Source organism: uncultured Moraxella sp. (genome assembly GCF_945873075.1).
Taxonomy (GTDB): domain Bacteria; phylum Pseudomonadota; class Gammaproteobacteria; order Pseudomonadales; family Moraxellaceae; genus Moraxella.
This window is the reverse complement of record NZ_CAMCBS010000014.1, coordinates 1-57671: the sequence shown is the minus strand read 5'-3', so window position 1 is coordinate 57671 and position 57671 is coordinate 1. Positions and strand designations below refer to the sequence as shown.

The 57671-nt window shown below is 45.5% G+C and carries 58 protein-coding genes and 4 tRNA genes (1 of these 62 running past the window's edge); 28 read left to right on the top strand and 34 right to left on the bottom strand.

The window, feature by feature from the left end; translation table 11 throughout:
- Positions 1 to 4239, bottom strand: part of the annotated coding region (locus Q0N89_RS06310; RefSeq protein ID WP_294034524.1) for a filamentous hemagglutinin N-terminal domain-containing protein (this coding region is incomplete at its 3' end). The annotated region extends 1892 nt beyond the left edge of the window; 4239 of its 6131 annotated nt are in view.
- A gap of 143 nt (positions 4240 to 4382) precedes the next feature.
- On the opposite strand from Q0N89_RS06310, the gene Q0N89_RS06305 reads away from it, so the two are divergent.
- From Q0N89_RS06305 to Q0N89_RS06295, 3 genes are all read left to right on the top strand, one after another.
- On the top strand, positions 4383 to 6374 hold the full coding sequence (locus tag Q0N89_RS06305) for a ShlB/FhaC/HecB family hemolysin secretion/activation protein (RefSeq protein ID WP_294034523.1): 1992 nt from the start codon (positions 4383 to 4385) through the stop codon (positions 6372 to 6374).
- Between the two features lie 236 nt (positions 6375 to 6610).
- Positions 6611 to 7315 carry a DUF3800 domain-containing protein gene (locus Q0N89_RS06300; RefSeq protein WP_294034521.1) on the top strand — a complete coding sequence of 235 codons (705 nt, stop codon included), beginning with the start codon at positions 6611 to 6613 and terminating at the stop codon, positions 7313 to 7315.
- The gene (locus Q0N89_RS06295; RefSeq protein ID WP_294034519.1) at positions 7305 to 7805 is read left to right on the top strand and encodes a hypothetical protein; all 501 of its coding nucleotides are present in this window, start codon (positions 7305 to 7307) and stop codon (positions 7803 to 7805) included. The genes Q0N89_RS06300 and Q0N89_RS06295 overlap by 11 nt, the downstream gene beginning before the upstream one ends.
- A gap of 193 nt (positions 7806 to 7998) precedes the next feature.
- Here Q0N89_RS06295 and Q0N89_RS06290 read toward each other — a convergent pair whose 3' ends face one another.
- On the bottom strand, positions 7999 to 8607 hold the full coding sequence (locus Q0N89_RS06290) for an IS30 family transposase (protein ID WP_294034517.1): 609 nt from the start codon (positions 8605 to 8607) through the stop codon (positions 7999 to 8001).
- Between the two features lie 145 nt (positions 8608 to 8752).
- Here Q0N89_RS06290 and Q0N89_RS06285 point away from each other — a divergent pair, with 145 nt between their 5' ends.
- On the top strand, positions 8753 to 9616 hold the full coding sequence (locus Q0N89_RS06285) for a DMT family transporter (RefSeq protein ID WP_294034515.1): 864 nt from the start codon (positions 8753 to 8755) through the stop codon (positions 9614 to 9616).
- 222 nt (positions 9617 to 9838) lie between these two features.
- Here Q0N89_RS06285 and Q0N89_RS06280 read toward each other — a convergent pair.
- From Q0N89_RS06280 to Q0N89_RS06265, 4 genes are all read right to left on the bottom strand, one after another.
- A tRNA-Leu gene (locus Q0N89_RS06280) sits at positions 9839 to 9923 on the bottom strand.
- A gap of 174 nt (positions 9924 to 10097) precedes the next feature.
- Positions 10098 to 11216: a DUF4105 domain-containing protein gene (locus Q0N89_RS06275; protein WP_294034512.1), complete on the bottom strand. Its 1119-nt coding sequence runs from the start codon at positions 11214 to 11216 to the stop codon at positions 10098 to 10100.
- Between the two features lie 64 nt (positions 11217 to 11280).
- Positions 11281 to 12786: a zinc ribbon domain-containing protein gene (locus Q0N89_RS06270; protein ID WP_294034510.1), complete on the bottom strand. Its 1506-nt coding sequence runs from the start codon at positions 12784 to 12786 to the stop codon at positions 11281 to 11283.
- On the bottom strand, positions 12779 to 13384 hold the full coding sequence (locus Q0N89_RS06265) for an IS607 family transposase (RefSeq protein WP_294034508.1): 606 nt from the start codon (positions 13382 to 13384) through the stop codon (positions 12779 to 12781). Before Q0N89_RS06265 ends, Q0N89_RS06270 begins: the two co-directional genes overlap by 8 nt.
- Before the next feature lie 119 nt (positions 13385 to 13503).
- On the opposite strand from Q0N89_RS06265, the gene Q0N89_RS06260 reads away from it, so the two are divergent.
- The 6 genes from Q0N89_RS06260 to Q0N89_RS06235 all read left to right on the top strand — a co-directional run bounded on the left by Q0N89_RS06260 (position 13504) and on the right by Q0N89_RS06235 (position 16835).
- Positions 13504 to 13818 (top strand): rhodanese-like domain-containing protein, encoded by a 315-nt coding sequence (locus Q0N89_RS06260; RefSeq protein ID WP_294034506.1) that lies wholly within the window; start codon positions 13504 to 13506, stop codon positions 13816 to 13818.
- A gap of 280 nt (positions 13819 to 14098) precedes the next feature.
- Positions 14099 to 14175, top strand: a tRNA-Pro gene (locus tag Q0N89_RS06255).
- A 60-nt stretch (positions 14176 to 14235) separates the two neighbouring features.
- A tRNA-Arg gene (locus Q0N89_RS06250) sits at positions 14236 to 14312 on the top strand.
- A gap of 23 nt (positions 14313 to 14335) precedes the next feature.
- Positions 14336 to 14411: transfer RNA gene (locus tag Q0N89_RS06245), tRNA-His, on the top strand.
- Between the two features lie 183 nt (positions 14412 to 14594).
- Entirely contained in the window at positions 14595 to 15383 is a 789-nt protein-coding gene (locus Q0N89_RS06240) for a thiazole synthase (RefSeq protein WP_294034504.1), read from the top strand.
- Positions 15384 to 15464: 81 nt separating this feature from the next.
- Positions 15465 to 16835, top strand: coding sequence for a wax ester/triacylglycerol synthase family O-acyltransferase (locus tag Q0N89_RS06235; RefSeq protein WP_294034502.1), 1371 nt, complete (start codon positions 15465 to 15467; stop codon positions 16833 to 16835).
- Between the two features lie 173 nt (positions 16836 to 17008).
- On the opposite strand, the gene Q0N89_RS06230 is transcribed toward Q0N89_RS06235, so the two are convergent.
- The 3 genes from Q0N89_RS06230 to dxs all read right to left on the bottom strand — a co-directional run bounded on the left by Q0N89_RS06230 (position 17009) and on the right by dxs (position 20462).
- Positions 17009 to 17146: a hypothetical protein gene (locus Q0N89_RS06230; protein ID WP_169835324.1), complete on the bottom strand. Its 138-nt coding sequence runs from the start codon at positions 17144 to 17146 to the stop codon at positions 17009 to 17011.
- Between the two features lie 294 nt (positions 17147 to 17440).
- A complete protein-coding gene (locus Q0N89_RS06225) occupies positions 17441 to 18274 on the bottom strand; it encodes an inositol monophosphatase family protein (protein WP_078253331.1) in 834 nt (277 codons plus the stop codon).
- A 97-nt stretch (positions 18275 to 18371) separates the two neighbouring features.
- Positions 18372 to 20462 carry a 1-deoxy-D-xylulose-5-phosphate synthase gene (dxs, locus tag Q0N89_RS06220; RefSeq protein WP_294034497.1) on the bottom strand — a complete coding sequence of 697 codons (2091 nt, stop codon included), beginning with the start codon at positions 20460 to 20462 and terminating at the stop codon, positions 18372 to 18374.
- A 292-nt stretch (positions 20463 to 20754) separates the two neighbouring features.
- Between dxs and ribA the strand changes: the two genes are divergently transcribed.
- The 3 genes from ribA to Q0N89_RS06205 all read left to right on the top strand — a co-directional run bounded on the left by ribA (position 20755) and on the right by Q0N89_RS06205 (position 23059).
- The gene (gene ribA / locus Q0N89_RS06215; protein ID WP_294034495.1) at positions 20755 to 21363 is read left to right on the top strand and encodes a GTP cyclohydrolase II; all 609 of its coding nucleotides are present in this window, start codon (positions 20755 to 20757) and stop codon (positions 21361 to 21363) included.
- A gap of 66 nt (positions 21364 to 21429) precedes the next feature.
- Positions 21430 to 22380 carry an oxygen-dependent coproporphyrinogen oxidase gene (hemF, locus tag Q0N89_RS06210; protein ID WP_294034492.1) on the top strand — a complete coding sequence of 317 codons (951 nt, stop codon included), beginning with the start codon at positions 21430 to 21432 and terminating at the stop codon, positions 22378 to 22380.
- A gap of 193 nt (positions 22381 to 22573) precedes the next feature.
- Positions 22574 to 23059: a cytochrome c gene (locus tag Q0N89_RS06205; protein WP_294034490.1), complete on the top strand. Its 486-nt coding sequence runs from the start codon at positions 22574 to 22576 to the stop codon at positions 23057 to 23059.
- Positions 23060 to 23205: 146 nt separating this feature from the next.
- Here Q0N89_RS06205 and rplS read toward each other — a convergent pair whose 3' ends face one another.
- The 4 genes from rplS to rpsP form a co-directional block, all read right to left on the bottom strand.
- Positions 23206 to 23577: a 50S ribosomal protein L19 gene (gene rplS, locus Q0N89_RS06200; protein WP_294034487.1), complete on the bottom strand. Its 372-nt coding sequence runs from the start codon at positions 23575 to 23577 to the stop codon at positions 23206 to 23208.
- A 135-nt stretch (positions 23578 to 23712) separates the two neighbouring features.
- Entirely contained in the window at positions 23713 to 24465 is a 753-nt protein-coding gene (gene trmD / locus Q0N89_RS06195; RefSeq protein WP_294034485.1) for a tRNA (guanosine(37)-N1)-methyltransferase TrmD, read from the bottom strand.
- Positions 24466 to 24541: 76 nt separating this feature from the next.
- Positions 24542 to 25105 (bottom strand): ribosome maturation factor RimM, encoded by a 564-nt coding sequence (rimM, locus tag Q0N89_RS06190; protein ID WP_294034482.1) that lies wholly within the window; start codon positions 25103 to 25105, stop codon positions 24542 to 24544.
- A gap of 109 nt (positions 25106 to 25214) precedes the next feature.
- On the bottom strand, positions 25215 to 25463 hold the full coding sequence (gene rpsP / locus Q0N89_RS06185; RefSeq protein WP_078253324.1) for a 30S ribosomal protein S16: 249 nt from the start codon (positions 25461 to 25463) through the stop codon (positions 25215 to 25217).
- Positions 25464 to 25703: 240 nt separating this feature from the next.
- Here rpsP and Q0N89_RS06180 point away from each other — a divergent pair, with 240 nt between their 5' ends.
- On the top strand, positions 25704 to 27089 hold the full coding sequence (locus Q0N89_RS06180; RefSeq protein ID WP_294034479.1) for an ATP-binding protein: 1386 nt from the start codon (positions 25704 to 25706) through the stop codon (positions 27087 to 27089).
- Between the two features lie 21 nt (positions 27090 to 27110).
- On the opposite strand, the gene Q0N89_RS06175 is transcribed toward Q0N89_RS06180, so the two are convergent.
- From Q0N89_RS06175 to Q0N89_RS06120, 12 genes are all read right to left on the bottom strand, one after another.
- Positions 27111 to 28793 (bottom strand): ATP-binding protein, encoded by a 1683-nt coding sequence (locus tag Q0N89_RS06175; protein WP_294034477.1) that lies wholly within the window; start codon positions 28791 to 28793, stop codon positions 27111 to 27113.
- 68 nt (positions 28794 to 28861) lie between these two features.
- Positions 28862 to 29581, bottom strand: a complete 720-nt coding sequence (locus Q0N89_RS06170) for a response regulator (RefSeq protein ID WP_294034475.1) — start codon at positions 29579 to 29581, stop codon at positions 28862 to 28864.
- Between the two features lie 39 nt (positions 29582 to 29620).
- Positions 29621 to 30040 (bottom strand): F0F1 ATP synthase subunit epsilon, encoded by a 420-nt coding sequence (locus Q0N89_RS06165; RefSeq protein WP_294034473.1) that lies wholly within the window; start codon positions 30038 to 30040, stop codon positions 29621 to 29623.
- A gap of 80 nt (positions 30041 to 30120) precedes the next feature.
- Entirely contained in the window at positions 30121 to 31545 is a 1425-nt protein-coding gene (gene atpD / locus Q0N89_RS06160; protein WP_078253319.1) for a F0F1 ATP synthase subunit beta, read from the bottom strand.
- 32 nt (positions 31546 to 31577) lie between these two features.
- On the bottom strand, positions 31578 to 32450 hold the full coding sequence (gene atpG / locus Q0N89_RS06155; protein WP_294034470.1) for a F0F1 ATP synthase subunit gamma: 873 nt from the start codon (positions 32448 to 32450) through the stop codon (positions 31578 to 31580).
- Between the two features lie 85 nt (positions 32451 to 32535).
- Positions 32536 to 34080, bottom strand: coding sequence for a F0F1 ATP synthase subunit alpha (atpA, locus tag Q0N89_RS06150; protein ID WP_294034467.1), 1545 nt, complete (start codon positions 34078 to 34080; stop codon positions 32536 to 32538).
- Between the two features lie 34 nt (positions 34081 to 34114).
- Entirely contained in the window at positions 34115 to 34663 is a 549-nt protein-coding gene (locus tag Q0N89_RS06145) for a F0F1 ATP synthase subunit delta (protein WP_294034465.1), read from the bottom strand.
- A 12-nt stretch (positions 34664 to 34675) separates the two neighbouring features.
- Positions 34676 to 35143 (bottom strand): F0F1 ATP synthase subunit B, encoded by a 468-nt coding sequence (locus Q0N89_RS06140; protein ID WP_078253315.1) that lies wholly within the window; start codon positions 35141 to 35143, stop codon positions 34676 to 34678.
- Between the two features lie 91 nt (positions 35144 to 35234).
- Positions 35235 to 35480, bottom strand: coding sequence for a F0F1 ATP synthase subunit C (gene atpE / locus Q0N89_RS06135; RefSeq protein ID WP_078253314.1), 246 nt, complete (start codon positions 35478 to 35480; stop codon positions 35235 to 35237).
- A gap of 51 nt (positions 35481 to 35531) precedes the next feature.
- Positions 35532 to 36401 carry a F0F1 ATP synthase subunit A gene (gene atpB, locus Q0N89_RS06130; RefSeq protein ID WP_078253313.1) on the bottom strand — a complete coding sequence of 290 codons (870 nt, stop codon included), beginning with the start codon at positions 36399 to 36401 and terminating at the stop codon, positions 35532 to 35534.
- Positions 36402 to 36806: 405 nt separating this feature from the next.
- Positions 36807 to 37208: an ATP synthase subunit I gene (locus tag Q0N89_RS06125; protein ID WP_294034460.1), complete on the bottom strand. Its 402-nt coding sequence runs from the start codon at positions 37206 to 37208 to the stop codon at positions 36807 to 36809.
- Positions 37209 to 37307: 99 nt separating this feature from the next.
- Positions 37308 to 38186 (bottom strand): metal ABC transporter substrate-binding protein, encoded by an 879-nt coding sequence (locus Q0N89_RS06120; RefSeq protein WP_294034458.1) that lies wholly within the window; start codon positions 38184 to 38186, stop codon positions 37308 to 37310.
- Positions 38187 to 38520: 334 nt separating this feature from the next.
- Here Q0N89_RS06120 and Q0N89_RS06115 point away from each other — a divergent pair, with 334 nt between their 5' ends.
- The 8 genes from Q0N89_RS06115 (at position 38521) to xerA (ending at position 45192) form a co-directional block, all read left to right on the top strand.
- Complete coding sequence (locus Q0N89_RS06115; RefSeq protein WP_294034456.1) at positions 38521 to 39060, top strand: Fur family transcriptional regulator; 540 nt, start codon at positions 38521 to 38523, stop codon at positions 39058 to 39060.
- On the top strand, positions 39038 to 39799 hold the full coding sequence (locus Q0N89_RS06110) for a metal ABC transporter ATP-binding protein (protein ID WP_294034454.1): 762 nt from the start codon (positions 39038 to 39040) through the stop codon (positions 39797 to 39799). The genes Q0N89_RS06115 and Q0N89_RS06110 overlap by 23 nt, the downstream gene beginning before the upstream one ends.
- Before the next feature lie 6 nt (positions 39800 to 39805).
- Positions 39806 to 40618 carry a metal ABC transporter permease gene (locus Q0N89_RS06105; RefSeq protein WP_294034452.1) on the top strand — a complete coding sequence of 271 codons (813 nt, stop codon included), beginning with the start codon at positions 39806 to 39808 and terminating at the stop codon, positions 40616 to 40618.
- Between the two features lie 86 nt (positions 40619 to 40704).
- The gene (locus tag Q0N89_RS06100) at positions 40705 to 41580 is read left to right on the top strand and encodes a metallophosphoesterase (RefSeq protein WP_294034450.1); all 876 of its coding nucleotides are present in this window, start codon (positions 40705 to 40707) and stop codon (positions 41578 to 41580) included.
- 149 nt (positions 41581 to 41729) lie between these two features.
- Positions 41730 to 42149, top strand: coding sequence for an RNA polymerase-binding protein DksA (gene dksA / locus Q0N89_RS06095; protein ID WP_294034448.1), 420 nt, complete (start codon positions 41730 to 41732; stop codon positions 42147 to 42149).
- A gap of 27 nt (positions 42150 to 42176) precedes the next feature.
- Positions 42177 to 43094: a tRNA glutamyl-Q(34) synthetase GluQRS gene (gene gluQRS / locus Q0N89_RS06090; RefSeq protein ID WP_294034530.1), complete on the top strand. Its 918-nt coding sequence runs from the start codon at positions 42177 to 42179 to the stop codon at positions 43092 to 43094.
- Between the two features lie 179 nt (positions 43095 to 43273).
- Positions 43274 to 44173, top strand: coding sequence for a diaminopimelate epimerase (dapF, locus tag Q0N89_RS06085; protein ID WP_078253306.1), 900 nt, complete (start codon positions 43274 to 43276; stop codon positions 44171 to 44173).
- Complete coding sequence (gene xerA / locus Q0N89_RS06080; protein ID WP_294034446.1) at positions 44173 to 45192, top strand: site-specific tyrosine recombinase/integron integrase; 1020 nt, start codon at positions 44173 to 44175, stop codon at positions 45190 to 45192. The genes dapF and xerA overlap by 1 nt, the downstream gene beginning before the upstream one ends.
- Positions 45193 to 45262: 70 nt before the next feature.
- Here xerA and Q0N89_RS06075 read toward each other — a convergent pair whose 3' ends face one another.
- The 3 genes from Q0N89_RS06075 to Q0N89_RS06065 form a co-directional block, all read right to left on the bottom strand.
- Positions 45263 to 45703: a hypothetical protein gene (locus Q0N89_RS06075; RefSeq protein WP_294034444.1), complete on the bottom strand. Its 441-nt coding sequence runs from the start codon at positions 45701 to 45703 to the stop codon at positions 45263 to 45265.
- 385 nt (positions 45704 to 46088) lie between these two features.
- A complete protein-coding gene (gene groL, locus Q0N89_RS06070) occupies positions 46089 to 47729 on the bottom strand; it encodes a chaperonin GroEL (protein ID WP_294034442.1) in 1641 nt (546 codons plus the stop codon).
- A gap of 59 nt (positions 47730 to 47788) precedes the next feature.
- Positions 47789 to 48076 carry a co-chaperone GroES gene (locus tag Q0N89_RS06065; protein WP_078253299.1) on the bottom strand — a complete coding sequence of 96 codons (288 nt, stop codon included), beginning with the start codon at positions 48074 to 48076 and terminating at the stop codon, positions 47789 to 47791.
- 329 nt (positions 48077 to 48405) lie between these two features.
- On the opposite strand from Q0N89_RS06065, the gene Q0N89_RS06060 reads away from it, so the two are divergent.
- Positions 48406 to 49098: a DUF3108 domain-containing protein gene (locus Q0N89_RS06060; protein WP_294034439.1), complete on the top strand. Its 693-nt coding sequence runs from the start codon at positions 48406 to 48408 to the stop codon at positions 49096 to 49098.
- Between the two features lie 72 nt (positions 49099 to 49170).
- Here Q0N89_RS06060 and Q0N89_RS06055 read toward each other — a convergent pair whose 3' ends face one another.
- Both Q0N89_RS06055 and wrbA read right to left on the bottom strand, forming a co-directional pair.
- A complete protein-coding gene (locus Q0N89_RS06055; protein WP_294034437.1) occupies positions 49171 to 49599 on the bottom strand; it encodes a hypothetical protein in 429 nt (142 codons plus the stop codon).
- Entirely contained in the window at positions 49596 to 50207 is a 612-nt protein-coding gene (gene wrbA, locus Q0N89_RS06050) for an NAD(P)H:quinone oxidoreductase (protein WP_294034435.1), read from the bottom strand. The genes Q0N89_RS06055 and wrbA overlap by 4 nt, the downstream gene beginning before the upstream one ends.
- A 177-nt stretch (positions 50208 to 50384) precedes the next feature.
- Between wrbA and Q0N89_RS06045 the strand changes: the two genes are divergently transcribed.
- Positions 50385 to 51908 carry a YihY family inner membrane protein gene (locus tag Q0N89_RS06045; RefSeq protein ID WP_294034433.1) on the top strand — a complete coding sequence of 508 codons (1524 nt, stop codon included), beginning with the start codon at positions 50385 to 50387 and terminating at the stop codon, positions 51906 to 51908.
- A 130-nt stretch (positions 51909 to 52038) separates the two neighbouring features.
- Here Q0N89_RS06045 and Q0N89_RS06040 read toward each other — a convergent pair whose 3' ends face one another.
- Entirely contained in the window at positions 52039 to 52518 is a 480-nt protein-coding gene (locus Q0N89_RS06040; RefSeq protein ID WP_078253294.1) for an RNA pyrophosphohydrolase, read from the bottom strand.
- Between the two features lie 286 nt (positions 52519 to 52804).
- On the opposite strand from Q0N89_RS06040, the gene Q0N89_RS06035 reads away from it, so the two are divergent.
- The 3 genes from Q0N89_RS06035 (at position 52805) to Q0N89_RS06025 (ending at position 54322) form a co-directional block, all read left to right on the top strand.
- Positions 52805 to 53218, top strand: a complete 414-nt coding sequence (locus Q0N89_RS06035; protein ID WP_294034429.1) for an OsmC family protein — start codon at positions 52805 to 52807, stop codon at positions 53216 to 53218.
- Between the two features lie 17 nt (positions 53219 to 53235).
- Positions 53236 to 53661, top strand: coding sequence for an MAPEG family protein (locus Q0N89_RS06030; protein WP_294034427.1), 426 nt, complete (start codon positions 53236 to 53238; stop codon positions 53659 to 53661).
- A gap of 109 nt (positions 53662 to 53770) precedes the next feature.
- Positions 53771 to 54322 (top strand): opioid growth factor receptor-related protein, encoded by a 552-nt coding sequence (locus tag Q0N89_RS06025; RefSeq protein ID WP_294034424.1) that lies wholly within the window; start codon positions 53771 to 53773, stop codon positions 54320 to 54322.
- Positions 54323 to 54335: 13 nt separating this feature from the next.
- On the opposite strand, the gene Q0N89_RS06020 is transcribed toward Q0N89_RS06025, so the two are convergent.
- Together Q0N89_RS06020 and Q0N89_RS06015 are read right to left on the bottom strand one after the other, a co-directional pair.
- Positions 54336 to 55067 (bottom strand): pantothenate kinase, encoded by a 732-nt coding sequence (locus tag Q0N89_RS06020; protein ID WP_294034528.1) that lies wholly within the window; start codon positions 55065 to 55067, stop codon positions 54336 to 54338.
- Positions 55068 to 55101: 34 nt separating this feature from the next.
- Positions 55102 to 56001, bottom strand: a complete 900-nt coding sequence (locus tag Q0N89_RS06015) for a ligase (protein WP_294034422.1) — start codon at positions 55999 to 56001, stop codon at positions 55102 to 55104.
- Positions 56002 to 56075: 74 nt separating this feature from the next.
- On the opposite strand from Q0N89_RS06015, the gene Q0N89_RS06010 reads away from it, so the two are divergent.
- The gene (locus Q0N89_RS06010) at positions 56076 to 56879 is read left to right on the top strand and encodes a sulfite exporter TauE/SafE family protein (RefSeq protein ID WP_294034526.1); all 804 of its coding nucleotides are present in this window, start codon (positions 56076 to 56078) and stop codon (positions 56877 to 56879) included.
- A gap of 223 nt (positions 56880 to 57102) precedes the next feature.
- Here the strand turns inward: Q0N89_RS06010 and Q0N89_RS06005 are convergent.
- The coding region (locus Q0N89_RS06005; protein ID WP_294034420.1) for an OmpA family protein at positions 57103 to 57671 on the bottom strand (569 nt) is incomplete at its 5' end.

Here is a 57671-nt window from a genome sequence, read left to right as displayed (position 1 = left end):
CACCGTCTGTGCTTTGCCTGTGGCATGATGATTGTCGTCTAGACTGCCGCCAATGTGCAGACTGCCAAGACTTGTGATTAACGCTTGATTGTCGAAATCTTCGTTGAATTTGCCCGCTCTGTCAGGGTTGGGGTTGTTGTTTAGGGTGTTAACACCAATGTCCAGACGCTCTCTTGCAGCAATCACAGGGGCGGTGTGATGGTCGTTTTCTTGATTGGTTTGCTGGTTGGCAGCTTTTGCTGGCGCATTATTCAGCGTATCAGCCTGTATCGCAAGTTGTGTGCCATAGATACGACCACCAGCCAAGTTGTTGATGGTGTTTGCGGCTTTAACGATAGTCGTATCACCATTAATTAAGCCTTGGTTGGTGATGTTTGTTTGGCTATGTAGCGTGGTATTGCTACTTGTAATGGTGGCATCTTGGTGGTTGTGGATACTGGCTGCTGTAAGCGTTAGGCTATCTGTTGCCCCAAAGCTGTGCTGATTGCTAAAGTTGCCTTGAGTGGTGAATGTCAGCGTATCCGCAGTTAAGGTATCATTACTGGTGTGTGTATAATCCTTAGTTTGGCTAATCGTCATTTCTTTAGCGGTGATCACCCCACCATTTTGTAAAGATTCAGTATGGATATCTACGGTTTTAGCCGTCAGATTGCCCGCTTGATTGCTCAAAACGCCTTGGGTATTGTCGATGCGGATGTTTTGTGCAGCCAAACTTGTGGCATTATGATGGATGATATCGCCTTGAGAGTCATAGCTGATGCTGTCTGCTTCATTGTGTGAGTCGGTCAAATCAAGCGTGGCAGCGGTGGCACTAAAACGATTGCCCACCAAGGCTTTACCATGATGGCTGAGGTGTCCTTGGCTGTTTAGTGTCAAATCTGTACCTGCATACAGACTGCCTGTCGCACGGTTGTTAAGCGCATCCTTAGCTTGAATGCTGGTTGCTTCTTGACTGCTGATGCTACCGCTATTGTTGATGGTATTGGCATCTACAGTTAAGGCTTTGGTGCTGATTTGTCCTGTATTATCCAACGTGTTGGCACTGATGGCCAAAGCGCCTAGTGTGGCAATGGTGGCGGTTTGTGTATCGGCATTGGCATCAACATTGCTATTGCCATTGCTATTACTTAAATTGCCAGTTAATGTAATACGGCTTTGTGCTGTTTCATCAGTGGCAAATACGCTGCCTTGATGGTTGTTAAACGCTTTGGCATCAATAGTAAAGCCACTTGCTTGAATGATGCCTTGGTGGTTATTGATATCCTCTTGGGTGCTTAAAGACTGATTGGCGGTGCTAAGTAGCTTGCCTTGATGGTTATTGATACTTTGAGCACTGATTGCTAAAGCATCTGCTTGAATGACACCTTCAGAGTTATTGATATCTGTAGCCACCGTAAGACTTTGATTGCCAGTGCTAAGTAGTTTACCTTGATGGTTGCCTAGATGCTGCGTACTCACAGTCAGCGTACTGCCTGTATGAGTAATACTGCCTTGCTGGTTGTTTAAAGCGGCGGCACCTGTATTAATGCTCAGTACTTGGCTGTTACTGCTGATATTGCCTTGGCGGTTGTCCAGACCTTGATTGAAGTTTAATGTCAGTGCCTGCGTACCGCTATGGCTGATATTGCCTTGATGGTTGATGAGTTTGCTGCCATCAATCATCAGGTGTTTGGCGGACAATTGCCCTTGGGTGTTATTAAGCTGACCAGGTGTGCTGATGTGTAGTGTATCAGCAGCAATGGCGGTAGCATTGGTGGTGTTGACATCAGTTTGGCTATTTAGATTGATATTAACCGCTTCACTATGACTATCGCTTAAGTCAAGCATGTTGCCTGTCATCACCATCGCTTGGGTGGCAATGTGTGTGCCTGTGCTGACCAGATTGCCCGTACTTTGGATGCTAAGATTGGCAGGCTGCCCTAATTTGCCTTCACGGTCCATGCCAGCAATGATGCTGCCGGCATGAGTGATGGTATGAGTGCTGATGGTGGTATCACCACCGCTGGCAATCAGTCCTGTTTGACTGTTGCTTAGGGTCTGTGAAGTAGTCAGGGTAGTGCTTTTACCCCCATAAACCTGACCGCTGTTTGTCAAATCTTGGCTATAGATGGTTAGGTGTTGATTGCCAAAGATATTGCCATCATGATTGCTCAATGCTGTCCCAACGCTCAATGTGGTATTAGCTTGTGCAGAGATGACGCCTTTATCATTCGTTAACTTATCTTTGCTGGCAATAGATACATTGCCAGTACTCATGATCGTACCAGCCTGATTATTCACACCATCAGTGCTGATAGCAGTATCACCACCACTTACAATCACCCCTTGGGTATTATCAAGCGCGCCAACAGCAGATAACGCCACAGTACCAGTGGCAGATAATTGACCGCCTGTATTAATCATATCAGAACCACTGTCAATCACCATGCCATTTCTAGCAGTGATACTACCTTTGCTGTTGTCAAAGCGGCTTAATTGCCAATTGATATCATCTAAGGCGATTTTACTGTCAGTATTGACAAGAGTGTTGGTATTTAGGCTTTGTACATCAATCGATGCTTGCTTGGTATTACTGGTTTGATTGGCACTGATACCAATATCACCTGTGGCGGTGATGAGTGCTTGACTACCTGTGTTGTGAATACTGCTCGTGGCAGTGATATGACCACGAGCAGTTGGGACGGGTTTGGTTTGAGTGTTTGCACCAGAGTCACTTAAAGCAGGCGGCTGTGGGTCCGTCCCCAAATGACCCGTACTGCCTGCTGTATTATCTGCCAGCTCATTGCTGATACTACCAGCACTTTGATCACTACTTGGGGTAGAAGGTGCGGGGATACTGGTTTGTCCATACAGACTTTGACCGATAACCGCTTTATCAGTGTTGATGAATGTATCGGTGGTGATATCAAGCTTACCTGTGCCAGTTTGGATAAGCTGACCGGTGTTATTAAGCTTATCCGTATGAACTTGTAAAACACCGCCATAGACACTGCCCCGGTTTTCAATCGCTTGTTTGGCTGCAATCTTGGCGGTTTGGGTGCTGTGAATGATGCCTGTGTTATTAAGACTTGCGGTATTAATGGCAATATCAGCTTGTTCGCTTAACAAGGTGCCGTCGTTTTGAGCAGTGTTATCATGGGTGTTGATGGTGACAGCATCTTTGGCTAGGATTTTACCGGTATTAACAAGATTGCCTTGGCTGTCCAAGGTGAGTGTACCTGTGCCAAGCGGTTGTCCCTTGCCAGTTGCTGTGATAACCCCTTGGTTATTCACCCCAAAGCCTTTATCTGTACCAATCAGATGGATTTTACCTGCGTACATTCCGCCAAGATTTGAGATGTCTAATGCCAGTGTTGGGGCGGTGCCTTGTTGCTCTTTATTGGTGGTTTGATTGGCAGATGGCGTGCTTGTTTGCTTATTGATGGCGGTTAGTTGTGTTAAATCGCCATCTTGTAGGCTAACACTGTTTTCACCTAGAATAACATCAAGTTGTTTGCCTGCATAAATCTCATCATTGATTTGGGCGGTCTTGGCAATGAGCGCAGCATAATCGGTGCCTTGTAGGTTTAATTTACCATGAGCAGCAATATGACCTGTGCCAACTTCATAACCTGTTACTTGCCCTTGATTAACTTGGCTATTTGCTGCCGCCAGATGGACATTGCCAGCATTAATAAACCCAGCACCATTGACAACCAAGCCTGATGGGTTTGCGATAATCACATCCGCCTTTTTACCTGCCACTTCAATAAAGCCATTCAAATGACTTGGGTTGTTGGAATTGACTTGATTTAAGATGGTAGAAGCTTCCCCACGAGCCATATAGGGGTTAGCTGCCACAAAGCCTGCGATTTGGGTATCAACAGCTTTACGGTTGTTATTTAATACAGCGCCTGTACTACCCACATCAAACTGGCTGTAATGGTTATTGGATAAGCCACGAGCATTGGGGGTTGCGATATTAACAGACACAACACCACTTGCGGTATTTAATACAATCGGCTGTAAGGCTTTATCGGCGGATTTATCTGCAATGATGGTGGTGGGGGTGTTGGCATGGGCTGACTGCAAAGCCATAAGTACTGCAAAGGATAAAAAAGTAATAGAACCAACTACGCCTCGTGTCACAGATTTGCTGCCACCACTTGCACTGCCACAACCAACACTACGAGCATATTCACAAACCGCCATCCAAGTCTGTGTGGATTTGTTAAAGACGGTTTTGTATACATGGTTCATAAAAATTTCCTTTTAAAATAAATAGCAATAATATTGTAACAAATATGTATAAATGTAGCAATGGTAATTTAGATGAGCTTGCAAGATTGTATTTATATAGTTACAATATGTAATATTCTTGAATACGATGCTGGAATGCACCTATGATTAGACCAACAATCCTTGCCACCACAATTACTGCAATTTTGGTTCATAACACCGTCTCTGCCAACACCACCAACCAAACCCTAATCCAAGCTCAAGATTCTCGCAATCAGGCACTGCTAGAGCAATTGGTGCCAAATCCAAGTGTGGTGGTGGATGGCATTGATACTAGTGTTGGTATTGCTGATACCGCCACCCAAATCCAAGAACAACCAACAGCAGATAACGCCATTTGCTTTGATATTCATAAGATTGGTTATTCAGTGTTATCCCAAGATGATATTGTCTTTGCAGACAAGCTTGGCTTTGCACTCATGCCTGAAATCATGGGCAACAGCAGTGTATTAGGCAAGTGCATGACAGTTGCTGACATCAATGCTATTGCCACTCGTGTGCAAAACCGCTTGATTGAACAAGGCTATGTCACCAGTCGTATTATGGTAGGTAATCAGAATTTGGCGGATGGGGAGCTAAGATTAACTCTAATCCCAGGTAAAATCGCTCAGGTGGTGGTGAATACAGCGGATAGTAAAGTGCCTGTCTATGTTAAAAACACAGTCAAAGACACAGCCAATCAGTCTTATCCTGCCATCACTCAGCCTGCTATCTTGGACACAGCACTCACCACACAACCAGGCAAGCTATTAAACATCCGTGATTTAGAAACCACGCTTGAGAATTTTAAACGTGTGCCAAGTGCTGATGCTACTTTTAAGATTGCACCGTCTGATGAGTTACAAGCAATTGGCAACAATAAAAACAATAAACCTACTGGTAACGGCATTGGCATTAGCGATATTTTAATTGATTATACCCAACACCGCCGTATTCGTGGCAGTCTAAGCATTGATGATTCAGGCTCTAAATCCACAGGGAAATATCAAGGCGTGGCGACACTTAGTGTGGATAATTTGGCAAATTTAAACGATTTATTCTATCTTAGCTTTGGGCGAGATTTGGGTAATCAAATCAATGATGACAAAGATTACCCCTCTGATAAGAGCAAAGGCTCTAAGAATTATGGGGCGGGCTTCATACTGCCGATTAAAAACAGCGTGCTGCAATTAGGTGCTAATCGCTACACCTATCATCAAACCGTAGCAGGTAGTACCCAAGATTATATCTATGGCGGTAAATCCAGTGGATACAACGCTAAGCTGTCTCATCTGGTACACAGAGATGCTCATAGCAAAAGCTATGTGTATGCTGGTGGTTATGTCAAATCCCAAGAAAGTGATATTGATGGTACAATCATTGATGTACAAACCCGTAAAACCGCAGGGTATTTATTTGGCATTAGCCATGAGACCACTTTTGGTAAACAAGCTAATCATAGCCTAAGCACCGATATTTCTTATAAGCGTGGTACCGCCGCTTTTAATGCCTTACCCTCACCAGAAGAGCTGTTTGATGAAGGCTCAGCTCGTGTTGGCATTTATCAATTAAACGCCAATCTAACAAGTAAATACAACCCAAGCATTAACAACAAACCACTGCCCATCATCCACAGCACCACACTCAAAGCCCAATACGCTACAGACAGTCTAACACCAGATTTAAAAATGGCTATTGGTGGCAGATACACCGTCAGAGGCTTTGATGGGGAGCGTTCATTATCTGCGGATAATGGTATCCTAATCAGACAAGATATCAGCTTTTATCCAAACTGGCTTAATCAACAACAAGCAAATAATCAGAGCACTACAAATAATACGCAGGCAAACAAAACAAACAGCCAATCAAACCATGCCATCTATCTAGGACTGGACGCAGGCTATATCACTAACCACGACAAAAGCCAAAATGAGCTATTGCTTGGACAACATCTAGCAGGTGCTGCCATAGGCATTAAAGGACAATACACACCAAATACAAATAACCCCTACCTAAGTTTTAACTATGACATCTTTACTTCAAAAGCAATCAGCGAGCCCACGGGTTTTTCCAACAAAGATTGGGTCAGTGGTGTGAGCTTGGGGATGAGTTTTTAAAAGCAAGTTGACATCAAAACCATCAGTTGAGCAAATTGGCTTGGCTGGTGGTTTTTTATGGGTGGTTAAATAAGAGTGGAATAAGTGGTCACGTGAAGAGTGGAATGTGCATATCTGATGTGGCATACTATTCGCACTAATCTGCTTTCTGATAGAAAATCATATATCTAGCGATTTTCTAGTAGATTTTTTTGTAAGAATACTATATATTGTAAAAAAAACAATAGGAAATCCAAATGATAAGTTTTAATATTTATTGTGATGAATCGTGCCATCTACCTAATGATGGTATGAGTGTAATGGTTTTAGGAGCAACAAGCTGCCCTGTTGATAAAACCAAAGAGATCGCCAAAAGATTGCGAGAGATAAAAATCAAACATGGGCTGCATCCAAATTTTGAAATAAAATGGGGCAAGGTATCCAATTCCAAAGCTCAGTTTTATTTGGATATTGTTGATTATTTCTTTGATGATGACGACTTTGCTTTCCGTTGTGTAATTATTGATAAAAAATCTATAAATCACGATAAATATCGTCAGATTCACGATGACTGGTATTATAAAATGATGTTTTTATTGTTAAAAAATATCATTAAGCCAAACGCAACATCTTTTATTTATTTAGACAAAAAAGACACTCAGAGCGGAGAAAAGGTTAGAAAATTGCATGATGTTCTTTGTAATAGTCAGTATGATTTTAAACAAGAAAAAATCAAGCGTGTTCAGATTGTTGAATCACATCATGTAGAGCAAATGCAAGTTGCTGATTTATTGCTTGGTTCGTTGTGTTATCTTAATCGAAAATTGCAAGGCAATAAGGCTAAACAAGCTATCATTAATAGAGTAAAAGAACGTTCAGGTTATCAACTGCATGCTAGCACCCTGCCAAGTGAACAAAAATTCAATATTTTTTATTGGCAAGGAGGTTATTATGGTGGATAACCCAGGTTGGTTGCCTCCCTTAATATTGTTACAAGACTATTCCGCTAATGAATATCTGGAAGTGGTGTATAAAGTTTTTGAAAAGGATTTTGAGTATTCGAAGCCTAAGTTTGGCAATTATGTTGTTAAATTAAAAAGACATCCTTTGTGCGACAACAAAAGCGCTACTTTTTGGCATATGATATCAGAAGGTGAAGTTGAATCCGAAAGAATACCTGACATAAGACGCTGTGAAAGAATTGGCTGGATAAAGCCAATCATGGAAAAGTTCGACCCTGCTCAATCGAGCAATGACATCGCTTGGTGGATAGAAAAGAAAAAAGGTGAAGAAAGATTCCATCTTGCCTTAATGGATTTTAGCTACCTTGTGGTGGTTGCTATTCGTAAGGATTTTGTGTTGCCATGGACGGCCTTCTTGGTAGAATATGAACACCAAAGACGGAAACTTAAAAAGAGATATGAGAATTACTGGCGCGTCAAAAAAAGCTGAAACCGTCTTAAAAAGACGGTTTCGTAACTCCTTCAGCCATAGGTTGATGAGCTAATTATTATATTACTATACAAAATTTAATTGTCAAGGAAAAAGTGTAACTCTTTTATAAAACATGCCATTCGGGGTTTTGGTTTCGCATACGTTTATGCGTAAAAACTGTCAGATTGGGTCTGTACCGGTCAATCATTTTTCAAACAACCTCAAGAGGTGTTTTAAATCCTAGCACTTTTCTTGGTCTGTTGTTCAAATTAGACTCAATTTGCTTAATTTGTTCCTCATCAAGATTGTCCAATCTAATCGACTTGGGTAAAAACTGACGAATTAGTCTATTGGTGTTTTCATTGGTTCCTCTCTCCCATGAGTGGTACGGTCTGGCAAAGTAAACTTGGGTGTTTAGTGCTTGCTCTATATGTTCATGCAATGCAAACTCTTTACCATTATCAAAGGTGATGCTTTGCACTTGTTCATCTTTGAGTAAATCAATACAAGTGTGTGCCACCAGTATTGCTTTGCGGTTTGGCAGTGCTTTTATTTTGACTTCTCGTGTGGTTCTATCCACCAAAGTCACTAATACCCCTTGATGTCTTTTGCCAACCACGGTATCTCCTTCATAATCACCCAATCGTTGTCGTTGTTCAATGATGTGCGGTCTATCACCAATGTCTTTACGATTGGTAATTTGCCCACGTCTGTCATGGGCTTTGTAGCCGCGTTTACGATAGGTTTTTTGACAGCGTAGATGGGTATGCAGGTCACCGCTTTTGGCTGTATCACCATAGATTGCACTGATACAAACCATCAGTTGAGCAAATTGACTTGGCTGGTGGTTTTTTATGGGGCGGTCAAATAAGAGTGGAATAAGTGGTCACGTGAAGAGTGGAATGGATGATCATTTGGAGTGGAATATGCAACTGACCAACTGACCACACTATCAGCCATTTATCATGATTTATCTGCTACTTTGTATCATCATCTGGGCAAGCTCATTCATTGTTGGCAAAAGTGCCACCAGTGAACTTGACCCTGTGCTACTGGTGCAGATTCGGCTTATGATTGGTGCGCTGATTGTCCTGCCTATATTTTTGCCTGCATATCGCCGTATCCCAACGGGCAAACAGCCGATGGTATGGCTATTGTCATTTTTGACATTGCCTGTTTGCTTTGTGTTGCAGTTTATGGGTCTATCGATGACTTCGGCATCGAGTGCGATTGCTATTTTGGGGCTCAATCCTTTGCTATCCGTGCTTGTGGGACATTTTTGTTTTGGACTGCGGGCACGCATGATGGATTTTGTGCTGAGCATTGTGGCATTTGTGGGGATTTTTATGATGATTTTTGCCGCCAAAGGCAGTGGACAAATCAGTCTATTGGGATGTCTGCTGGTGATGCTTGGTTGTCTTAGCTTTATCCTTTGTATGTTTGTCAGCAAATCCATCATCGCACAGATGCCATCACAAGCTTATACGACGGTCAGCATTGTGTTTGGGGCGATTAGCTGTCTGCCTTTGACCGTGATTTTTGCCAAACAATGGCAACTACCCACCACCACAACAGCACTCTCATCGGTGCTCTATCTGGGCGTGGTGTGTAGCTATTTGGCAATGGTGTTTTGGAATAAAGGATTGGCAAAATCCAATGCCGTCATCGCAGGATTTTTGTTAGCATTAGAGCCTGTGATTGGACTTGTGATGGCGATGATTGCATTTGGCGATAGCCTGCCTTGGCTGTCGTGGCTTGGTATTGCATTGGTGATTGGTTCGGCGCTGTGTTCGGTGGGCATACCAGCGTCAAATTCCGCCAAGCCCTAAATCCAAAATCAACGCCATTCAAGCACAAGTGCACCATGATACATCACCCATCATTAGCACTCAATGCTTAAATTGCCCAAAGCCTTGTAATTTAACGCTTTTTTGCCCATATCAAGTGATCAATCAAATCGCTTATCTTATCAGTCTTATCGGTATAATTGGCTATATGGGCAAAATTTTGGCAATAAAAAAGACCAGCTTTCGCCAGTCTCTTTTGGAATTTGGTGGGGTCGGAGAGACTCGAACTCTCACACCTCGCGGCGCTGGAACCTAAATCCAGTGCGTCTACCAATTCCGCCACGACCCCAAGTTTTGATTATCAAGTTATTCGCATCACTGCGTCGTCTTGATGGTGCGTATTATATAGAGTTTTGAAATTTTGGCAAGCATTTTTTTTGACAAATTTGTCATAAATCAAAAAATAGTTTATAACTTATTGATTTTACACGGTTTAATATTGATGATTTTTAAGCATTTTATATCACTTATCCGCCTTGTCCGCTTTTTGTTTTGTCAATGCTTGACGGCTCAATGTCTGACGATTTGGCAAATCCGCTCGAATCAGTCGTGAAAATTCAGCCGATGACAAAGTTGCCGTTGTCGCCAGCTGCTCAGGCGTACTTGATACTTTGGTATTAATCAAGGCAAGCTGCCGCCACTCATCAAAAGGCAAGCGATTATCAATCGCACCAAGCTCGTACAGATATTCAGGCAGTCGCCCCGACAATAGCACTCGATAATCCATCGGCACAGGGTCAATCTGGCGAACGAGCTCAAATAACGCTGTGGTGCAGTTGGCAGTCAGCGTATTGTACCATTCGGGCTCAAGTCTAAGCGCATCTGCTTGTTCAAGCAGTGCCACAAACAGCTGACGGATTTTTTGCTTGGGATAGCGAAGCGGATACAGATATACTCGCTCATCACGGGCATTACTGCGGGTATAGATGATGTCTTTTTCGTCAGCGGCGATGACAGTCATCTCGTACTGCCGCACAAAGCCACCCACTGATGAGAAAGATTCGCCGATTTCTTTGCGAATTTCCACCGAAAAAGTCAGATACTGCCCATCATCAAAGCCAAACGACAATAGCGTATGGGCAATATTATCATTATCCCAAATCGAGATAATCAAATCGAGTGTCGCAAGCTTAGATAAATCATACTGACGAGTCTCCCAGCGTGGCTGATAATTAAATTCGCTCACCCACTCAAAATTACGCACATTATGAATGGTAATCATATCACCTGCTTTGTCATAGCTTAGCTGGCGTGCGACATCATCTTGCCACGCTCTATCATTGCTCGGTGTCGATAATAATAGCCACACACTAATTGCACCAAGCCCCACCGCCAATGCCACTCTCGCATGACGATATCTAGGGTGCAGACTTAGCCCATATGCAGATGCCATCAGCGCTATCGTAGGATAGGTCGCCATGCCAAAGGGCTTATGCACCCACAATACAAGACCGCCCCATGCCGTCCACAGCCCAAATGCACAATGCGTCGCCACACTTGTCAGTCGATGGCGAGTCGATTTTGGCTTGGTGTCAGCTGTCTGATGATAGGATTTTTGTAGGAATTTTGGTAAGCTTGGCATCGCAATCACGCAGTGTTATAAAATCCATTTTTACCATCATATCATATATGCTACAGTCCCAAACTCAATAACCATCGATTACCCTAAGCCAACCTAGGTCATTGGTTACTGGTTTGGTTTGCCTAATTCTATTGGCAGGGGGCACTGCAAAGACCCCCGACTCATTCCAGATGAAGCCATCTGGAAATTGTCTCGACACACCGTTGACAATCGGCTTTAAGTTAGCCAAATGGTTCAAGGACGCATTAACATCAGCATCATTGCGATAACCGCAACTTTGACAATGAAATGATTTGCCTAAACGATTCTTGGTGTGGACAAATCCGCATTGTGAGCACCGCTGTGAGCGATAGGCTGACGATTGTAAGACTAGACGGACACCGTGCATCTCACAATGACTACGCAGACTTGTAGTGATGGCCTTTGAAGCAAAGAACATCACTTTTCTAAAAGGATTGTTATGACGAAACACGCCACGCTTATTTCGCTTAATATCAAATAAATGTTCTAGACGCACTTCCTGTATATCAGTTAAATCTAGGTGTTTTAAAACGCTGTTGACATAATTATCTCGCTGTTTGATTAAGCGGCGATATTTAGGCGTTCCTTGTGGCGTTGTTGCCAGTTGCTGTAATAGCTTATTGTAATAATATTCACCTGTAATATCTTGCTCATCAAAGCTTGTGACCTTGTCATCAATTCTCTGCGAGGCGGTCAACAGACTTCTAACCCCTTGGTCAATCGCCAAAATGCCTTTGCCAGTCACCTCTGCTTTAGGTAGTACAAAACGGCAATCTAGCCCTTGTACACCAAGCAGATAGGAATTTAATTTTTCGCCGTCGGAGGCTAGTTTGTTATATTGACGGTGTAGCTTAAACGGTAGGTGAAATTTGGTTTTATCCAAGCCGTTTTCTTTGATATAACTGCGTTTGAACAAGGATTTTAGCGTCATCAGCACATCAAACTGCGTGTTGTTCTCTGATGCTTGCTCAATCACCAAGCTATTTATCTCAATTTTGATATTGGTTGGTACAGATGGTTGCGTATGTAGCTTAGCAAAGCGTCTTTGCATGGTTTTAATGGCTTTGCACAGGTTATTTAAGTGTTTTACTTCTTGTTCTGTGCGTACCGTAACCACATCTGATCTTAGTATCTCTTGAAGTTCGGCTTGCTTTTCACCCAATGCAAATAATCTTTTTTTATTCTTAGCGGTTGCAGCATTAATCATGCCCTGTGCTTGAGTGCATAAGCATTTGATAAAGCGTGCTGACAGGCAAGTCTCAATGTCGCTGGTGTCAAATTCATAGAATTTAGGGGTATTGTGATTGGCTTTGGTATTACATTTATCTAAGCCATAGCCAATCCAAGCTTGTTCAATAAGGATACTTAGTATCCTTTTACTTTCTTTTAAAAGTAGTTGAATCAACTGCTTTTTACCGGTATTAAGATGGTCAAAGCTTAGGCGAGCGGTTCTAACAATATCGCCTTTTTGACGCTTTTTAGCGACCTTTTTGGACAAGCCTTTGCGCACGCCTTTAGGTCTTTTGGCAATTACTGGATTGTCACTCATAGATAATCGACATGACCTGTTTAACTTTGTTGGCGGCTTTGCGTTTGGTATACAGCTTGGCGCAGAATGAGTAGATAACAGATGATAGGTCAGCAACCAAATCTTGCTCATCGGTTTGGGTGGCATTTACCACAATGATTTGACAGTTAAGCTCAGTAAATAGGCGTTCTAGGTAGTTGTAACCAAAGCGGGTGAGTCTGTCTTTATGCTCAATAACCAAGATAGAATTAGGTTGCTTTTTTACCTTATCTATCAAACGAAACAACTCACGGCGATTATCGTTTAAACCTGATGCGACTTCACTGTAGCTATGAGATACAGATAGACCTTTGTTAAAACAAAACTCGTTTAATCGTTGTTTTTGTCGGTCTAAATCTGCTTTTTGTTTTGCGGAGGATACACGGCTGTAAATGAATACTGTTGGTGAGGCATTGCCACTATCACGAATTTCAGTATTATCCGCAACTGGGACAAGCACAGCACCCCGCTCGCCCTGTTGAAAAGCACCTGCAATACGACCAGCACGGTATGCTTTATAAGCACCCATGTAGCTGTATCCATGTTGGATAGCCCAGTCTTTTAGCTTGATGTATTGCATGGCTTGTGGTAATATATGGTTATTTAGTTATATTTATAATAACATTATTGGCGTTGGTTTGCAATACTAAAGCCTTGATTTTTTTGATGCTAACCAATTTGACAAGCAAGGAGTTTTTTATGATTCAGACATTAGAAATTAGCCAATTCACCCCAACTGCTGATAAGGTCATTTGGGATGTGCGTGATGCGGACAAATACCGTGAAGGTCATATCGAACACGCCAAGTCGCAGCCGCTTGATACACTCAATCAAGCCCTGCTTGACGCTACCGAAGGCGACATCTATGTGCTGTGCGGCGGCGGCACTAAGGCGGTCAAAGCGGTGGAGCTATTGAACGAGCTTGACCCGACACGCACCATCATCCATCTGACAGGCGGTACTCGTGGTGCAGCAGCGTGTGGCATGACCATTGTCGCAGAACCACAAGGCTAAATTGGTAATAAAAACCAAAAATCTCGCAATCTTTATAAAGAGTGAAATATGAGCCATGTTGCCATCATGCGCGCCATGACACATCCATATATGCATGACAAACATGATGGCAATATCTCAAGCATTGAGTAATTATCAAATTAAATATATAAAAATCAACAAGTTATAAACTTTATGCAAAATTTTAGAAATTTGTTGTTGACACCATAGGCACTTCACTGTATCATACGCACCACAACGACGAGCTACTGAACAAAATGCTCGAAGTTAAAGAAAAATTCGGAGTGTAGCGCAGCTTGGTAGCGCATCTGGTTTGGGACCAGAGGGTCGGGGGTTCGAATCCCTCCACTCCGACCAGTTTTAAAGCCGAACAGGCTTTTTTTGTTGGTAAAGACACCAACATCCTAAGCCACTAGAGCGCCTGTAGCTCAGTTGGATAGAGCATCTGCCTTCTAAGCAGGTGGTCGCAGGTTCGAATCCTGCCAGGCGCGCCATTTGCCTGCTACATAAAATTATGGCGGCTGTAGCTCAGTTGGTAGAGCCCCGGGTTGTGATCTCGGTTGTCGTGGGTTCGAGTCCCATCAGTCGCCCCATTTATCAAAGCTCATCGATATTCGGTGGGCTTTTTGCTTATCTGTTTACCCATTCCCACCCCTTTATTCCCATACCCATCATTTTGCCAAAAATCCTTTACCATCGCATCGAGAGCCGTTATACTGTACAATATTTGAGCATAATTTGAGCATATCAGCTGATTCATACAATAAGGATTATCCATGAGCGCAGACTTACTCACCATCGGCTCTCGCACCCTTGGCTCTCGCCTGCTGGTCGGCACAGGCAAATATAAAGACTTAAACGAAACCGCTGCCGCCATCGATGCCAGCGGTGCTGAGATCGTCACCGTCGCCATTCGTCGCACCAATATCGGTCAAAACAAAGATGAGCCAAATCTACTTGATGTCATCTCGCCTGAGCGTTATACCATTTTGCCAAATACCGCAGGCTGTTTTGATGCTGATAGTGCGGTGCGTACCTGTATGCTGGCTCGTGAACTGCTTGATGGGCACAATCTAGTCAAGCTAGAAGTGCTTGGCGATGACAAAAATCTCTATCCCAATGTCATCGAAACTGTCAAGGCCGCCCAAGTGCTGATTGACGATGGCTTTGAAGTGATGGTCTATACCTCAGATGACCCCATCGTCGCCAAAGAGCTTGAGAGCATGGGCTGTGTCGCCATCATGCCATTGGGCAGTCTGATTGGCTCAGGACTTGGACTACTCAACCACCACACACTGAGCCTTATCATCGAACAAACCCAAGTGCCTGTACTGGTCGATGCTGGCGTCGGCACGGCATCAGATGCTACCATTGCGATGGAGCTTGGCTGTGATGGTGTACTGATGAACACCGCCATCGCCCATGCCAAAAATCCTGTACTGATGGCATCTGCCATGAAACACGCCGTCATCGCAGGTCGTGAAGCTTATCTGGCAGGTCGTATGCCTGCTCGCTATATGGCACAGGCAAGCAGTCCGCAGACGGGGTATTTTTTCACCAAATAACAAAAACTTGCGCCAATACGCTTATCAAAGTGGTGAAATTTTGTTATCATGGCTCAATTTAGCCACAGGTGAGACAAGATTGTGCGTGCCTTAAGCATCGTTGATTTGCTTTTTTTGATTTTGGAAAATGCCAAGCAGCCCATGCACGTGGCAGGCCTTTGTACATTTGAAATCCCAGCCGATGGCGATGATGGCTTTGTCGCCAAGCTGATTAGCGAAATCAACACCGACGCACTGCCGAATTTCCCGTTTAATCAAGTGCTGTATCGCCGATTGTTTTGGCGTACTTCAGATGATTTTCAGCTGTATCATCATTGCCATTATCACAAGCTTGAGACGGGCAGCGATGATGAGCTGATGACGCTGATTTCGCACATTCATGAAAGACGGCTTGAGCGTACTCGCCCGCTATGGTCGCTACATTTGATTGACAATCTACTGCCCGAGACACTGGGTGCGCCCAAGCGATTTGCTTTATTTATGAAAGTGCATCACGCCTTGACCGATGGTGTCGCTGCCATGCGCCTATTTCAGCGTTCACTTTCCCAAAATCCACAGGATAAAAACATCCTGCCTGTGTGGGCACACAATCTAAAACGCCAAAAAAATCTTGTACAAACACCCAAAACCATCAAGCAAACCGCCCGTGAACAGCTTGATAGCATCCGTCCTGTGTGCCGTGAGATTATGCAAGATTTTGCCAAAAAATACGCACAAAACACGCCGTTTATCAGTAGCTTTGATGCGCCAAAATCCATTCTCAATCAGCGTATTGGCACGGCTCGCCGTCTGGGATTTCGCCCATTTGATAAAGAGCGATTTGTCCTGATTGCCAAAGCCTTCGATGTCAGCACCAATGATGTTATCCTAGCGGTGTGCGCTCATGCACTGCGTCAGTATTTGCTTGGCGAAAATCAGCTACCAAGCCAACCACTGATTGCCTTTGTGCCGATTTCACTGCGCAAAAATGACAGCGCTTTTGGCAATCAAATCTCATTTGTGCCAACCAATCTTAGCACCCACCAAGATGACGCTCTCACTCGGCTGATGGACATTCACCAAAGCATCCAAGATGGCAAAAATCGCTTTAATCGGCTGTCATTTGCCGGTGTGATTAATTATACGGCGCTCAGCTACGGCTGGGCGGGACTAAACCTTGCCACAGGTGCACTACCCACCAAGCAAGCCTTTAATCTGATTATCTCCAATGTTCCCGGGGATGACACGCCGCTGTATCTCAATGGCGCACGGCTCACGGGCATCTATCCTGCGTCCGTGCTGTTTGACGGTCAGGCGCTCAACATCAGCTTTACCAATTATCAAAATCGTATTGATTTTGGTATCACTGCCTGCCCAAGCGCCCTGCCACATAGTGATAAGCTGATTGGGCTGATTGAAGAAGGTTTGCAGATTTACGAAAATTTATTACCTAAAGATAAGCCAATCAATTAGCCAAATAAGCTTGGCAACTGTCGCAGTACAGGCTTTGCCAAGTTTAATAATCAACAGCACTGCCAAACATCCAATCTACCAAAAAAAGCAATACCTCACAAACAAAAAAGCCGCCAAAAGCGACTTTTTTATAAACCCAATTTATGAAACTTATTAGCTAAGCTAAATACTGCTTAGGCAGTCATCGCCAGTGGCTTTGGATTGCCTTGTGCCAATTTCTTTAGTACGGCAACAATCATCTCGCTGGTGATTGGCTGTTCTTTACCTTTTGATAGCACATTCATTTCGGTAATATTGGTCGCTGTTGCCATTGTGATTTCCTCATCTTATGGTCGATGGCGCGATGCTTTCGACACTGTATTTATTTGATGGATGTAGTATAACCTAAGTTTACGAATGTACACAACGACTTATTGCGATTTTAACCCGATAAAGTGTAAACACTTGTTTCATTTTTGACACAGTTTGTCATATTTGACGAAAAACAGTTGTTTAACGCCTGTTTAATAATAATGAGTCTTGTTACGCATTGATTTGATTAATGTTGTCAACAAAAAAGCACCCGATTGCTCGAGTGCTTGATAAGCGTGGCTCAATACGCCAAATCAGCCAACCAGTGCATTTTCCCAGCGTGGGACAACCAGCTGCATCAATGGCTTAAGTAGCTTCATATTACACGCAAAGACTGAGCCTGTGGTCATGGCGTTTGGCGCGCCTTTATGATCGACGACGACACCACGCGCTTCGGTGACGATCAGCTCGCCTGCCGCCACATCCCAAGGCTTGAGTGACATTTCAAAATAGCCATCAAAGCGACCCGCTGCCACATAGCACAAATCCAGTGCCGCCGAACCAAAACGGCGCACTTGACCGCCATTTTCACAGATGGCTTGTAGGCTAGCAAAATGCTGACGAGCAAAGCTCACACGCTCTTCGCCCACCATACGCTCGTATGGATGACCAGTGGTGAATAGACCGCCTTCGATGGTTTTGCGTTCGCTCACCTGTAGGCGACGCTGGTTCATCAGTGCGCCACGGCCACGACTGGCAGAGAACAGCTCATCACGCACAGGGTCATAGACCACGCCATGCTCGGTGACGCCATTTTTTTGGACAGCGATCGAAACACAAAAATGCGGTACACCATGCACGAAGTTTTGCGTGCCATCAAGCGGATCAATCACCCAGCACCAGTCGGCATCGTTGCCTTTGCCTTCTTGTAGCCCAAATTCTTCGCCCAAATAAGAATGATTTGGGTAGCTTTCTTTGAGCGTGGCGATGGTCAGCTCTTCAGCATAACGATCGATTTGCGTCACCAAACCATCAAGCCCTTTGGACTCAACCGCCAAATCTAGGCGGTGGCGATTTTGATGCGCACGCAAAATTTCATGACCCACTTTTTTGGCAGCATTTGCCGCCATGACAACCATCGGTTCCATAACTCACCTTTACAAGTAAATGACTAAAGTTAAAAATCAAAGTTAAAATCAAAGTTAAATAATACATCATCATTCGTCATGATGATGGGCAATTTGTTTATAGCCAATCTGCCAAAGACTGATAAATCCCATCTGCATCCAGACCGCAAGCAGCCAGTTGCTGTTCGTGGCTGGCGTGCTCAATAAAACGATCAGTAATGCCAAGATTTTTGAGCTTGACTGGATAGCCCTGTGCAATCATATATTCATTGACCGCACTGCCTGCGCCGCCTGCGATTTGATGCTCTTCGACTGTCGCAAAGTGCGTCACGCCTTCGGCAATCAGTATATCAATCAGCGCAGTATCCAGTGGCTTAACCCAGCGCATATCAACCACAACGACCGCCACGCCCTTATCAGCCAAACGCATGGCAGCACGCTTAGCATCAGCTAGGCGTGTCCCAAAGGCAAGCACGGCAAGCTTTTGCGCTTGTTCTGACTCAGCATTATCCGAGCGCCACACGATATTGGCTTTACCAATCTGAATTGGCGTATCTGCCACATCCACCGCACGCCCAATGCCTGCGCCCCGTGGATAGCGTACCGCCGCCGTGCCTTGATACTGATAGCACGCATTCAGGAGCTGATGGCACTCATGCTCATCACTTGGTGCTGCGATGATGATATTTGGCACACAGCGTAAATACGCCAAATCAAACACACCGGCGTGTGTCGCCCCATCTTCACCCACGAGCCCCGCTCGGTCGATGGCAAAGGTGACATCAAGATTTTGTAATGCCACATCATGAATCAGCTGATCATAGCCACGCTGCAAAAATGTCGAATAAATCGCCACCACAGGCTTGAGCACGCTCGTCGCCATACCTGCTGCCAAAGTCACAGCGTGCTGTTCGGCAATCGCCACATCAAAAAACCGCTCAGGGAATGCTTTGGTATACTCAACCATGCCCGAGCCTTCTGCCATCGCAGGGGTGATGGCGACAAGCTTATCATCGGCTTTGGCGGTGTGCATGAGCCATTCGCCAAAGATTTGTGAATATTTTTTGGCAGGTGGCGTACTTGGCTTGCTTGCATGAGCGACATCAGTTGTTTTTGGTAATTTACCAATGGCGTGATAACCAATCGGATCAGCTTCAGCCGGCAAAAAGCCCTTGCCCTTGACCGTATGCACATGGACAAGCACCGCGCCTTTGAGCTTACTTGCTCGCTCAAGCACACTGACAAGCTTTGGCAAATCATGCCCATCAAACGGCCCAAGATAAGTAAAGCCAATCGCCTTAAACAGGTTATCTGCAAATAATTTATCGCCAATTTTCTCGGCAATCTTATCAGGCAGTGGCGACGATGGCGTACCACTAAACAGTCCGCTGATTTTCTCACCAATCTTGCTTGGCAGACGGCTTGAGACATCTTCAAACGCTTCATTTGCCATGTGTAGATAATGGCGAATACGGCGGTCATCGGATGAAATATCACGCTTGACCATCAAGATATTGCCATGCTTATCGATATCCATCGCAAGCCCACGCTGCCATAGGCGTGCCAAATGGCGTGAAAATCCGCCAATCGCCGCCGAGATGGACATATCATTATCATTGAGCACGACGAGCAAATCGGCATTTTGTTGTACAGCGTCATTCATCGCTTCAAACGCCATACCGCCTGTCATCGCCCCATCGCCAATCACGGCAGCGACTTTGCGATTTTCGCCAAGCAATCGGGCAGCTAGACTCATACCAAGCGCTGCTGAAATCGATGTCGATGAATGACCGACGCCAAAGGTATCGTATTCGCTTTCGTTACGCTCGGGAAATGCCGTCAAGCCATCTTTTGAGCGAATGCTTGGCAGACGCTCACGGCGACCTGTCAGTACCTTGTGGGCATAGGCCTGATGACCGACATCCCACACGAGCTTATCATAAGGTGTATTTAGCACAGTATGTAGCGCAATCGTCAGCTCAACCACGCCAAGATTGGCACCAAAATGCCCACCGCTCACGCCTGTCGAGTACAGCAGATACGCACGCAATTCATCAGCAAGCCCAATCAGTTCATCACTGGATAAATGCTTTAAATCGGCAGGCGATGCCACCCGATCCAAAATCGGCGTATTAGGACGCACCGTCAAAATCTCATCAAAGACTTGAGCGGAATACGATTTTTGGTGAGCTGGTGCAAAATCTGACATGACTGGCTAACTTCCAACAAAATAAGTTTATTTCATCATCGAAAATAGTGTGGCATAATAGCATTTTTGATGATGTAAGGCGAATGATTTTATCATGAGCGATGCCCAAACTTCATTTGCCATTAAGCGACTATTTTACAAGATAGCCTTTGTTTTTGCTAGAAAAACCCCATTTATTCCTAGAATTTTCATCAAAAATTACTAAATATCGACTTTTGCTGTGTGATTTTTGACAATTATGCCTGATTTTGGGCAAAATCATCACAGCCAATCCCACAACAAGGGGCAAATTTTGTATCAATTTATCACCCAAGCCAAATTGCCAACCATTCATGGCGAATTTGACATTCATGTATTCGAAAACGAAAACGGACAAGAGCACATCGCCCTAAGCTTTGGGCTGCCAAGCACTGACCCTACCACCTTACCACTGGTGCGTATTCATTCAGAGTGCCTGACAGGCGATGCTTTTGGTTCGCTCAAATGCGACTGCGGCCCACAGCTCAATGCCGCCATGCAAGCCATCCAAGCACATGGCTGCGGCGTGATTTTGTACCTACGCCAAGAAGGTCGTGGCATTGGCTTGACCAATAAAATCCGTGCCTACGCCCTACAAGACCAAGGTCATGACACGCTGGACGCCAACCTGCTACTAGGTCTGCCTGCCGATGCGCGCACCTATGAGATGTGTCAAGTGATGCTCACGCATTTAGGCGTTACACGACTGGCATTGATGACCAATAATCCCAATAAAGTCAATGACTTGGTGGAACAAGGCTTTGAAGTCGTTGAGCGTCGTCCGCTGATTGTCGGTGTCAATGAGCACAATCAAGACTACTTAACCACCAAAGGCGTGAAGATGAATCACTTTATTAATGCCGATGATTTGGATACGCATTAATAAGTGATTAACCAAAAACTATCAAGAATATTTTAAACATATTTTAAAATCTACGGAAAAAAACCAATGGAAAAGCAAATTGCCGCTGTGCGAGAATTTTTATTAAGCCTACAAGATAACATCATCAAAGCGCTTGAAAATCAAGAACATACAGGCGGTGTTGATGGTCGTAGCGATACCAAATTTATTGCTGATGTGTGGGAGCGTCCCGAAGGCGGTGGTGGTCGCTCATGCGTGTTCGCAGGCGGTCAAGTCATCGAAAAAGCCGGCGTGATGTTCAGCCATATTCACATCAATCAGATGCCTGCATCTGCTACCACTCGCCATCCACAGCTTGCTGGCGCAAAAGCGCAGGCGCTTGGCGTTTCGCTTGTTATCCACCCAAAAAATCCGTATGTACCAACGAGCCATGCCAATGTGCGTTTATTTGTTGCCACCCCAACCGATGGCGGTGCGCCGATTTGGTGGTTTGGCGGTGGTTTTGATTTGACGCCGTTTTATCCTGCATTGGATGATGTTAAGCATTGGCACAAGGTGGCGCATGACTTATGTCAGCCCTTTGGCGATGGTGTCTATAACAAATACAAAGCATGGTGCGATGAGTATTTTTATCTCAAGCACCGTGGCGAATGTCGTGGCGTGGGCGGACTGTTTTATGATGATGTCAACACAGACAGCACGGGCTGGGATTTTGACACTTGCTTTAAATTCATGCAGGCGGTGGGTCAAGGCTATATCGATGGCATTGTACCGATTTTTGAAAATAACAAACACCGTGCCTATGGCGAGCGTGAACGCAATTTTCAGCTGTATCGTCGTGGTCGCTATGTTGAGTACAATTTGGTGTATGACCGTGGCACGCTGTTTGGCTTACAGTCCAATGGTCGCACCGAGTCGATTTTGGTATCGATGCCACCACTGGCTGCGTGGGAATATCGCTATGAGCCGACGGCAGGCACGCCTGAATTTGAACTGACGGATTTTTATCTTAAGCCAAAAGACTGGCTGGCACTTTGATGTCTTGATTTGATGTCTTAGTTTGATAAAATCACTATTTATTGTTATTTTGTGCTTTTTTGGTTAAAAATACAGCTTTTTATTGATTTTTTGGGTACAATGGGAACAATTTATCATCGCTCGTTGGTGATAAATTGTTATGCCACCGATATTGAGCAAATTGTGTATTCAATTCACCAAATAAGGAAGCCCCATGTTTAACAAAAAACTTGTACTTACTGCACTACTTGCATCAGCACTAGCCATCAGCGCTTGTAGCAAAACAGAAACCGCTGCCGCACCTGCGACAAACACCGCCGAAGCAGGCGCAAACCCTGTAGAAGCTCGTGAAAATCTAATGAAAGATTGGCGTCGTGCCAACGAAACCATGAAAGGCATGCTAGAAAACCCATCAAGCTTTGATGCAGCCACTTTTAAACAAAATGCTGACACCATCGCAAACAGCACCGCAGATATGTGGAAGCACTTTGAAGGTGATGCAGCCAAGGGCGGCGAAGCCAAAGACGCCATCTGGACTGATGCAGCAGCATTCAAAGCCGAAACCGAGAAATTCAACGCTGCTGCGACCGCACTAGCAACCGCTGCTGCGACCGCTCAATCAGCTGCCGATGTCGAAAAACAATTTGGCGAAATGGCAAGCACCTGTGGCTCATGCCATAAAGCATTCCGCAACGACTAATCACTCGATTGTCGTACCACACAGTTCCCATCGTGCTTGCACTTTGGGAATTTTTTTATACAGTAGTAAGTAGTAGCTAAAAAAACACCAAACTAAAACCCCTAAGCGCAAACTTGGGGGTTTTGAAAATTAAGCAAGTCGCAAGATTACTGTGCTTCTTTACGCGCGCCCAATTTTTCTTTGATACGAGCAGACTTACCTGAACGCTCACGCAGGTAGTAAAGCTTCGCACGGCGTACATCACCACGGCGTTTCACTTCGATGCTTGCGATTAGTGGTGAGTGTAGTTGGAATGCACGCTCAACGCCAACGCCGCTTGAGATTTTACGCACGGTGAATGCTGAGTTTAGACCACGGTTACGCTTAGCGATCACCACGCCTTCAAACGCTTGCAGACGCTCACGGTCACCTTCACGAACTTTTACTTGAACGACAACAGTGTCACCTGGGCCGAATGAAGGATGGTCTTTAAGTTGTGCATTTTCAACAACTTGTACTAGTGGATGTTTGTTGCTCATGGAAATTCTCCAATTATCATGGCATAGGCTAAAAAGTCTTTTTTATCAATCTTATGATTAATCATGGTTAAAAGACCGCATACCATCGTTACATAAAGCGTCTATTGACGCAGCACCTGAACCACACAGGCAAAATCAATCTTTCAAGTCTTTGAGCCACTTGAGTTGCTGTTTGGTGGGGCTAAATTTTGCCCACAAGTCAGGTCGGCGTGCTTGGGTGCGTTTGACCTGCTCCAAAAATCGCCATTTGGCAATATTGGCATGATGACCTGATAGCAGTACTTCTGGCACAGCGTCGCCATGAAAATCAAGCGGTTTGGTATAGTGCGGACAATCCAGCAAGCCATCAACAAAGGAATCTTGCAGAGCGGACAAGTCATCGCCCATCACCTGTGGCAGTCTGCGTATCACACTATCCATGACCACCATCGCAGGTAGCTCACCACCTGTCAGCACATAATCACCGATGGATATTTCGGCATCGACATAGTGCTTAAGCAGTCGCTCATCAATCCCTTCATAACGACCGCATAACAAAATCATGCCATCCAATGACGCCATCTGTACCACGCTCGGTTCATCGAGCTGTTTGCCTTGTGGGGATAAATATACCACAGGGCACGCACCGTCATCAACTCGGCATCCAGCTTGTCTTGCCAAGTCTTTGGCGTGCAAAATCGCCTTTTCAAGCGGTTCTGCCATCATCACCATACCCGGTCCGCCACCAAAGGGACGCTCATCAATACGGCGATAATTATCTGTTGTAAAATCCCTAGGATTAATCAGCACAACGCTTGCCTGCTGTCGTTTGATGGCTCGCCCCACGACCCCAAAGTCGGTCATCGCAGTGAACATCTCAGGCAAAATACTGATGACAGCAAAAAACACGGCAGTTGGCTTATCCTAAATTTGGTTAATTGGTGAGTCTTGACGGCTGTCTTAATCAGCTTTTGACAATCACACTTTAGTAATCAGCGCCCCATGCCACGAGCATGGTTTTGGCTGACAAATCCACCGACAGCACCACATCACGATGCCACGGGATTAGGCGCTCTTCGGCATCAATACTGTCAGTAGTTGGCTTGACAGAAATGATCTCATGCGCACCTGTTTCAAACATCTCTTTGATTACGCCAAGATTTTCACCTTGTTCGTTAATCACAGTCAGTCCAATCAAATCTGACCAATAATACTCATCGTCGCCAAGCTCAGGGAAGCTATCTTTGGACACCCAAATGGTTGTACCATTCATGGTTTCAGCGACATTGCGATCAGCAATCTCTTCAAAGCAGGCAACCAAGCCTTGACCTTGAGTACGCCAGTCTTTGACGGTTAATGGCTTAAATCCTGTGGCTGTTTTCATCCACCATGGCGACATCTCAAAAATACCCGAGCGTTCGTCGGTTTCGCTAAACACCCAAAGCCAGCCTTTGATGCCGTAGGGTTTTTTTAGCGTAGCAATCTTGACCAATGTCGATGCATCTGGTGCGCTACTTTGACGAGATAAATTCGGTTTTGAAACAGTCACGATTTGGCTTATTTTAAAAAACAATAGGATTTGATAGCACAAAACGGCTTACACCCTGCATACAAGCTCATGCCTGTGATGGTGCAAACCGTTGGGACAAAATTGCAAATTAAGCAGCTTTGTTCAATGCTTTAACCAATGAAGCAACGCGGTCAGTTGGCTGTGCGCCTTTTGCAATCCACGCATTGTAAGCTTCTAGGTCGATACGAGTTTCAACTTCTTGACCACGAGCTAGTGGGTTGAAGAAACCGATTTTTTCGATAAAGCGACCGTCACGAGCTGCACGCTTGTCAGCAACTACGACTTGATAAAATGGACGCTTTTTTGAACCGCCACGGGCTAGACGAATAACTACCATGATAACTCTCTTTAAAAGTTTAAAAACAAAAAAATAATTTGTGCAAGAATTAGAGCATGATACAGATTCGATGAAGTTGAGGATGAGCCGTTTACGAACCTGAACCACTAAAAGGCGTTAATTATAGCAAGGATTTTGTCATCTTTAAAGTAAAATTTTTATCTTTTGATCATATTATACAAATCCACCACAAAAGCTGTGGTACAATGAGCATTCTTGCACCACTTTTGTCAAAATCCTATGAGCACCAAGACACGCCATTTTTTTTCACGACTTCGTTATCGACTTCATTCAAACACCATGCAGACGGTTGCTATGGTATTTTTCATTGTCTTTGTGAGCGTGACGCTGTCTTTGTGGCTGTTTTGGCGAAGTCTATACCAGCCTGAAATTCAAAACCATGCAAGTTATCTAGCGAGCGAAATCAAGCTTTTAACATCCGCCAAAGAAGAGTGGCGTAATAATCCAGAATTTTTGCGATGGCTACAGGATAACACGCACATTGAAATCATCAGCGACCCGACGCAGTTTCCTGATGTCACTGACAAGGTGCTGATTACCAGTATTACACAAGTATTTGCTGATGAGCTTGAACGCAGTCTTGGGCGTGAAGTCAAGGTGTATTTTAAATTCAAGCCGGTGCCAAAGCTGTGGATTCAAGACAGTGCTCATCCCAACATTTGGATTCGTGAGCCGATGATGCACTACTCTCAGTACAGCACGGGGGTACTGGCTGGATTTATTTTTGGCATTCCATTTTTGACGATATTGACGATTTGGGTGCTGATTCGTGGCTTGAACCGTCCATTGAAGCGTCTTGAGCGTGCAGCAGGCGATTATATCAGCCAAGGTCATGCCACCACACTGCCAACCCAAACAGGCCCAAGCGAGATCCGCCAAGTGAATACTGCTTTTAACCGACTCTTTACTACACTTAGCCAAGCCCAAAAAGAGCGCACCATCATGCTAGCAGGCATCAGTCATGACCTGCGTACGCCATTGACACGGATGCGCCTGACTGCCGAGATGCTACCGGATGAGTTTTTCCGTGAAGGCTTAGTCTATGACATCGAAGATATGGATGCGATTTTGGATCAGTTCATTTCATTTATGAAAGATGGTTCGGATGAGCCTGTCAAATTAACCAATCTCGATACGATTTTTAAGGAAATCATGATTCAGTTTGATGGCACTCGTTTTATTTATGAGAGTGATATTGAGCAGTCTGTGCCAGTCAGACCGTTGTCCATCAAGAGACTAATTATTAATTTGGTCAATAATGCCATCCGCTACGGCAGCGAGCCCATTCACCTATCAGCGACGATTTTGGCTGCTGATGGTGAGATTGAAGGCAGTTTTCCGACATTGGTGCTATGCGTCAAAGACGAAGGTGATGGCGTCGCTGAAGATCAGCTGGAGCGCATCATGCAGCCCTTTGAGCGGGGAGAGTCGGCACGCACCACACAAGGCAGCGGACTTGGGCTTGCCATCGTCAGTCGTATCGCCCACTTACATCAAGGCAGTGTCAATGCACGCAACCATCCTGATGGTGGACTTGAAGTCAGTGTTAGCATTCCTTTGATGACTGAAATTGTGAGCGAAAAAATCGCCCAATCAGAGATCTGATGGGCAGCTTGTGTCAATTATCTAAGACCGATTAATTGTCAATTCGACGCGCTCTTGGGTCAGCTCATCTGCTGCAATAGTCACACCTACCTGTCTAATTGGCCATCGCATAATAAAGCGCGCACCCTTAAGTGATGGACTTTCATCGACAGATAAATTGGCATTGAACCAAAATGCAATGCGGCTCACAATTGACAAGCCTAAACCATAGCCCCCAGAAGTGCGGGTACGACTATCATCAAGTCTTGCAAACGGCACAAAAATCTTCTCACGATCTACTTCAGCAATACCATGACCATCGTCTTCAACGCAGATATAAGCCATACCTTTTTCGATACCACCACTGACTTGTACCGTCGATGATGCATAGCGCATCGCATTGCCGACCAAATTTTGTACCACACGATGCAGATAGCGACGATCTGCCATCGCTTCCATTTTTGGTGATGGTAAGATGCAACGAATATTGATTGGCTTACCGAGTGCATTGGTCTCTCGTTCGATTTGCTCGAGCAGTTGTGACAAATTGACCATTTCCCAATCCAGTTTTGGCGAGCCTTCTTCAAGCTTGGCATAAGTCAAAATCTCATCAATCAAATCATTTAACGATTCAATATCTTCATCGATAAAGTTCTTTTGCAATTGACGAGAATCAGCATCATCGGTATCAGCAAGCATATCCACCGCAAAGCGAATACGAGCCACCGGCGTACGCAGTTCATGCGATACTGCACGAGTCAGCTCTCGCTGCGACTCGATAAGTCGCTTAATATGCCCAGTCATCGCATTAAAAGTCATCGACAGGCGTGCAATATCATCATGACCTACCACTTGCACCTTGGTGTCAAGATTCCCTTTGGAAACTTGATCAACACCTGCTTGTAACAATCTTAAGCGACGCTCTAATGGGAAAATCAAGCCGTACACGCCCAAGGCGATGAGCAACATGCAAATGAGCACCACGCTAGCAAGCAGGTTAAATGGAAACCAATTAAACAAAGAAATCGGACCGATGACAATCATCCGCCCTTCGACATCTGATGGGGCAACTACACTGATGTATGAACTAATACCATTGCCATCATTAAAAATAATCACTGGCTCATCACGACGCAATCTAGCAATTTGATCTTGATCAAGGCTCAGTTTTTCGAGCTCAGATAAGCGAATCGGAAAAGAAAATTTCTCGCTTAAAAAATGCAACCGAGCTTCTTTGGCTTCTTGTGTAGGATAATACGACAAATCATCCAACAAAAAAATAGCCAAAGCTCGTACCTGACGCTCGCCGACTTGTGACACACGAACGGTAAGCAAATTATTCTCACCGCTGATGCGATGATAGACCAAGTATTCATTGACACTACTGTCATAGCGTACTACCGTCTGCTCTTGCTCCAATCGACGCAATTCTCGAGCCTTAAGCTTAACATCATCTATCTGAACAATCTCAAACTTGCTACCAAATAAACGACTGGCATCATCAAGCCAATAAGTACGAGCAGCGGGCGTGCTTTGGTTAGTCACCCCCTGCCCAATCAAATAAAAAACGCCAGTTGCAACAGTTTCACGATAATTTTGCACCCGTTCTTGATTGAGCGTATCCACCAATAAATATGCAAAAAAAGCAACCGAAATACAAACTAGCAAGAGTCCAGCATAGATTCTAAAAAAAATGCTTCGTTCGGTTAAGGTAAGTCGAGCCATATGTCACCGATGAGTTGAAATAACAAAAGCCAGCCATTAAGCCAGCTTTTGTGTTAACATGATAAAGATCAGTTGCCTTCTTTGACAAACAGGTAGCCTTTGCTTCGTACTGTCTTGATGCGCTTTGGATTCTCAGGATCATCACCAATCTTTGGACGAATACGAGAGATACGCACATCGATTGAGCGATCTTGACCATCATATTCGATGCCACGCAAACGCTCAAAAATATCTTCGCGAGACAGAATACGACCAGCATTTGAAGCCAATAGCCACAACAAGTCATATTCAGCGCTGGTGAAGTCAACCAATTCATCATTAAGTGTGACCGAACGACCGCCGTTATCAATCACCAAATCACCAAACTCAAGGCGCTGTGGTGAATCATCACTTGGTGCAGAATCAGAACGACGAAGTAAGGCACGAATACGAGCCAAAAGGACACGGGGCTGAACAGGCTTGGCTACATAGTCATCAGCACCCATCTCAAGACCAAGCACTTGATCCATATCGTCAGTACGAGCTGTCAGCATCAAAATCGGCTGTTGATAATGCGCTCGCACTTCTCGGCAGACTGTCAATCCATCACTACCAGGCAGCATCACATCAAGCACTACTAAGTCTGGCTGTTCTGTAATGATACGACGGATAGCACGAGTGCCATCAGTCTCAATCGCAACATCTAAATCATTGCGACGCAGATAATCTTGGGTGAGCATTGCCAAACGTTCATCATCTTCAACGATGAGAATTCTTGGCATACCTTCTTTTTCTGGAGTTGCAGTCATGATTGATCCTTAAAGCGGATTACTTAACTCATAAACCGATTAGGCACGGTTTTTGTACTTTTGGATAGTTTGTAGCTGAGCCACAGATTCTGCTAATGCAGCTAATGCAGCGTTTGTTTGCAATGTATCAGTCTGATTGACAAGCATTTGCTCTGCTGCACGGCGAGCTTCAGCGATCTTAGCTTCATCAAGATCTTTGGCACGATCAGCACTATCGGCTAGGACAGTTACCACATTTGGTTGAACTTCTAGCACGCCACCTGAAACATAGATGACTTCTTCAGATGTGCCATCAGCTGATTTTAGACGCATTGCACCTGGTTTTAAAAGCGTGATTAATGGCGTATGACCTGCCAAAATACCGATTTCACCACCATGACCCGATGCGATTAGCATGCTAACATCGCCAGAATACAACTCTTCGCGAGCACTTACAACTCGGCATTTAAAAGTTGCCATGATAATCTCCCATAATAACTAGGAACGGTTCTAAGTTGAATCAGATGACTGCACACTGGCAATCATCTGATTTGGCACAATTATGCAGCTTTAAGTTTTTCAGCTTTTGCAACTGCTTCTTCGATGCCACCAACCATGTAGAACGCTTGTTCTGGCATATGGTCGTATTCACCTTCGATAATCGCTTTAAAGCCAGCGATGGTATCACGAAGTGCAACATACTTACCAGGTGCACCAGTAAATACTTCGGCAACGTGGAATGGCTGTGACAAGAAACGCTGAATCTTACGAGCACGATAAACAACCAGTTTATCTTCTTCAGACAGCTCATCCATACCCAAGATGGCGATGATGTCTTTTAGCTCTTTATAGCGTTGTAGAACTTCTTGCACACCACGAGCGACGTTGTAGTGCTCTTCACCGATGACTTGTGGGTCAAGCTGACGAGAAGTAGAGTCTAGTGGGTCAACCGCAGGGTAGATACCTTGTGAAGCGATGTCACGGCTAAGTACGACTGTTGCATCCAAGTGAGCGAACGTCGTCGCTGGTGATGGGTCAGTCAAGTCGTCCGCAGGAACGTAAACCGCTTGTACAGAAGTAATAGAGCCTGATTGAGTAGAAGTGATACGCTCTTGTAGCGCACCCATCTCTTCAGCCAATGTTGGCTGATAACCTACCGCTGATGGCATACGGCCTAGAAGTGCTGATACTTCAGTACCTGCTAGGGTGTAACGATAGATGTTGTCAACGAACAACAGAACGTCACGGCCTTTACCAGTCGCTTCGTCTTTTTCGTCACGGAAGTATTCTGCCATAGTCAGACCAGTCAAAGCAACACGCAGACGGTTTCCTGGCGGCTCGTTCATCTGACCATAAACCATTGCTACTTTAGACTTAGTGAAGTCTTCGGTATTAACAACGCCAGCTTCTTGCATTTCGTGGTAGAAATCGTTACCTTCACGGGTACGCTCACCAACACCAGCAAATACAGATAGACCAGAATGTTTCAAGGCGATGTTGTTAATCAGCTCCATCATGTTAACGGTCTTACCAACACCAGCACCGCCGAACAGACCAACTTTACCACCTTTAGCGAATGGGCACAGTAGATCAATAACTTTAATACCAGTTTCTAGTAGCTCAGTTGAGTTTGATTGCTCATCATAGCTTGGTGCTTCACGGTGGATAGACCATTTTTCAGCTGCATTCACAGGACCAGCTTCGTCAATTGGGCGACCCAAGACATCCATAATACGACCTAGTGTCGCTTGACCTACTGGTACAGAAATCGGTGCACCAGAGTTAGATACCGAAAGACCACGCTTAAGACCTTCAGTTGAGCCCATTGCGATGGTACGAACAACGCCATCACCAAGCTGTTGTTGCACTTCTAGTGTAGTTTCTGTGCCATCTACACTTAGTGCATCGTAAATTTGTGGTACTTGACCACGGTCAAATGCAACGTCAATAACCGCGCCAATAATCTGTACAATACGACCGCTCATTGCGTTCTCCTATTTTTCTATAATTTAGTCAATTAAGAAACAGCGGCAGCACCGCCAACGATTTCCGAAATCTCTCGGGTAATCGCCGCTTGACGCAGCTTGTTATAAACCAACTGTAGTTCTTTAATTAAGTTACCAGCATTATCTGTTGCTGCCTTCATTGCTACCATACGCGCTGATTGTTCTGATGCAATGTTTTCACGCACTGATTGATAAACAATCGATTCAATGTAGCGCAATAGCAGGCTATCAATTAGCGTCTTGGTATCAGGCTCGTAGATATAATCCCAGCTATGTGCTTGTAGCTTAGCATCATCAAATTCTGCTTCTGCCAAAGGTACAATTTGCTCAGTTACTGGCTTTTGAGCCATTGCATTGATAAATTGGTTGTACACCAAATAAATGCGATCCAACTTACCATTTAGGTAGTCATCAAGCATCGCTTGAACTGGCGTGTTAATTTGCTCAAGTGATGGATTGTCACCGTAATCGGTTACGGCAGAAGTTACTTTGCCACCAAAGTTTTTAAAAAATCCAACGCCTTTTGCACCAATAACAGCAAACTCAATCTCAACAGATTGCTCTTGATAACTTTTGACTTTTTTAAGCAAGTTTTTGAACAAGTTAATGTTCAAGCCACCTGCCAAGCCACGGTCAGAAGTAACCACCACAAAGCCAACACGATTGACAGGACGGCTTACCATATATGGGTGCTTGTAGTCCGATTGTGCCTGCACTAAATGCGAGATAACGCGACGCATACCGTCAGCATAAGGACGACCTGCTTCCATTCGCTCTTGAGCACGACGCATTTTACTGGCAGCCACCATTTGCATTGCACGAGTAATCTTCTGCGTGCTTTTAATGCTGGTTACTTTTGCACGAATTTCTTTTAAGCTTGCCATAGTTATTCCAATACTGGACTTATCTTAGAATGGGTTTATGGTGCGTTAAAACAACGCTTAACACACCATATTGCTTGAATACAGCTTAGAAGCTGTGTGATGCTTTGAACGCTTCAACTGCAGCTTTTAGACGACCTTCGATGTCATCGTTATAGTTAGCAGTTTCGTCGATTTCAGTCATCAATGCAGCGTGTTCGGTACGTAGATAACGTAGGAACGACTCTTCGAACGCGCCAATTTTTTCTACAGCAACATCAGCCAAATAGCCTTCGTTTGAAGCATAGATGACAGCTGCTTGGTCAGCGATAGACATTGGTGCGTATTGCTTTTGCTTCATTAGCTCAGTAACACGAACACCATGCTCTAGCTGTTGCTTGGTTGCATCATCAAGGTCAGAAGCAAACTGAGCAAACGCTGCGAGTTCACGATACTGAGCTAGCGCAGTACGGATACCGCCTGATAGCTTTTTGATGATTTTGGTTTGTGCAGCACCACCAACACGAGATACCGAAATACCAGCGTTCACCGCAGGACGGATACCTGAGTTAAATAGGTTTGACTCAAGGAAAATCTGACCGTCAGTAATCGAAATTACGTTTGTTGGTACGAATGCAGAAACGTCACCAGCTTGGGTTTCAATGATAGGCAATGCGGTCAAAGAACCAGTTTTGCCTTTTACTTCGCCATTGGTGAATGCTTCAACATAGTCAGCATTGACACGTGACGCACGCTCTAGTAGGCGTGAGTGTAGATAGAATACGTCACCTGGATATGCTTCACGTCCTGGTGGACGACGTAGTAGCAATGAAATTTGACGATAAGCAACCGCTTGTTTTGACAGATCATCATAAACAATCAGTGCATCTTCACCGCGATCACGGAAGTATTCGCCCATTGTACAGCCTGAATAAGGCGCGATGTACTGTAGTGCAGCAGGCTCAGAAGCAGATGCAACAACAACGGTCGTATATGCCAATGCGCCAGTCTCTTCTAGCTTACGCACAACGTTTGCGATGGTTGAACGCTTTTGACCAACGGCAACATACACACACTTGATGCCAGAATCTTTTTGAGCGATGATCGCATCGATTGCTAGTGCAGTTTTACCAGTTTGGCGGTCGCCAATGATTAGCTCACGCTGACCACGACCGATTGGAATCATGGTATCTACTGCTTTATAGCCAGTCATTACAGGCTCATCGACTGATTGACGAGCAATAACGCCTGGTGCGATTTTTTCAACTTTATCAGTGAGTTTCGCATTGATTGGGCCTTTACCATCGATTGGGTTGCCCAAAGCGTCAACGACACGACCTAGAAGTTCTGGTCCAACTGGAACTTCCAAAATACGGCCTGTGCAATAAGCTTTTTGACCTTCTTGTAGGCTTAGATATTCACCCAGTACAACTGCACCGACTGAATCTTGTTCAAGGTTAAGTGCCATACCATAGACACCGCCTTCAAACTCGATCATCTCGCCATACATTGCCTCTTCTAGGCCATGAATCTGCACAATACCATCAGAGACACTGACGATAACGCCTTCAGTTTTTACAGTTGCGCCTACGTCAAGGTCTTGAATACGCTGCTTAATCAGATTGCTGATTTCGGCTGGATTCAATTGTTGCATTGCCTTGTTTCCTTTAAATTAGACAGCCGACCGCTTACGCAGTTAGCTGAGTCTTTAATTGTTTTAACTTGCCACGCACTGAGCCATCAGTAAACTTGTCGCCCACTTTAATCGTCGCCCCACCAAGTAGCTCTGGATCAACTTCTTCATGCAAGATAACGATAGAGCCTGTCGAAATAGCAAGGCGCTCTTGCAGGTTTTTACGCTGGGCTTCTGTTAGCGGATAGGCTGAAGTAACGTAAGCGTCAACCTGTTTTAGCTCTTGTGATTTTAGCTTACTGTAAAGCGCATGAATTTCTGGCAATAGCGCCAAACGGTCATGCTCTGCTAGCTGTTTGGTAAAATTACCCAACGCTTGAGAAGCTTCTTCTGCTGATAGTTTATTGCAGGCATCAATCAAAATATCTGCCTTTTGATCTGCAGAAATGGCTGGATTGCTTAGTAGTGAAGCAAAGTCTTCATTACGCACAATACTGCTTGCAACTGACAAATAGGTCTCCCAGTTGTTAATTGCATTTTGCTCTTTAGCGTAGTCAAATGCTGCTTTGGCATATGGTCTTGCTAAGGTAGATAGTTCAGCCATGTTATCCTCTAATTACAGCTTAGCCGCCAACTGGTCAAGCATGCTGGCGTGTTCTTGTTCATTGACTTTGTCTTGCAAAATCTTTTCTGCACCTAACACAGCCAATTGAGCGACTTGCTTACGAAGCTGATCACGAGACTGAGCAACTTCTTGCTCGATAGTTGCGTGTGCTTGTGCAATGATGCGCTCGCCTTCTAGGCGTGCTTGAGCTTTTGCATCTTCGATCATTTGGTTGGCAGTTTTGTTTGCACGCTCAATGATAGAAGCTGCTTCGGTTTTTGCTGCGGCAAATTCTTGTTCGATTTGCTTATCAGCAGAAGCTAGGTCTGCTTTCGCTTTTTCTGCGGCAGTTAAGCCGTCTTGGATTTTTCTTTGACGCTCATTAATCGCGCCGATCAGTGGCGGCCATACGAATTTCATGCAAAATAGCACAAAAATCGCAAACGCAATCATCTGACCGATAATGGTAGAATTGATCATCCAATCACCTCGTTGTTAGTGAAAGTCAGGTGATACCCACCTTTGCTTGAGTTATCAACACAAAGGTGGTCGTTAAACTGACGGTTTCAGCTTATGCGAATGGGTTGGCGAACAATAGTAGCATTGCGATACCAACACCGATCATTGGTACGGCGTCAAGTAGACCAGCTACGATAAACATTTTGGTTTGTAGTTGTGAACCTAGTTCAGGCTGACGAGCGGTGCTTTCTAGGAATTTACCGCCTAGGATAGCGAAACCGATACCTGTTGCTAGTGCACCTAGACCGATTAGTAGAGCTACTGCAAGTAGTGTGTACTGTGCGATTACTGGATCCATGATGTCTCCTTAATGACCTAAAATAAAAGGGTTAGTGAAAAAGTTTTCAAATTAATGTTCGGATTGTGCTGAGATCAACGATAGATATACAATCGTCAACATCATAAATACGAACGCCTGAAGAGTAATAACCAAAATATGGAAGATTGCCCAAGGCACACTCAATGCCCACTGAATCCAGAATGGCATCAATGCGATCAAGATAAAGATCAGCTCACCTGCGTACATGTTACCAAATAGACGCAGACCCAATGAGATTGGTTTTGCCAATAGAGTAACGATTTCTAGTACTAGGTTCACTGGGATTAGTACGGCTTGCAAAATTGGGTTTTTTGCACTAAATGGGTGCAGGGTAAATTCTGCAATAAAGCCGCCAATGCCTTTATACTTGATACCAAAACCGATGATTAGGAACAATACGCCAATCGCCATGCCCAAAGTGATGTTTGGATCGGTTGTTGGTACAATCTTAAAGTAAACATGATGCGGATCATGACCCATAGCCGCACCGATTTGTTGTGCTAGTGATGGGATGAAGTCGATTGGCACTAGGTCCATCAAGTTCATCAAGAAAATCCACACAAAAATCGTAAGAGCCAATGGTGCGATCAGCTTTGATGGCCCATTGTATGATTCACGGACACTGTTATCCACAAAATCTACAATCAGCTCAACAAACGCTTGCAACTTGCTTGGGACGCCTGAAGTCGCTTTGCGACCAACCGCCCAAAACAGTGCGCAAAAAAAGATACCCAAGCCAACTGACCATAGCATAGAATCCAGATGAATGGCACTAAAACCCATCTCAGCGGCTTCTTTTGCATCTGCTGCAACTTTCCAACCGTGCTCTGGGTGATTGCCATATGTCCAGTTGGTCAAATGGTGAGCAATATATTGTGATGATGTCTGTTCGGCTGCCATAATAAGCTTCTTATTTTAACTCAAACAAAAGAAAGATTGGAGAAAATACGCCAAATCAAAAACGAAGTTACCATATCAACACATTCAATCCATTGTCACCAAAAAAAACTATTTTTTGGAAATCCCATCTCGTAGATAAATCACCAAGCGATGTGTCTGACTTAGTGTGATACGATGATTAATGAGAGACTTGCCCAAACTGCGGCGAAGCTAAACAATAAATTGCATTTGTAACTAAATGAGTATATTACTTTAGTGTAGGCGATATGTAAAGAGCTAATGTGGTTTTTATTACCGAAATTTTGCAAATTTATGATGCTTTTTGATAAAAACAGTGTTTTTTATTGGGTTTTTCTGATTTGGTAACATTTTGATGCAATTTTGGCTTGTTAGGCTTTGATTTAATCAGGTTTTTGTAAAAAACATTGTCACACTATGTGCGATCATCATCAACAAATAACCAATAATAACAGCAATCTCATTCGCCGTCGGCAAATATATAAAGGTGAGCGCAAGCCCCACCAAAGTGATAAGCCACTTGGTCATCTGCCCTAGATACATATTAAGCATAATCTGCCGAGCATGCCGAGCGCCTGTCGTATGATATGCAATATAGGTAAAAGCACTTTGGGCGATGTAAGCCACGATACTACCCATCGCCATCCCTTTGGCGATGGTATGCTGAGTATCACCCATCACAAGGCTTATAATGATACCAATCACAATCACACCAAGTACGGCATAGCTTTGGCGTCTTTGGCGCTGAAAAATAAGTGTCTGATGAGTGCGCTTGGCAGGTTGGGTCATGACAAATGCCTTTAGAACCGATGGATTGGCCAATAAAAAAAGACTTGGCAATTTACCAAGTCGTTGTATTATAAATAGCACCATTTGCTTGGGCAAGTGTTATTTTGCATTCACACACTGCTGGATACTTGTCACAAGCGTCTGCCATGCCCCGACAAAATCCGCTTCACCGCCGCTCATATCTTCTTGTTGGATAGTGACAGTCACATTGCCAAGCTTGTTTTTGATACCATCTGACACAGGGCCTTGTGATACTAGGCACATATGCGGCGTTGGTCGTGTGCTATTCAGTAGCTTGAACTGACTAGCTTTTGGGTTCAGATGATGGTCAGGTGTGAGCGCACCGGCAAATTTCAGCCCTGCTGATGGCTCAAGATATTGATAAGCATCATGATACGCCCAATACGCAACTGGCGTTGGTGCAGCGACTTTGGCGCTGATTTCATCCATCTTCGCAATAAATGCTTGTGCATTTTTTTGGTATTCTTCTTTGGCATCAGGATTGGCATGGCCATGAATGACGGCTAGTGCCATGACAATGGCTTTGGCGTTGGTTGGGTCTAGCCAAATATGCGGGTCTAGCGTATCAGGCTTGGCAGTACCGTCGATGTTACGCTGTGGATAGCGGGTAAAGGCATTGAACTGCAATAACGAGATGGCATTTGGTGCTTTATCAAGTGTCTTGACCAAATTTTGTTCCAAATCCGCTCCAAACCACACCACAAAATCACTGTCTTCGACAAGCTTGACTTTGCTTGGTGCAAGTGAGCCATGATGACCCACATCACCCGCACCGAGCAGTACTTGTGCGTCGTGATTACCCTGTGTGACGGCTTTTGACAGCAGTGCCAACGGATAATTACTCACCGTCACCGTACCTGCCAGTGCGACATTTGTCGCTACGATACCACCGATTGCCATCGCAGCCAGGCTAAGTTTCAAACTTGATTTTAAGCTAGATTTTATTGTATTCTTCATAACTGTACCACCTTATAGTAAGTCAATCATCATACTGTAAATTGGTAAAATTGCAAGTGCGGATACAGTATAGCACAAATCAAATTTTTATGTTATACTGTATCTGTATTTTGGATTTGAATAATTGGTTATATATTAATCAAATTATTTACAAGAATGCTACATTGTTTTCATAAAGATACAAAAAGTTGTATAGGCATACTGCGATAAGTAGCATATAATATAACGCAGTTTGGACGCCTTGGGACACTTGTTCTTGGGCGTTATTTTTTGTTTTACTGATGGATGACCAAGCTGTAACGAGTCAAAGTTGTACCATCATCTGGGGTTTATTATGCCAGCCACTCACTCTACTGATCTTTCCTGTCAATTTCACCAACATGATGTCTATCATGGACATCACAACGATCCAATCAAGCGCATGCAAGAAGCCAAAGATCACTGTCTGGAGCGTGGCGTACGATTTACCCCTTTGCGTGAAGAAGTTTATGCACTGATCTTGGCTGCTGACAAGCCAATGGGTGCTTATGATTTGATCAGCGCACTACAATTTAGCCGCCAAAAAAGCAAAACCATCGGTGATAAAAACAAAAACATCGCCCCGCCGACGATTTATCGCTCGCTTGAGTTTTTGTTGAACGAAGGCTTGATCCATCAGCTAAGCTCAATGAACGCCTATGTCCCATGCTGTCATCCACGCTCAAACCACGCTGCGGCATTTTTGATTTGCCGTGTGTGTGAAAAAGTCGAAGAATGCAGCAACCTACCTGTCAATGCCATGATGGACTTCGCCACCGATGATGCCAAATTCACCATCGAACGCAGTGTCATCGAGCTAAAAGGCATCTGCCGTGACTGCCGACCTGCCGAATAACGCATCGGTCGTGCTTGGCATTGACCAAGTCGGCTATCAGACTTCTGACGGTAGCCACTTGGTGCATGACATCACATTTGATATCAAAGCCGGTGAGATGATTAGTCTTATCGGCCCAAATGGTGCAGGCAAATCCACCCTTGTCAAGCTTATCTTGGGGCTGCTTAAGCCCACCACAGGGCGTATCAATAAGCAAACCAATCGTATCAGCTATGTGCCACAGCGATTTAGCGTGCCGACAATTTTGCCACTGCGGGCGGTTGATTTACTTGCTCAGGCCAATCGCAAACGCCTAAACGCTGACCAAAAAGCCTATATCTATGATAAGCTGTCCATTGAGCCGCTGCTTGAGCGTCAGATGCATCACCTATCAGGCGGTGAAACTCAGCGTGTGCTATTGGCTCGTGCTTTGCTTGATAAACCTGATTTACTTATCCTGGACGAACCCATGCAGGGGCTAGACCCCGAAAGCGAAGCTTGGCTGTATCAGTTTTTGGATACTTTGCCGGATTTTTTACAGTGTGCCATGCTTGTCGTGTCGCATGATTTGCACTGGGTGATGAAAGGCTCTCGGCGTGTGATTTGCCTGAACAAACACATCTGCTGTCAAGGCGTGCCAAGCCAAATCGCCATCTCGCCTGAGTTTGTACAATTATTCGGTTATCAAGCACCGTACATCCACCAACACACCCACTGTGAACATCATCTAGATCATGATGAGCACCATCACACGCACTGACGATTTATGACTGATTGGCTACCCATCATTGCTCCTGCTTGGATTGCAGGTACGCTCATCGCTCTACTCTCCGCACCACTTGGCTGTCTGGTGCTGTGGCGTCGTATGGCGTTTTTTTCGGATACCTTGGCGCATGGCGCATTACTCGGGGTAGCTTTGGCATCAGCGCTGAGCCTACCTGCCGACATCGGCATCGGGGTGATCAGTGTGGTGGTGATACTTATCCTGACATTCATCAAAGACACTCGCCTGCCTAATGATGCCACACTTGCGGTATTAGCATCGACGTTACTTTGCCTTGGGTTGTTAACCCTGACTCAGCTGACTCAGCAACAGGCCAATGTGTTAGGCTTTTTATTTGGCAGTCTCTTGGATATCGATTGGGCAGATTTGTCACGACTTGCCCTACTCATTGTGCTTGGTCTTGTGATTTTGGCATTGATTTGGCAGGCGCAGGTCAAACTGGCTACCTCAGAAGCACTTGCCCAAATCCAAGGCATCAACCCTGCACATCAACATCTGTTTTTTATGGGGCTTTTAGCAGGATTTTGTGCAGTGGCGTTGCAGGCTGTTGGCAGTCTATTGATTAGCGGGTTGTTGATTTTGCCTGCGCTGATTGCTCGATTGTATGCCAAATCCCCTGCCATGATGGTACTATTTGCCATGATATTCGCCCAAATCGCCGTCACTGGTGGTGTTTGGGGCAGTATCTGGCTAGATATTCAGACAGGTCTTGCCATCGTGCTGATGCTGGCCGTTGGGTTTTTTGTATCTTTTACCATACTCAAGCTGAGCGGTCGCATGATTCAGCGCGGCTGATTGACCACCCATCTTGATTACGCTACACTGTTGCATTGTTTGATTTTCATCCTGATTTAAATGATTCAATCAATTCGCAGAGTATCATGACAACAGATTGTCCAAAGCCAATGACCTATTTGACCTATCCACCCACCCATCTTGCGACAAGCAAGCTCAGCTTTGACATTGCTCAAATTTCAGATTTGCATCTGACGGGTCAGGTGGGTAGCGCACCAAGCTATCAACGATTTTTGCAAGTGCTAAGCCTTGCTATTGATGATGCACCTGATTTGCTACTATTGACAGGAGATTTGGTCAATGATGGTAATAGCAGTGCGTATGATTGGCTATTTGAGCAGTTGCGTGCCACACGCTTGCCCTTTGTCTGTATCGCTGGCAATCATGATGTGACGCACGAAATTGGGACAGGATTGCCCTTTGCCGAGCGACAGCACATTCCCATCACGCCCGATAGTAGGCTGTGTGATTGTCATAGCATGGATATCCGTGTCGGTGACTGCCTGTGGCGAGTGCTATTATTAAATAGCACAGTCAATGGCGAGACACACGGCTCATTGCCACACACATCACTGGATTGGCTAGATGATGAGCTACACCATCATCCACACCCGACACTCATCGCTCTGCATCATCATCCTGTGCTAATGCGCTCAGCATGGATGGATGCGTATATTCTTGGTAATAAAGAAGAATTTTGGCAAGTGTTACTCAAACACCCCCACGCACACACCGTACTGTGCGGTCATGTGCACCAAGTGCATGACATCCGCCCTTTTACCCACCACCCTGTACAGCTACTCACTTGCCCATCAACCGATCGGCAGTTTACGCCATTTTGTGATGAATTTACCCTAGATAATGCCCCCGCAGGGTTTCGCATGATACAGTTGAGCAACACAGCACACCTATCAAGTTACATAAAAAATGTGCAAAATAGGCAACCAATTTTCCCCATTTGACAAAAAAGTATTGGCATTTGGACGATATTTTTGTTAAATTAGGGCATTTTTATTTGAAAGATTATCAATACGACTGATAATGTCATGCAAATTTTGCATTGATCAGCGTAACTTTTTCAACTCAACTCACCCATAAGGACTCACAGGGCATGAGCAACGCAACTACTTTTGCACCATACCAACCTGCCAAAGACGAAGACTATATGTCTGATGCGCAATTGGCACATTTTCGCACCATTTTGACCAATTGGCGTGAAGAATTGGTGACCGAAGCCGAGCGTACCAAACAACACATTCATGAAGAAACCAACACCATGCCGGACATCAATGACCGTGCTACCCAAGAAGAAGAATTTGCACTCGCTTTGCGTACTCGTGACCGTGAACGCAAACTGATTCGCAAAATCGAAAAATCTTTGGCAGAAATCGAAACCGGCGATTATGGCTACTGTGAGACTTGCGGCACCGAAATCGGTCTACGTCGCCTAGAAGCACGACCAACCGCCACTCAGTGTATCGATTGCAAGACTCTGTCCGAAATCAAAGAAAAACAAAATCACGGTCAATAATCGACCACTCATCAAGATATCGTGATGATGCCAAGCACTGCGATTGGGCGGTTTGCCCCATCACCGACACATCATCTACACTTAGGCTCGCTGACGACTGCCGTGGCGAGCTTTTGTCATATCAAGTCTTTGGGTGGCAAATGGCTGCTGCGTATCGAAGATGTTGATTTTGAACGCTGTAAATCTGAGTATGCTGACAGTATTTTGTATGACTTGGATGCGCTTGGGCTGCACTGGGATGATGCGGTCATCTATCAGTCGGATCGTGTGGCGATTTATGATGAATTTTTGCATGAGCGGTTAGCCCATGTCAGCTATGCTTGTCACTGCTCTCGCAAACAGCTCGATGCCCATCGTCTAGCCAACCCTGTACCGCATGGACTCAACACCCCCATTGTCTATCCTCGCCTATGTCTGCACAAGCATCTTGATTGGCATCATCCTGATAGCAAAATCCGTCTGCAACTGCCTGATGTCACCACTGCATTTGTCGATGGGCTACAAGGTCTAATTTGGGACAATCCTGCCACAAGTCTAGGCGATGTCGTGGTCAAACGCCAAAATCAGATGATTAACTACATCCTAGCCTGCGCCATCGATGATGGACTACAAGGCATCACCCACATCATGCGCGGGCTTGATATCATGCCGATGACGGTGGCGCAGATTGATATTCTAAAGCTATGCCACCTGCCTGTGCCGAGCCATTTTTATCATCTGCCCCTATTGTACAATCAAGATGGTCAAAAGCTCTCCAAGCAAAATCTTGCCACACCGATTGATACCACACAGCCTGCCAAGCTACTGTATCAGGCACTCACCCTGCTGGGTCAAGACACCACGCCCGAGATGCTATCAGCCACGCCAAGCGAAATTTTGGCGTACGCCGTCGCTCATTGGGACAATGCCCCACTTCGCCATCGCACCCGATTGGCAGTGGTATAAGTGGTATAAACCCACCCATACATCCATCAAATTAATCATCATCAATTGATAATTCCATCATTGATTTTATCAATCTGTATCCACTTTAACTTCAGTAAATAAATCCCCATAAACCTAGCCAACCACCAATCATTCATGATAAGATAAGGTGGCAATAAATAAAAATGAAGGACATAACAATGCTTATCGAATTTACCAAAATGCATGGACTTGGCAATGACTTTATGGTCATCGACCTAGTCACTCAGCGCATGACACTCACCCCCGAACTGGTACGACTGCTTGCCGATCGCCGTATCGGTGTTGGCTTTGATCAGCTGTTGATCGTCGAGCCGCCGAGCCGTCCTGATGTGGATTTTAAATACCGTATTTTTAATGCTGATGGCTCAGAAGTCTCACAATGCGGCAATGGCGCACGCTGTTTTGCATCCTTTGTACAAGCACGCAAGCTGTCATTCAAACAGCGTCTGCGTGTCGAGACTGCTAGCGGTATTATCGTGCTGACTACTGACCGCTATGGCTGGGTGCAGGTAGATATGGGTAAGCCAAAGTTTGAGCCTGATGAAATTCCTTTTGCCCCAAAAGCCATCACCAAAATCGGCAATGCCTATCGCCTAGATGTCGATGGCACGCCTGTACAGCTGTATGTGGCAAATATGGGCAATCCGCACGCCGTCATCAAGGTCGATGATGTACTGTCTGCCGATGTTGAGCGACTTGGTGCACTGATTGAGTCGCATGAAGCCTTCCCTGAGCGTGTCAATGTCGGCTTTATGCAGGTGGTCAATCAGCGTCATATCCGCCTAAGAGTCTTTGAGCGCGGCGTCGGCGAAACCCAAGCCTGTGGTACAGGGGCGTGTGCTGCGGTCGCAACCGGTATCCGTGAAGGCTGGCTTGATGAAGGCGTGGATATCCGTGCACAGCTGTATGGTGGCAGTCTTGCAATCCGTTGGCAAGATGGCTATTCGCTGATGATGACAGGCCCGACAGCCTTTGTCTATGAAGGGGTGTTTAGCCCAGATGGACTGGCAGCATCAGCAGGGATTAAGCTTGATCCTGATGCGGATAATGTCTATTAATGCGACTTGCCAATATCCTAACCCAACTCAATCAAAGCCCCAAGCCATCAACAGACAACCTGTCGGCAAATCCGTCGGGGAGTTCTGTGGCTTGGGGTTATTTGTCCGATTGGCTTGGTGAATTAACTCGCCAAAATTATTCGGCTCGCACCATTGATACTTATCAGCTGGCATTGATGCAGTTTTTAAACTTCGTTGATCAAGACAAAAAACTTCATGGCGATATCTTTGGCTGTACTCGGCAGGATTTGACACGGTTTTTTGGCACTCGGCTCGAAGAAGACGCCATCAAGCCCATCAGCGCCAAGCTTGCCTTGACTGCGGTGCGACGCTTTTATCAGTACTTGATCGAAAGGCAGCTCACCACCATTGATCCCACCACAGGCTATCGCCTAAAGTCCGCCCCACGAAAATTACCCACCGTCGCCGATGAAGATCTGATGCGTCAACTACTTGACCAGCCCATGCCAGAAGAGAGCAACAAGGCTCGGCTATGGGTGCGTGACAAAGCCATGTTTGAGCTGATGTACAGCAGCGGTCTGCGTGTCTCTGAGCTTGTCGGTCTAGATGTGGGCGATGTCGATTTGCATGAGCGAGTCGTGCGTGTCATCGGTAAAGGCAACAAGGCTCGCCAAGTCCCTGTCGGTCAGCGTGCCTGCCAAGCCATCATCGACTATCTGCCCCATCGTGATCTATGGCAAGAGCAAAACTCGCCCGCACTATTCATCAGCGAACGGCACGGCACTCGGCTGTCGGTGCGAGCAGTACAGCTACGGCTCAAGGTCTGTGCGACGATGGCAGGCATTGATCTCAACCTACATCCACATCTACTACGCCACTGCTTTGCATCACATCTACTATCCGCTAGTGGCGATCTGCGAGCCATCCAAGATATGCTTGGCCACCAAAATATCAGCACCACCCAGATCTACACCCAAGTGGATTTTGGTGCGCTTAGCCGTGTCTATGACAATGCCCACCCCAGAGCATCTATCAAATCCAAAAATCCCGCTAAATAAACCATCCAAAAAAACAAAGACCAAAAGGTAAATGCTTTTTGGTCTTTTTTTTATTGATCTTGGCTTAAGTTTATAGCCGTGTGCAGTCATTATATAAAGGATCGGACTCATCGGTATCATCGACCGTATCAAAATGCTTATCATCCAATCGGATAATTTTTTCGGACACAGTTATCAGCTCATTCATCAACTCACCAAAACCAACCAGCTCTAAGCGGTCTGAGTAGTCCAGCTGTAATATCTTGGTCGTTTCCCAATGATATCGGTTACCATCAATCCGCCAATTACCTTCAGCCTTAAAACGATAAACACCATCAACATTATCTTTACGCACTTGCCCAACTGCATCTGCTATAAAGCGACCATTATTGGATAGCTTGATGTACGAATAAGACTTTTCAAATTGAAAATTGTCAGCACCTGATGACCGATATTCAAAGCGGCACAACCAATCACCCACCGCCAATTTGGGATAATGTGCTGTATTGGCATAGGCTGTAGGAATTGTCATGATTAACGCCAATCCTACCAAAAACTGTCTCATCAGATACTCCAATTAATCATCAGTAAAATAAACTTATCATAACCAAAACGCATCACGAAAGCAATTTTGCTCAATCATTTAGCCAATAAAAATCCCCAAAACTATCAAGATTTTGGGGATTTTGGTTTGGTGCTTAAAAGCGGATTTTACGATGCTTAGTGTCAGGTTAGTGCTAGGCGGACGAGCGACGGTGTACATCTAGTACATCGAGCGAGTCCAACGAAGCAATAATCCATAATAGACAAGCAAAAATCGTTTGAGTGCGCGACTGATGCTAGGCAGGCGAATGCAGGTGTACAACTAGTACATCAAGTGAGCCTAACGACGCAGCAGCCCGCAATCGGACGATTTTTTACATCATGCCGCCCATGCCACCCATACCACCTGCACCTGCCATACCTGCCAAGCCATTATCTTTCGCTGGTAGGTCGGTGATCATCACTTCGGTGGTCAGCATCAAACCTGCTACAGATGCAGCGTGCTCTAGCGCTGAGCGAGTCACTTTGGCTGGGTCAAGAATACCCATCTCTAGCATATCGCCATATTCGCCAGTGGCTGCGTTGTAGCCATAGTTACCTGAGCCGTTTTTGACTTGATTGATGATGACTGATGCTTCTTCGCCTGCGTTGGTGACGATTTGGCGAAGTGGTGCTTCCATCGCACGGCGTAGGATGTTGATACCTGCGTTTTGGTCGTCGTTGTCACCTTTTAGCTCACTCAAGGCTGCCAATGCACGCACCAGTGCCACACCACCACCCGGCACGACGCCTTCTTCGACAGCGGCACGAGTTGCGTGTAGCGCATCATCGACACGGTCTTTTTTCTCTTTCATTTCGGTTTCGGTAGCAGCACCGACTTTGATTACTGCCACACCACCTGATAGCTTGGCGACACGCTCTTGTAGTTTTTCACGGTCGTAGTCAGATGTTGATTCTTCTGCTTGGCGTTTGATAGATTCAACACGAGCTTCGATGTCAGCTTTGTTGCCTGCGCCATCGACGATGACGGTGTTTTCTTTGCCGACAGTGATTTTCTTAGCAGTACCTAGATGTGCGATTTCAGCAGTTTCTAGGCTTAGGCCCACTTCTTCTGAGATCACCACACCACCGGTCAAAATAGCGATGTCTTGTAGCATGGCTTTACGGCGATCGCCAAAGCCCGGTGCTTTGACCGCACAAGTTTTTAGACCGCCACGCAAGGTATTCACCACCAGCGTCGCCAATGCTTCGTTTTCGACATCTTCGGCGATGATTAGTAGTGGACGGCTGGTTTGCATCACCTTTTCAAGTAGTGGCACGATTTCACGGATGTTGTTGATTTTTTTATCAACCAATAGGATGAATGGATTGTCAAATTCACAAGTTAGGCTGTCTTGCTTATTGGCAAAGTATGGGCTGATATAGCCACGGTCAAACTGCATACCTTCGACCACTTCTAGCGCATCTTCAAAGCCTGAACCTTCTTCGACAGTGATGACGCCTTCTTTGCCGACAGTTTCCATCGCTTTGCTGATCAGCTCACCGATAGTAGTGTCTGAGTTGGCTGAGATTGAGCCGACTTGCGCGATGGCTTTGTGGTCGTTGGCAGGGGTTGATAGGTTTTTGATTTCGCTGACGGCAGCACGCACCGCTTTATCGATACCACGCTTTAGGTCCATTGGGTTCATGCCCGCAGCGACAGTTTTCATGCCTTCGACTAGGATGGCTTGGGCAAGTACGGTTGCGGTGGTTGTGCCGTCACCTGCGACATCATTGGTCTTTGACGCCACTTCACGCACCAGCTGTGCGCCCATGTTTTCAAACTTATCTTCAAGCTCAATTTCTTTGGCGACTGATACGCCATCTTTGGTGATGGTCGGTGCGCCAAATGACTTGTCAATCACGACATTGCGACCTTTTGGGCCTAGCGTGACTTTGACGGCATTTGCCAAAATGTTCACGCCATCAATCATTTTTTCACGAGCAGTTGTGCCAAAGCTTACATCTTTTGCCATGGTGATTTCTCCATTGATATTTTAATTTAGATAATTTATAAAGTTATAAAAACCGATAATTAGGCTTCTAGCACGCCCAATACATCCGCTTCTTTCATGATAAGTAGCTCTTCGCCATCGACCTTGACCGTCTGACCTGCGTATTGGCTAAATAGTACGGTATCGCCAACTTTGACATCAAGTGCACGCACACCTGCATCGGTGATTTGACCATTACCCACAGCGATGACTTCGCCTTGTTGTGGTTTTTCTTGGGCAGAGCCCGGTAGTAGGATACCGCCTGCAGTTTTTTGCTCTTCTTCGGTGCGACGAACAACGATACGGTCGTGTAGTGGACGAATTTTCATAAGAACTCCTTGGAATGATTATTTCAAAAATGCGCTATAAAACTTGCTATCTAAGTGCAATTGCTTGATAAAGTGGTGTTTATCCCTGCAATTTTCAAGCCAATTTGCCAAAAATTTCATGAAAATTATCGGCAAATCTATCAAGCACCATCCGCCAAACCGCCCTTCTTGATCCTTGCAGTGCTTAACCAAATTGATGCTTTTGATAGAAATTGCAAATTAACCATACACAAACACGACAATTTATTATCAATACGCACTTGAATTTGTAACAAAATTTGTCCATTATAAACACATGGTTTAATACCGCAAATTTTTGGAGTACGATAATGATTAATAAACTCAAAACCCTACTTGGCACAGCCGCACTTACCGCTACTGCCGTCACGCCGATTGTGGCACAAGCGGCTGATTTGCCTGCATTTTCGGCCACTTATAAAGTCAGTGCCGATGGCAAAACAGGCACTGCCACACGCACACTGATTAAGACGGGCAATAGCTACAAATATACCGTCAATGGTCGTGCGCTTGGCATTGCCAGCCTGAACCAAGAAGCGAATTTTAACCTGTCAAATGGTCGCATCGTGCCAAGCACTGCCACCATGTCTGCCAAAATTCTTGGCGTGGGCAATACGCACAATATCCGCTTTAATAATAGCTCAAAAACGGTGGTCAGCACCTACAAAGGCAACGCCACCACCATCGCTATGCCACGCCAAGCCTATGACGACCTAAGTATGGAAGCGCAAATCCGCCAAGAACTGATTAATGGTAAATTCAGCGGTTCATACCCATTGGTCAAGCGTACTGAGATTGAGACCACTAAATTCAAAAAAGCGGGCAACACCAAAATCACCGTGCCTGCAGGGACTTATGATGTGGTGCGTATCGACCGCATCCATGATGACCGTAACCGTGCGACAAGCTTTTGGCTTGCCCCAAGTCTCAACTACCTACCTATCAAGGTCAGCCAAACCGCTGATGGCAAGGTGATTTCGATGGAATTAACCAAAGTGAATTAATCCAATTTCACTACCTACATAAACAAAAGCCCTGATATATCGTCAGGGCTTTTGCATTGATTTGTCTTGCCATTAAGATTGGGATTGAGCATTTTGCTTATGCATCGCAGGCAGACGCTTGAGTAGTACGAATAATTGGCAATTGATGAGCAATAACAAAACCGCTTCAACGCATTGCACCGCCCACACCGCCACAGGTGCTGCTTCATAGATACGCAGTAGCGACATCACCCCTGCAAGCCCAAGATAAACCAGCGCCACCATACTCACCCACATAAGCGCATAAGGCGAATTCCCCCGCCAAATGGCAGGTGTGCATAGCAAAGCCGGTATCAAGCCAAGTAGCTGTACGCCCACGCCTGCCCACAAGGACGCCCCTGTCGAGAGCCACACCGCCACAGGATAAGCAATCAATACCATCACAAGCCATAGCCACCAAGTATGACGCAGTGCCGTCTGTACAGGTTTGGCAGGTTTGGCAGGTTTGTTGGATTTTTTCATACGCCACCTTGCTGTGCGTTTAGCTGTTTGACAAGACCTGCAAGTCTTGCACCTTGAGCGATGGCGAGCGTCTTTTCATCTTGAGTCAAGGGAAATTCTTGGCGAGCACCTGCCACATGGCTTGCCCCATAAGGCGTACCACCACGAGCCGTCGTCGATAGTTCAGGATGCGCATAAGGCAAGCCCATCAGTAGCATCCCATGATGCAGTAGTGGCATCATCATGGTAATAAGCGTCGTCTCTTGACCGCCATGCAGGCTACCAGTGCTCGTGAACACACACGCAGGCTTGCCCTGTAATGCGCCTGACAGCCAGCTACTCACCGTATTGTCCCAAAAATACTTCATGCTCGCTGACATATTGCCAAAATGCGTCGGGCTACCCAGTGCAAGCCCAGCACAATCCGCCAAGTCATCTTGGGTGCAATACAAATCGCCATCATCAGGGATGCTATCTGCCACTTGCTCGCACACGGCAGAGACTTTGGGCACTCGGCGAATTTTCACCGCAACACCACTATCCATCACCCCTTGAGCAATCAGATAAGCAAGTTCTTTGGTCGCCCCTTTATTGCTGTCATACAGCACCAACACATAGGCTTGTGTCATGAAAATTATCCATTCATCGTCCAAAAATGAGCCATCATTATACCAAAAAATCCACCAATGCCCACGCCTGACACATCATCTACCGCCAAATATTCACATATTTTCACAAATTAAGGGTTAGCAATCGCTGATGAGTTTGTTACACTAGTCTAAATACTGATGAAAAAATGACGACCCATGACCCAGTTTTTGAACAAATTACCCTTTGCACATCATGCATGGTTTATGTATCTTTGCTTGCTCATCCGACATTTTGATGAAGATGAGTGTATGCAAAAAGCTGCCAGCCTAACTTACACCACCTTACTTGCCATCGTGCCTGTCTTGACGGTGACTTTGGTGATTTTTTCGAGCGTGCCTGCACTCGAAGGCGTGCGTGAACAGCTACAGATGGCGATTTATAACAACTTTATCCCGTCATCAGGTGCGCAGATTAGCCAACATATCCAAAGCTTTATCGAAAAATCAAGCAATCTTGGTATCATCGGTGTGGTCGGCTTGTTCGTTACGGCGATTTTGACCTTGATTACCATTGAGCAGGCGTTCAATAAGATTTGGCGTGTCGATGACCGCTCAGGTGGCATGGCAAGCATCATCCGCTATTGGGTGATGATTACGCTTGGCCCGATTGTGCTTGGTGTGGTGTTTGGTGCATCGAGTGCGATTGCTAGTCTGAACTTTTTGAACCAAAAAATCGCAGGCTATGGCATTGACTGGGGCGTTTGGGCATACATTCTATCTTTTGGGCTGATGGTGCTTGGCTTTATTGGGATGTATTGGTTTATCCCAAAAGCGCAAGTCCCCATCAAAAATGCCGTCATCGCAGGGGTGGTGATTGCCGTATTATTTGAGCTACTCAAAAAAGTCTTTGGCGTTGCGATGAGCAACTTCACCAGTTATGAAGCCATCTATGGGGCGTTTGCTGCGTTGCCGATTTTTCTGCTGTGGATTTATTTGTCGTGGAATTTGATTTTGCTTGGCGTACAAATCAGCTACACCTTGACCATCTTTGACACCAAAGAAGTGCCCGTACGCCACCCACTGCTTAGCCTGCTTGATATGCTTAATTTTACTTATAAAAATTATCAAAAAGGCAACACAGTCAGCGAAGATGCTCTGCGTCAATTGCTCGGGCGTAAAGAACTACCAAAATGGCACACTTATCTCAACCTACTACTCGATAACAATCTGATTACCCCAACTAAGGATAATCACTATACCCTAAAGACTGATTTAAATACAGTTAATCTATGGCAATTTTATAAAAGCCTACCCTATCCACTGCCAATCCGCAGTGAACTGGATCAACTCAAGTCCGCCGACTATGATCCGTGGTTCGTTGAGCTGTATGACCACTTAATCAAAATCGAAAAAACCGCCAGTCACGAACTTCATCTACCGCTTGGCGTGCTATTTGACAGCACACCCCTGCGTGAAAAACAGCCCATCATCAGTATCGAGAGCCAAGACAGTATCGAGCGAAGCGACAACAACGGCTATGAGCCAAAAGCACGACGCACCATCGATGAGCACGGCAATGTGGTCACCATCCCTGATGGCGATGCCAAATTCACCGAAGGGCGATTGGCTAAGGCGATGCGTCTGATAAAATCCGCTCGGCATTTTTTTGGTCGCAACAAAAAACGCTTTGGCGACATCAAGCGTGCCGTCAGCGATACCGATTCGCAAGTTGGGGAATAGAATAAGGCATAGGATTAAGCCAATTACTTCTCTAATTTATCCATCCAATTTACTTAGCCAATTATGCTAATAATAGCCATAAAAAAATCACCGCATCGCTTGATACGGTGATTTTTTGTCAAATTGCGTTTTAGTCTGCCAATGGCACAGCAGGGATTAACTCTGCCAAAGCTCGCTGATAAACCGATTTTTTGAACGGTACAACGCCCGTCAATGGATACCAATAGCTCACCCACTGCCAATCATCAAACTCAGGCACACCCACATCAAAGCGGATATGGTCGGTATAAGCATCATCCAGATACAACAAAAACCATTTTTGTTTTTGTCCGATACACAATGGCTCTTGCCCTGCTCGTACATAGCGTTTTGGCAGTCGATAGCGTAGCCAATCGCGTGTCACAGCAAGCACTTTGACGTGCTCAGGCAACAAGCCAACTTCTTCGTACAGCTCACGATACATCGCTTCAAGCGGTGTCTCGCCACGGTTAATCCCCCCTTGGGGAAATTGCCAACTGTCATGTCCGATGCGTTTTGCCCACAGAACCTGCCCTTGTGCATTTACCAAGATGATGCCGACATTCGGTCGAAAACCGTCTGCATCAATCATAACTAAACTCTTAATTTATAAATCATTGAAATATCACCAGTTTTTTTACCGATGACTTTACTTAATGACTATTAAACCAAAAAAACGAGCAAATGTGTAATGTTTTTTAAAATAATTTGGCTTTTTCGCCAAAAACCGCTAGAAAAATCGCATTTCGCCCCAATTTAGCCATCATCGCTTTGGTGAATAGCATCCAAAATAAGCTCAACACAAGTTTGGATGCAAGTTGCCAAAGCCCATCAAAACCATTACAATGATTTGAATATTTTTTTATAAGGAATGTCTCATGGCAGAATTAAACGCAAGCTTGGTGTGGAAAGACGGTGTGCATTTTGAAGGCACTTCCCCATCAGGTCATATCGTACAGCTTGATGGCAACAAAGAACAAGGCGCAAGCCCAATGGAGCTGATTTTGCTCGGTTTGGGCGGCTGTGCCAGCTACGATGTGGTGACAATTTTGAAAAAATCTCGCCAAGATGTCCAAGATGTCCGCTGTGAGATGCGTGCGGTGCGTGCCGATAGTGTGCCTGCGGTGTTTACCGATATTCATCTGCATTTTGTGGTGACAGGCACCAACATCAAAGACACCCAAGTCGCCAAAGCCATTGAATTATCTGCCGAAAAATACTGCTCGGCATCTCGTATGCTGTCAGCAGGTGGCGTGAATATCACTCATGATTTTAAAATCATTCCTGCTTAATTATTAAGCTGTATTTTATGATTATTTCATTCTTTGCCCAAACTGGTATCAAACTTGCCATCATCTTGATGGTCATCGCAAGCTTGCTGCCGTGGCTGTGCTCGGTACTTGCCAAAGTCAGTGGCGGTTTTCGCTTTGGTAAGCACAACCAAGACCCCCGTGCTTTTTTGGCATTATCACAAGGCATCTCCGCTAGATTTAATCATGCGCAGGCCAATAGCTATGAGACTTTGCCGGTATTTTTGGCGGCGGTGCTGATTGCGATTTATACCTTTGTGCCGATGGCGGTGGTGAACTTATTGGCGGCAGGCTATGTGCTGTTTCGTATTGGCTATATCGCAAGCTATGCCGCCAATCTTGGTATGCTACGCTCGGTGAACTGGCTACTGTCGATGCTGTGCACGCTTGGGCTGTTTGCCTTTGCGTTTTGGTTCGGGGTGTAGCTAGGGTGTAGCTGATACGCCATCGCTTGGGTTTGAGATACAGGCGACACAGTTTGTCGCACCATCATGTTATAGTTGATAATAAACCAAGCAAACACTGGCAGATGATATGCATCCGATTAATGAATTTTATTTAGGCCTACGCAAGACGACGGCATTTGATTGCACCCTAGAAGATCTATGGGAATTGCCACCTAGCATGATTGGCGTGCAGTATTTTTATATTGAGTGGCTATTTCCTGTGGATCACGCATCCAAATGGAACAGAACCGTGCCGACCCTGCACGGTGATGACTTGCTGTTTTTTCAAAGCAATCCTGAAATTCAGCAAAAATTCTTAACATCCTTTGATAAAATCATGCACTACTTTGGGATTGAGCGAGTTGGCAATCAAGTCTTTGCCAACGATACGCTTAAGCTCCGGGATTATTGGCTCAAAGAAGTCGGTCATCAAGAAAAGAAAATCAGCCGAATCATGCGTTCACTGGCTTGGTGTGGACAGCTGGAGCTCGCCAAAAGCTTGCAGGCTTTAGCCCTTGAGCTGATTGTCCAAAAAGGTCATCTTAAGCCAAATACCTTATATATTTGGCAACATCTCTTGGATGACTTGCAAGAGGGCTTGGACAATCAAGCCCATCCCGTGCATCTGATGACACCCTAAAGATAGTTAAATTTTAGGCAAATTCACCATCACGACAACGCTCAAAATACCGCTGTAAGCCTGTCAAAATCAACCCTTCATCGACGATAGCACCGTGCAAGTGCGGTGCAAGCGTCATCGCCCCACCCCCTGTCAAAACAAGCTCAAAGTCAGGATAATTTGCCTGTATCGACTTGATCGCACCGACAATCCCAAACAAAATGCCGTGATGCACCGCATCATCCGTCGTACGCCCAAGCTCCAGACTGTCAAACCGCCCCTGCTTGACGCCAATCTGCTGTGTCCCTGCATACAGTGCGTGTCGCTGCATATAGGCATTGGGCAAGATATACCCGCCCAAATGCACACCGCCATCAATGATATCAATGGTCAATGCCGTACCACAGCCCACCACGCACTGCTTAGCGCCATTGACCGCGCCGAGCATCTGTAGCCAGCGATCGACACCCAGCTGCAGCGGATCATAATGACTGTGTAGCATTAGATGCTTGTCATTGACTTTGGCAAACTCAAACGGCACGCCAAGCTGTCTGAGCGTATCGGCGATTTTAGCGTTGATTTTTTCGCCAAGTACGCTTGAGATACCCACAAACTGTGGATGAAATTGCACAAAAGTCCCAAACAGACCCATCAGTAGCTCATTGGGTGCTTTTAGGTGTTCTTTGGCATCCGATGCGATGACTTCACCATCGTCGATCAGCCAGTATTTTAGTCGTGTATTGCCCAAGTCTAGCCACAGCGCAATCATAGTTGTCCTTTATAAATTTAGATTATCTACATTATGAAGACTGTATCATGCCTGCCAAGACACGCTGGATACTGCCCGCCTGCTCAAGCAATAACGCCCCATCATAATCAATGCCAATACATCGCCCCGACTGGCTCACCACCTGCATCTCATCTCTGGCATAGACATTGACCGCTTTGCCTGTCAAGACATGAGCACGGTTGAACGCATCGATGAATGCTGATTTGGCAGTATCATCAGACAGCTGATTGTGCTGATACACTGCCTGACAGATGGCTTGGCAAATCGGCTGATATAGTGCTTGATAGCTAGGTACGCACTCAAGATTTGCCATATCTGCTAGCTGTCTTAGGCAGGTGGCTTGATACAGTCCATCAGCGATGGCAGGACTCATCTCAACATTCATCCCCACGCCTGTGACCACGCCGACCAGACGAGTTTTGTCATCGACTTTGGCATAGACAGGCTCGATCAAAATGCCGCACAGCTTTTGGAATAGGTGCGCTGTATCGTCATAGTAGCCGACATCATTTGCCCATTTGACACCGATGATTGATAAGCCTTGCTTAATACGCTCGGCATTGATAGCTTGGACAATCTCAAGCTGTGCCAAATAATACCCCACCGCCAATGACAAAAAGCCATCCAAGCGGACAAGCCCAAAGCCATCATTGCTCATCGCCTGCATCGGCGTATAAAGCGACAAAAACACATTACCCTGAACACTCACCCACGATCTGCCATGCTGTCCACGCCCTGCACTTTGAGCATCACAAGTATGCAGATGATGATGACGATAATCAAGCCTTCCTGTACTCACCGCCTGTATCAGCTGTGTGTTGGTGCTATCAGTTAGCGCATCATGCCGATGATGGCGACAAATCTCTGCCCAAATCGGCGCAAAATCCCACGCCCCACCCAAATAATCCATCGAAAATGCATCCACAAAAATGATAAAATTGCGTTATAATAGCACAATTTACGCACAAATATGGGTTAAATATGATGATCTATCTATGGTTCACCCTAGCAGGGATAGTAGCAGGCCTGTGCGCAGGTCTGTTTGGTGTCGGTGGCGGTATGGTGATTGTACCTGCACTGATTTGGATTTTGGCGTATTATGGGATGCCAAGCGACATCGTGCCCCATGTGGCGGTCGGTACGGCGCTTGCGACCATCATTTTGACTTCGATCAGCTCCATGTCAGCACACCATAAGCGTGGTGGTGTCCGCTGGGAAATCTTTAAGAATATGGCAAAGGGTCTGGTGCTTGGTAGTCTGGTCGGTGCTTGGGTGGCGACACTCATTGATGGTGCGATGCTCCAAGCCATCCTAGGCGGTGGCGCAATCTTGATGGCGGTCAAGATGCTATTTTTCCCCAACCAAGAGCGACTGGACATCCCGCCCCCTGTGGCGTATAAGCAAGCCTTTGCCGGCGTCATCATCGGTGCATTATCCGCCATCTTTGGTATCGGTGGTGGCAGTCTGACTGTGCCTTACCTAAGCCAAAACGGCGTACCGATGAAACAAGCCGTCGGCACATCAGCCGCCTGCGGTCTGCCGATCGCCATCGCAGGTGCGCTTGGCTTTATTTGGTTCGGTCAAGCTGATATCGCCAATCTACAAGTCGATGGCACGCTTGGCTTTGTGCATATTGGTGCATTTGTCAGCATCAGTATCGCAAGCTTTATCATGGCAAAGGTCGGTGCACGCCTAGCACACGCCCTACCTGCACAGACGCTCAAGCGTGCCTTTGGCGTACTACTGATGGTCGTCGGCGTACAGCTGATGGTGAGTGGCTGGCTGTAAGTCAAGCAGTCCATCACACAACGCCAAATCAGCCCACTCAAGGGCTGATTTTTTATCTTATACCACCTGCATTACTCACATGACTCACACTACTCACATCATTCATGCATTGGATTGATACAATGATACGATGGTGAATGATTCGTTGATCACTTCTTATTTCTCACCCAACAAAAAACACCGCCACAGAGTGGCAGTGTTTCGTATTCTTTGGTGATGCGTATTACTTACGAATCACTGGTGCAGTTTCACCTGGGTTTAGGATACCTGAGCCATCTACATCGACAGTCACACGGCGGTTAGGCTGTAGACATTCGATCAGTTGTGGGCGTGGTAGTTTCATATCACAGGCTTTGATTTGTTCAGTTTCACCAGCACCGTATGAACGGATTAGGTTGGCTGGGATGCCTTGATTGACTAGGTAATTAACTACAGTTTGTGCACGGTTTTGTGATAGGCGTTGGTTATAAGCATCAGTACCTAGTAGGTCAGTATGACCGGTGACGATCACTGCATTTAGTTGATCGAACGTTTTTAGGCGAGCTGCTAGCTCATCTAGGTCACGACGACCACCTGGTAGCATATCAGTTAGGGTGTGCTTGTCAAAGGCAAATAGTGCATCAGCGTTTAGGGTGTAGCGTTGTAGCTGTGGTGCAGCTGGTGCTGGTGCTACTGGTGCTGGTACTTCTTTGACGATGACTTCTGGTGCTGGTTGTGCTGGTGGGCAAGCACCATCAACAGGATCTACTGGGTTCCAGTAGAAGGTACGAGTGAACTTGTCTTTGTCAAATA

Excerpts from the sequence above, each read along its gene's own strand:
- Q0N89_RS06305 (WP_294034523.1), top strand. The coding sequence starts at position 4,383 with ATGATTAGACCAACAATCCTTGCCACCACAATTACTGCAATTTTGGTT.
- Q0N89_RS06300 (WP_294034521.1), top strand. The coding sequence starts at position 6,611 with ATGATAAGTTTTAATATTTATTGTGATGAATCGTGCCATCTACCTAAT.
- Q0N89_RS06295 (WP_294034519.1), top strand. The coding sequence starts at position 7,305 with ATGGTGGATAACCCAGGTTGGTTGCCTCCCTTAATATTGTTACAAGAC.
- Q0N89_RS06290 (WP_294034517.1), bottom strand. The coding sequence starts at position 8,607 with ATGGTTTGTATCAGTGCAATCTATGGTGATACAGCCAAAAGCGGTGAC.
- Q0N89_RS06285 (WP_294034515.1), top strand. The coding sequence starts at position 8,753 with ATGATTTATCTGCTACTTTGTATCATCATCTGGGCAAGCTCATTCATT.
- Q0N89_RS06275 (WP_294034512.1), bottom strand. The coding sequence starts at position 11,216 with ATGCCAAGCTTACCAAAATTCCTACAAAAATCCTATCATCAGACAGCT.
- Q0N89_RS06270 (WP_294034510.1), bottom strand. The coding sequence starts at position 12,786 with ATGAGTGACAATCCAGTAATTGCCAAAAGACCTAAAGGCGTGCGCAAA.
- Q0N89_RS06265 (WP_294034508.1), bottom strand. The coding sequence starts at position 13,384 with ATGCAATACATCAAGCTAAAAGACTGGGCTATCCAACATGGATACAGC.
- Q0N89_RS06260 (WP_294034506.1), top strand. The coding sequence starts at position 13,504 with ATGATTCAGACATTAGAAATTAGCCAATTCACCCCAACTGCTGATAAG.
- Q0N89_RS06240 (WP_294034504.1), top strand. The coding sequence starts at position 14,595 with ATGAGCGCAGACTTACTCACCATCGGCTCTCGCACCCTTGGCTCTCGC.
- Q0N89_RS06230 (WP_169835324.1), bottom strand. The coding sequence starts at position 17,146 with ATGGCAACAGCGACCAATATTACCGAAATGAATGTGCTATCAAAAGGT.
- Q0N89_RS06225 (WP_078253331.1), bottom strand. The coding sequence starts at position 18,274 with ATGGAACCGATGGTTGTCATGGCGGCAAATGCTGCCAAAAAAGTGGGT.
- dxs (WP_294034497.1), bottom strand. The coding sequence starts at position 20,462 with ATGTCAGATTTTGCACCAGCTCACCAAAAATCGTATTCCGCTCAAGTC.
- hemF (WP_294034492.1), top strand. The coding sequence starts at position 21,430 with ATGGAAAAGCAAATTGCCGCTGTGCGAGAATTTTTATTAAGCCTACAA.
- Q0N89_RS06205 (WP_294034490.1), top strand. The coding sequence starts at position 22,574 with ATGTTTAACAAAAAACTTGTACTTACTGCACTACTTGCATCAGCACTA.
- rplS (WP_294034487.1), bottom strand. The coding sequence starts at position 23,577 with ATGAGCAACAAACATCCACTAGTACAAGTTGTTGAAAATGCACAACTT.
- rpsP (WP_078253324.1), bottom strand. The coding sequence starts at position 25,463 with ATGGTAGTTATTCGTCTAGCCCGTGGCGGTTCAAAAAAGCGTCCATTT.
- Q0N89_RS06180 (WP_294034479.1), top strand. The coding sequence starts at position 25,704 with ATGAGCACCAAGACACGCCATTTTTTTTCACGACTTCGTTATCGACTT.
- Q0N89_RS06175 (WP_294034477.1), bottom strand. The coding sequence starts at position 28,793 with ATGGCTCGACTTACCTTAACCGAACGAAGCATTTTTTTTAGAATCTAT.
- Q0N89_RS06170 (WP_294034475.1), bottom strand. The coding sequence starts at position 29,581 with ATGACTGCAACTCCAGAAAAAGAAGGTATGCCAAGAATTCTCATCGTT.
- Q0N89_RS06165 (WP_294034473.1), bottom strand. The coding sequence starts at position 30,040 with ATGGCAACTTTTAAATGCCGAGTTGTAAGTGCTCGCGAAGAGTTGTAT.
- atpD (WP_078253319.1), bottom strand. The coding sequence starts at position 31,545 with ATGAGCGGTCGTATTGTACAGATTATTGGCGCGGTTATTGACGTTGCA.
- atpG (WP_294034470.1), bottom strand. The coding sequence starts at position 32,450 with ATGGCAAGCTTAAAAGAAATTCGTGCAAAAGTAACCAGCATTAAAAGC.
- atpA (WP_294034467.1), bottom strand. The coding sequence starts at position 34,080 with ATGCAACAATTGAATCCAGCCGAAATCAGCAATCTGATTAAGCAGCGT.
- Q0N89_RS06145 (WP_294034465.1), bottom strand. The coding sequence starts at position 34,663 with ATGGCTGAACTATCTACCTTAGCAAGACCATATGCCAAAGCAGCATTT.
- Q0N89_RS06140 (WP_078253315.1), bottom strand. The coding sequence starts at position 35,143 with ATGATCAATTCTACCATTATCGGTCAGATGATTGCGTTTGCGATTTTT.
- atpE (WP_078253314.1), bottom strand. The coding sequence starts at position 35,480 with ATGGATCCAGTAATCGCACAGTACACACTACTTGCAGTAGCTCTACTA.
- atpB (WP_078253313.1), bottom strand. The coding sequence starts at position 36,401 with ATGGCAGCCGAACAGACATCATCACAATATATTGCTCACCATTTGACC.
- Q0N89_RS06125 (WP_294034460.1), bottom strand. The coding sequence starts at position 37,208 with ATGACCCAACCTGCCAAGCGCACTCATCAGACACTTATTTTTCAGCGC.
- Q0N89_RS06120 (WP_294034458.1), bottom strand. The coding sequence starts at position 38,186 with ATGAAGAATACAATAAAATCTAGCTTAAAATCAAGTTTGAAACTTAGC.
- Q0N89_RS06115 (WP_294034456.1), top strand. The coding sequence starts at position 38,521 with ATGCCAGCCACTCACTCTACTGATCTTTCCTGTCAATTTCACCAACAT.
- Q0N89_RS06105 (WP_294034452.1), top strand. The coding sequence starts at position 39,806 with ATGACTGATTGGCTACCCATCATTGCTCCTGCTTGGATTGCAGGTACG.
- Q0N89_RS06100 (WP_294034450.1), top strand. The coding sequence starts at position 40,705 with ATGACAACAGATTGTCCAAAGCCAATGACCTATTTGACCTATCCACCC.
- dksA (WP_294034448.1), top strand. The coding sequence starts at position 41,730 with ATGAGCAACGCAACTACTTTTGCACCATACCAACCTGCCAAAGACGAA.
- gluQRS (WP_294034530.1), top strand. The coding sequence starts at position 42,177 with ATGCCAAGCACTGCGATTGGGCGGTTTGCCCCATCACCGACACATCAT.
- dapF (WP_078253306.1), top strand. The coding sequence starts at position 43,274 with ATGCTTATCGAATTTACCAAAATGCATGGACTTGGCAATGACTTTATG.
- xerA (WP_294034446.1), top strand. The coding sequence starts at position 44,173 with ATGCGACTTGCCAATATCCTAACCCAACTCAATCAAAGCCCCAAGCCA.
- Q0N89_RS06075 (WP_294034444.1), bottom strand. The coding sequence starts at position 45,703 with ATGACAATTCCTACAGCCTATGCCAATACAGCACATTATCCCAAATTG.
- groL (WP_294034442.1), bottom strand. The coding sequence starts at position 47,729 with ATGGCAAAAGATGTAAGCTTTGGCACAACTGCTCGTGAAAAAATGATT.
- Q0N89_RS06065 (WP_078253299.1), bottom strand. The coding sequence starts at position 48,076 with ATGAAAATTCGTCCACTACACGACCGTATCGTTGTTCGTCGCACCGAA.
- Q0N89_RS06060 (WP_294034439.1), top strand. The coding sequence starts at position 48,406 with ATGATTAATAAACTCAAAACCCTACTTGGCACAGCCGCACTTACCGCT.
- Q0N89_RS06055 (WP_294034437.1), bottom strand. The coding sequence starts at position 49,599 with ATGAAAAAATCCAACAAACCTGCCAAACCTGCCAAACCTGTACAGACG.
- wrbA (WP_294034435.1), bottom strand. The coding sequence starts at position 50,207 with ATGACACAAGCCTATGTGTTGGTGCTGTATGACAGCAATAAAGGGGCG.
- Q0N89_RS06045 (WP_294034433.1), top strand. The coding sequence starts at position 50,385 with ATGACCCAGTTTTTGAACAAATTACCCTTTGCACATCATGCATGGTTT.
- Q0N89_RS06040 (WP_078253294.1), bottom strand. The coding sequence starts at position 52,518 with ATGATTGATGCAGACGGTTTTCGACCGAATGTCGGCATCATCTTGGTA.
- Q0N89_RS06035 (WP_294034429.1), top strand. The coding sequence starts at position 52,805 with ATGGCAGAATTAAACGCAAGCTTGGTGTGGAAAGACGGTGTGCATTTT.
- Q0N89_RS06030 (WP_294034427.1), top strand. The coding sequence starts at position 53,236 with ATGATTATTTCATTCTTTGCCCAAACTGGTATCAAACTTGCCATCATC.
- Q0N89_RS06025 (WP_294034424.1), top strand. The coding sequence starts at position 53,771 with ATGCATCCGATTAATGAATTTTATTTAGGCCTACGCAAGACGACGGCA.
- Q0N89_RS06015 (WP_294034422.1), bottom strand. The coding sequence starts at position 56,001 with ATGGATTATTTGGGTGGGGCGTGGGATTTTGCGCCGATTTGGGCAGAG.
- Q0N89_RS06010 (WP_294034526.1), top strand. The coding sequence starts at position 56,076 with ATGATCTATCTATGGTTCACCCTAGCAGGGATAGTAGCAGGCCTGTGC.